The 56,667-nt window shown below is 62.4% G+C and carries 54 protein-coding genes, 1 tRNA gene, 1 other RNA gene and 1 riboswitch (1 of these 57 only partly in view); of the genes, 22 read left to right on the top strand and 34 right to left on the bottom strand.

The features are described from left to right. Positions 1 to 517: the 5' portion of a replicative DNA helicase gene (gene dnaB, locus VGM51_11660; GenBank protein ID HEY3413692.1), read on the bottom strand. It extends 911 nt beyond the left edge of the window; the window shows 517 of its 1,428 coding nt (coding positions 1-517); the start codon lies at positions 515 to 517; its stop codon lies beyond the left edge, outside the window. A gap of 92 nt (positions 518 to 609) precedes the next feature. Then, positions 610 to 1,191: a 50S ribosomal protein L9 gene (gene rplI, locus VGM51_11655; GenBank protein HEY3413691.1), complete on the bottom strand. Its 582-nt coding sequence runs from the start codon at positions 1,189 to 1,191 to the stop codon at positions 610 to 612. 291 nt (positions 1,192 to 1,482) lie between these two features. On the opposite strand from rplI, the gene VGM51_11650 reads away from it, so the two are divergent. Further along, the gene (locus VGM51_11650) at positions 1,483 to 1,755 is read left to right on the top strand and encodes a glutaredoxin (protein ID HEY3413690.1); all 273 of its coding nucleotides are present in this window, start codon (positions 1,483 to 1,485) and stop codon (positions 1,753 to 1,755) included. Positions 1,756 to 1,798: 43 nt separating this feature from the next. Beyond that, on the top strand, positions 1,799 to 2,212 hold the full coding sequence (locus VGM51_11645) for a hypothetical protein (protein ID HEY3413689.1): 414 nt from the start codon (positions 1,799 to 1,801) through the stop codon (positions 2,210 to 2,212). Between the two features lie 63 nt (positions 2,213 to 2,275). On the opposite strand, the gene larC is transcribed toward VGM51_11645, so the two are convergent. From larC to VGM51_11630, 3 genes are read right to left on the bottom strand one after another with little or no spacing between them, the layout of a single operon-like run. Beyond that, positions 2,276 to 3,451 (bottom strand): nickel pincer cofactor biosynthesis protein LarC, encoded by a 1,176-nt coding sequence (gene larC, locus VGM51_11640; GenBank protein ID HEY3413688.1) that lies wholly within the window; start codon positions 3,449 to 3,451, stop codon positions 2,276 to 2,278. Between the two features lie 29 nt (positions 3,452 to 3,480). Continuing rightward, on the bottom strand, positions 3,481 to 4,290 hold the full coding sequence (gene larB, locus VGM51_11635; protein HEY3413687.1) for a nickel pincer cofactor biosynthesis protein LarB: 810 nt from the start codon (positions 4,288 to 4,290) through the stop codon (positions 3,481 to 3,483). A gap of 3 nt (positions 4,291 to 4,293) precedes the next feature. After that, on the bottom strand, positions 4,294 to 4,794 hold the full coding sequence (locus VGM51_11630) for a dual specificity protein phosphatase (GenBank protein ID HEY3413686.1): 501 nt from the start codon (positions 4,792 to 4,794) through the stop codon (positions 4,294 to 4,296). Between the two features lie 149 nt (positions 4,795 to 4,943). Here VGM51_11630 and VGM51_11625 point away from each other — a divergent pair, with 149 nt between their 5' ends. Beyond that, positions 4,944 to 5,630 (top strand): SOS response-associated peptidase, encoded by a 687-nt coding sequence (locus VGM51_11625; GenBank protein ID HEY3413685.1) that lies wholly within the window; start codon positions 4,944 to 4,946, stop codon positions 5,628 to 5,630. A 72-nt stretch (positions 5,631 to 5,702) separates the two neighbouring features. Here the strand turns inward: VGM51_11625 and VGM51_11620 are convergent, their stop codons facing one another. The 6 genes from VGM51_11620 to VGM51_11595 all read right to left on the bottom strand — a co-directional run bounded on the left by VGM51_11620 (position 5,703) and on the right by VGM51_11595 (position 10,760). Next, positions 5,703 to 6,374, bottom strand: coding sequence for a pentapeptide repeat-containing protein (locus VGM51_11620; protein HEY3413684.1), 672 nt, complete (start codon positions 6,372 to 6,374; stop codon positions 5,703 to 5,705). Between the two features lie 168 nt (positions 6,375 to 6,542). Beyond that, positions 6,543 to 7,544, bottom strand: a complete 1,002-nt coding sequence (locus VGM51_11615; GenBank protein ID HEY3413683.1) for an ABC transporter permease — start codon at positions 7,542 to 7,544, stop codon at positions 6,543 to 6,545. Next, positions 7,541 to 8,491, bottom strand: a complete 951-nt coding sequence (locus tag VGM51_11610; protein HEY3413682.1) for a substrate-binding domain-containing protein — start codon at positions 8,489 to 8,491, stop codon at positions 7,541 to 7,543. The genes VGM51_11615 and VGM51_11610 overlap by 4 nt, the downstream gene beginning before the upstream one ends. Positions 8,492 to 8,555: 64 nt before the next feature. Beyond that, complete coding sequence (locus tag VGM51_11605) at positions 8,556 to 9,221, bottom strand: TrkA family potassium uptake protein (GenBank protein ID HEY3413681.1); 666 nt, start codon at positions 9,219 to 9,221, stop codon at positions 8,556 to 8,558. 2 nt (positions 9,222 to 9,223) lie between these two features. Next, positions 9,224 to 9,688 carry a TrkA family potassium uptake protein gene (locus VGM51_11600; protein ID HEY3413680.1) on the bottom strand — a complete coding sequence of 155 codons (465 nt, stop codon included), beginning with the start codon at positions 9,686 to 9,688 and terminating at the stop codon, positions 9,224 to 9,226. A 154-nt stretch (positions 9,689 to 9,842) separates the two neighbouring features. Next, positions 9,843 to 10,760 carry a hypothetical protein gene (locus tag VGM51_11595; GenBank protein HEY3413679.1) on the bottom strand — a complete coding sequence of 306 codons (918 nt, stop codon included), beginning with the start codon at positions 10,758 to 10,760 and terminating at the stop codon, positions 9,843 to 9,845. Positions 10,761 to 10,813: 53 nt separating this feature from the next. On the opposite strand from VGM51_11595, the gene VGM51_11590 reads away from it, so the two are divergent. The 3 genes from VGM51_11590 (at position 10,814) to VGM51_11580 (ending at position 13,498) form a co-directional block, all read left to right on the top strand. After that, on the top strand, positions 10,814 to 11,569 hold the full coding sequence (locus VGM51_11590) for a gamma-glutamyl-gamma-aminobutyrate hydrolase family protein (protein ID HEY3413678.1): 756 nt from the start codon (positions 10,814 to 10,816) through the stop codon (positions 11,567 to 11,569). 129 nt (positions 11,570 to 11,698) lie between these two features. Then, positions 11,699 to 12,193 carry a C40 family peptidase gene (locus VGM51_11585; protein HEY3413677.1) on the top strand — a complete coding sequence of 165 codons (495 nt, stop codon included), beginning with the start codon at positions 11,699 to 11,701 and terminating at the stop codon, positions 12,191 to 12,193. 126 nt (positions 12,194 to 12,319) lie between these two features. After that, positions 12,320 to 13,498 (top strand): VIT1/CCC1 transporter family protein, encoded by a 1,179-nt coding sequence (locus tag VGM51_11580; protein ID HEY3413676.1) that lies wholly within the window; start codon positions 12,320 to 12,322, stop codon positions 13,496 to 13,498. Between the two features lie 3 nt (positions 13,499 to 13,501). On the opposite strand, the gene VGM51_11575 is transcribed toward VGM51_11580, so the two are convergent. Continuing rightward, entirely contained in the window at positions 13,502 to 14,428 is a 927-nt protein-coding gene (locus tag VGM51_11575; protein ID HEY3413675.1) for a GDSL-type esterase/lipase family protein, read from the bottom strand. 300 nt (positions 14,429 to 14,728) lie between these two features. On the opposite strand from VGM51_11575, the gene VGM51_11570 reads away from it, so the two are divergent. Both VGM51_11570 and VGM51_11565 read left to right on the top strand, forming a co-directional pair. Then, entirely contained in the window at positions 14,729 to 14,905 is a 177-nt protein-coding gene (locus VGM51_11570) for a hypothetical protein (protein HEY3413674.1), read from the top strand. A 285-nt stretch (positions 14,906 to 15,190) separates the two neighbouring features. Continuing rightward, entirely contained in the window at positions 15,191 to 15,772 is a 582-nt protein-coding gene (locus tag VGM51_11565; GenBank protein HEY3413673.1) for a PEP-CTERM sorting domain-containing protein, read from the top strand. Positions 15,773 to 15,965: 193 nt separating this feature from the next. Here the strand turns inward: VGM51_11565 and VGM51_11560 are convergent, their stop codons facing one another. From VGM51_11560 to VGM51_11520, 9 genes are all read right to left on the bottom strand, one after another. After that, positions 15,966 to 16,190: a type II toxin-antitoxin system HicA family toxin gene (locus tag VGM51_11560; protein HEY3413672.1), complete on the bottom strand. Its 225-nt coding sequence runs from the start codon at positions 16,188 to 16,190 to the stop codon at positions 15,966 to 15,968. Continuing rightward, a complete protein-coding gene (locus VGM51_11555) occupies positions 16,190 to 16,390 on the bottom strand; it encodes a type II toxin-antitoxin system HicB family antitoxin (protein HEY3413671.1) in 201 nt (66 codons plus the stop codon). The genes VGM51_11560 and VGM51_11555 overlap by 1 nt, the downstream gene beginning before the upstream one ends. A 46-nt stretch (positions 16,391 to 16,436) precedes the next feature. Further along, positions 16,437 to 16,888, bottom strand: an RNA gene (gene rnpB / locus VGM51_11550) — RNase P RNA component class A. A gap of 74 nt (positions 16,889 to 16,962) precedes the next feature. Then, complete coding sequence (locus VGM51_11545; protein ID HEY3413670.1) at positions 16,963 to 17,877, bottom strand: SMP-30/gluconolactonase/LRE family protein; 915 nt, start codon at positions 17,875 to 17,877, stop codon at positions 16,963 to 16,965. A gap of 77 nt (positions 17,878 to 17,954) precedes the next feature. Next, positions 17,955 to 18,836: a carbohydrate ABC transporter permease gene (locus tag VGM51_11540; protein ID HEY3413669.1), complete on the bottom strand. Its 882-nt coding sequence runs from the start codon at positions 18,834 to 18,836 to the stop codon at positions 17,955 to 17,957. Further along, positions 18,833 to 19,801, bottom strand: coding sequence for a sugar ABC transporter permease (locus VGM51_11535; protein ID HEY3413668.1), 969 nt, complete (start codon positions 19,799 to 19,801; stop codon positions 18,833 to 18,835). Before VGM51_11535 ends, VGM51_11540 begins: the two co-directional genes overlap by 4 nt. Continuing rightward, positions 19,798 to 21,156, bottom strand: a complete 1,359-nt coding sequence (locus VGM51_11530; GenBank protein ID HEY3413667.1) for a sugar ABC transporter substrate-binding protein — start codon at positions 21,154 to 21,156, stop codon at positions 19,798 to 19,800. Before VGM51_11530 ends, VGM51_11535 begins: the two co-directional genes overlap by 4 nt. A gap of 163 nt (positions 21,157 to 21,319) precedes the next feature. Further along, positions 21,320 to 22,204: a TIGR01777 family oxidoreductase gene (locus VGM51_11525; protein HEY3413666.1), complete on the bottom strand. Its 885-nt coding sequence runs from the start codon at positions 22,202 to 22,204 to the stop codon at positions 21,320 to 21,322. Positions 22,205 to 22,325: 121 nt separating this feature from the next. Further along, positions 22,326 to 22,667, bottom strand: a complete 342-nt coding sequence (locus VGM51_11520) for a hypothetical protein (GenBank protein ID HEY3413665.1) — start codon at positions 22,665 to 22,667, stop codon at positions 22,326 to 22,328. Between the two features lie 317 nt (positions 22,668 to 22,984). Between VGM51_11520 and VGM51_11515 the strand changes: the two genes are divergently transcribed. Continuing rightward, positions 22,985 to 25,225, top strand: a complete 2,241-nt coding sequence (locus tag VGM51_11515; GenBank protein ID HEY3413664.1) for a hypothetical protein — start codon at positions 22,985 to 22,987, stop codon at positions 25,223 to 25,225. A gap of 43 nt (positions 25,226 to 25,268) precedes the next feature. Here the strand turns inward: VGM51_11515 and VGM51_11510 are convergent, their stop codons facing one another. After that, positions 25,269 to 26,867, bottom strand: coding sequence for a DHA2 family efflux MFS transporter permease subunit (locus VGM51_11510; protein HEY3413663.1), 1,599 nt, complete (start codon positions 26,865 to 26,867; stop codon positions 25,269 to 25,271). A gap of 533 nt (positions 26,868 to 27,400) precedes the next feature. Next, a tRNA-Lys gene (locus VGM51_11505) sits at positions 27,401 to 27,476 on the bottom strand. A 496-nt stretch (positions 27,477 to 27,972) separates the two neighbouring features. Here VGM51_11505 and VGM51_11500 point away from each other — a divergent pair. The 7 genes from VGM51_11500 to VGM51_11470 all read left to right on the top strand — a co-directional run bounded on the left by VGM51_11500 (position 27,973) and on the right by VGM51_11470 (position 35,608). Further along, positions 27,973 to 28,530: a hypothetical protein gene (locus tag VGM51_11500; protein HEY3413662.1), complete on the top strand. Its 558-nt coding sequence runs from the start codon at positions 27,973 to 27,975 to the stop codon at positions 28,528 to 28,530. Positions 28,531 to 28,776: 246 nt separating this feature from the next. Continuing rightward, positions 28,777 to 29,304, top strand: a complete 528-nt coding sequence (locus VGM51_11495) for a hypothetical protein (GenBank protein HEY3413661.1) — start codon at positions 28,777 to 28,779, stop codon at positions 29,302 to 29,304. Positions 29,305 to 29,621: 317 nt separating this feature from the next. Next, positions 29,622 to 31,163: a hypothetical protein gene (locus VGM51_11490; protein ID HEY3413660.1), complete on the top strand. Its 1,542-nt coding sequence runs from the start codon at positions 29,622 to 29,624 to the stop codon at positions 31,161 to 31,163. 40 nt (positions 31,164 to 31,203) lie between these two features. Then, positions 31,204 to 32,736, top strand: coding sequence for a type II and III secretion system protein (locus VGM51_11485; protein ID HEY3413659.1), 1,533 nt, complete (start codon positions 31,204 to 31,206; stop codon positions 32,734 to 32,736). 1 nt (position 32,737) lies between these two features. Continuing rightward, complete coding sequence (locus VGM51_11480) at positions 32,738 to 33,313, top strand: hypothetical protein (protein ID HEY3413658.1); 576 nt, start codon at positions 32,738 to 32,740, stop codon at positions 33,311 to 33,313. Positions 33,314 to 33,410: 97 nt separating this feature from the next. Further along, a riboswitch (M-box (ykoK) riboswitch) is annotated at positions 33,411 to 33,587 on the top strand. A gap of 425 nt (positions 33,588 to 34,012) precedes the next feature. After that, a complete protein-coding gene (locus VGM51_11475; GenBank protein ID HEY3413657.1) occupies positions 34,013 to 35,347 on the top strand; it encodes an Nramp family divalent metal transporter in 1,335 nt (444 codons plus the stop codon). Between the two features lie 33 nt (positions 35,348 to 35,380). After that, positions 35,381 to 35,608, top strand: coding sequence for a hypothetical protein (locus VGM51_11470; GenBank protein HEY3413656.1), 228 nt, complete (start codon positions 35,381 to 35,383; stop codon positions 35,606 to 35,608). 204 nt (positions 35,609 to 35,812) lie between these two features. On the opposite strand, the gene VGM51_11465 is transcribed toward VGM51_11470, so the two are convergent. Both VGM51_11465 and VGM51_11460 read right to left on the bottom strand, forming a co-directional pair. After that, positions 35,813 to 36,586 carry a DUF72 domain-containing protein gene (locus VGM51_11465; GenBank protein HEY3413655.1) on the bottom strand — a complete coding sequence of 258 codons (774 nt, stop codon included), beginning with the start codon at positions 36,584 to 36,586 and terminating at the stop codon, positions 35,813 to 35,815. Between the two features lie 69 nt (positions 36,587 to 36,655). Further along, on the bottom strand, positions 36,656 to 38,974 hold the full coding sequence (locus VGM51_11460; protein ID HEY3413654.1) for a glycoside hydrolase family 38 C-terminal domain-containing protein: 2,319 nt from the start codon (positions 38,972 to 38,974) through the stop codon (positions 36,656 to 36,658). 159 nt (positions 38,975 to 39,133) lie between these two features. Here VGM51_11460 and VGM51_11455 point away from each other — a divergent pair, with 159 nt between their 5' ends. Then, positions 39,134 to 39,799, top strand: coding sequence for a peroxiredoxin (locus VGM51_11455; protein HEY3413653.1), 666 nt, complete (start codon positions 39,134 to 39,136; stop codon positions 39,797 to 39,799). A 102-nt stretch (positions 39,800 to 39,901) separates the two neighbouring features. On the opposite strand, the gene VGM51_11450 is transcribed toward VGM51_11455, so the two are convergent. The 8 genes from VGM51_11450 to VGM51_11415 form a co-directional block, all read right to left on the bottom strand. Then, complete coding sequence (locus VGM51_11450) at positions 39,902 to 40,669, bottom strand: SDR family oxidoreductase (protein ID HEY3413652.1); 768 nt, start codon at positions 40,667 to 40,669, stop codon at positions 39,902 to 39,904. A gap of 24 nt (positions 40,670 to 40,693) precedes the next feature. Next, positions 40,694 to 41,578, bottom strand: coding sequence for a hypothetical protein (locus tag VGM51_11445; protein ID HEY3413651.1), 885 nt, complete (start codon positions 41,576 to 41,578; stop codon positions 40,694 to 40,696). 251 nt (positions 41,579 to 41,829) lie between these two features. After that, positions 41,830 to 42,534 (bottom strand): hypothetical protein, encoded by a 705-nt coding sequence (locus tag VGM51_11440; protein ID HEY3413650.1) that lies wholly within the window; start codon positions 42,532 to 42,534, stop codon positions 41,830 to 41,832. Positions 42,535 to 42,666: 132 nt separating this feature from the next. Further along, positions 42,667 to 46,359, bottom strand: coding sequence for a DNA polymerase III subunit alpha (locus tag VGM51_11435; GenBank protein ID HEY3413649.1), 3,693 nt, complete (start codon positions 46,357 to 46,359; stop codon positions 42,667 to 42,669). A gap of 64 nt (positions 46,360 to 46,423) precedes the next feature. Further along, positions 46,424 to 46,771 (bottom strand): type II toxin-antitoxin system PemK/MazF family toxin, encoded by a 348-nt coding sequence (locus VGM51_11430; protein ID HEY3413648.1) that lies wholly within the window; start codon positions 46,769 to 46,771, stop codon positions 46,424 to 46,426. Next, positions 46,765 to 47,043, bottom strand: a complete 279-nt coding sequence (locus VGM51_11425; protein ID HEY3413647.1) for a CopG family transcriptional regulator — start codon at positions 47,041 to 47,043, stop codon at positions 46,765 to 46,767. The genes VGM51_11430 and VGM51_11425 overlap by 7 nt, the downstream gene beginning before the upstream one ends. A gap of 119 nt (positions 47,044 to 47,162) precedes the next feature. Then, a complete protein-coding gene (locus VGM51_11420; GenBank protein HEY3413646.1) occupies positions 47,163 to 47,390 on the bottom strand; it encodes a hypothetical protein in 228 nt (75 codons plus the stop codon). Continuing rightward, the gene (locus VGM51_11415; GenBank protein HEY3413645.1) at positions 47,387 to 48,562 is read right to left on the bottom strand and encodes a hypothetical protein; all 1,176 of its coding nucleotides are present in this window, start codon (positions 48,560 to 48,562) and stop codon (positions 47,387 to 47,389) included. The genes VGM51_11420 and VGM51_11415 overlap by 4 nt, the downstream gene beginning before the upstream one ends. Positions 48,563 to 48,933: 371 nt before the next feature. Between VGM51_11415 and VGM51_11410 the strand changes: the two genes are divergently transcribed. From VGM51_11410 to VGM51_11395, 4 genes are all read left to right on the top strand, one after another. Further along, positions 48,934 to 50,079, top strand: coding sequence for an acyltransferase (locus VGM51_11410; GenBank protein HEY3413644.1), 1,146 nt, complete (start codon positions 48,934 to 48,936; stop codon positions 50,077 to 50,079). Positions 50,080 to 50,402: 323 nt separating this feature from the next. Then, complete coding sequence (locus VGM51_11405) at positions 50,403 to 51,488, top strand: glycosyltransferase family 4 protein (GenBank protein HEY3413643.1); 1,086 nt, start codon at positions 50,403 to 50,405, stop codon at positions 51,486 to 51,488. Between the two features lie 5 nt (positions 51,489 to 51,493). Then, positions 51,494 to 52,204: a polysaccharide deacetylase family protein gene (locus VGM51_11400; GenBank protein HEY3413642.1), complete on the top strand. Its 711-nt coding sequence runs from the start codon at positions 51,494 to 51,496 to the stop codon at positions 52,202 to 52,204. A gap of 82 nt (positions 52,205 to 52,286) precedes the next feature. Beyond that, positions 52,287 to 53,531, top strand: coding sequence for a PHP domain-containing protein (locus tag VGM51_11395; protein ID HEY3413641.1), 1,245 nt, complete (start codon positions 52,287 to 52,289; stop codon positions 53,529 to 53,531). Between the two features lie 32 nt (positions 53,532 to 53,563). On the opposite strand, the gene VGM51_11390 is transcribed toward VGM51_11395, so the two are convergent. Further along, positions 53,564 to 55,651, bottom strand: coding sequence for a malectin domain-containing carbohydrate-binding protein (locus VGM51_11390; GenBank protein HEY3413640.1), 2,088 nt, complete (start codon positions 55,649 to 55,651; stop codon positions 53,564 to 53,566). 336 nt (positions 55,652 to 55,987) lie between these two features. Here VGM51_11390 and VGM51_11385 point away from each other — a divergent pair, with 336 nt between their 5' ends. Beyond that, positions 55,988 to 56,398, top strand: coding sequence for a DUF1801 domain-containing protein (locus VGM51_11385; protein HEY3413639.1), 411 nt, complete (start codon positions 55,988 to 55,990; stop codon positions 56,396 to 56,398). The last annotated feature ends 269 nt before the right edge of the window (positions 56,399 to 56,667 follow it).

Raw genomic sequence — 56,667 nt, 5'->3', positions numbered from 1 at the left:
CCCATCCCTGGGAAACCAGCGTCTTGAGAGGAAAGAACGAGGACCCCATTTGACGGCGGCCGACCTTGAATATCTCCTGTTCGGCGCGATCGACGATGCTGTCCACTTCGTCCGGCTGTTCGTACGCCCATCCGGTGATGCGGTTCGAGGCCTCGATGAGGCGACGCAGGATTGCCTTCTGCTCGACGATGCGGGCGTAGTACTCGATGTTGGCGGTCGTGGGGACGATGTCCGCGAGGGTGGCGAGATACGAGACGCCGCCGATTTGATCCAGATGCTGGCGTACGCGAAGCGCGTCCGACAGGGTTACGAGGTCAACCGGTTCGGAGCGTTCCGCAAGGTCCCACATGGCCTCGAAGATGCGTTGGTGAGCGTCGCGGTAGAAATCCTCCGGCTGGAGCATTTCGCGGGCGCGTTCCACCGCCACGCGGTCGATCATCATCGCGCCGAGGACGCTCTGCTCCGCTTCCAGGTTCTGTGGGGGGATGGTGTCCCTCGATGCCAGACGTTCTATCACTGTGTTAGGGGCTGAGGTAAAAGGGCTGAGGGCCGAGGGCGGTGTGGCGTCTCTGCCCCCGGCCCTCAGCCCTCAGCCCTCAAGTCTGATTGTTAGCCTTCGGCGTCGATGTAATCTTCGCCTTCGATTTCTTCCGCGGGCTCCGGCTCCGGCGCGGGGGCAGGGGCGGCGGCAACGGCGACCGGTTCGGGTTCAGGGGCGGCGACCACCACGGCGGGCGGCTGCTGGCCTTCGGGATAAACGACGACGGTGATGTGTCCCGTCAGGCCGGCATAGACGCGGACAGGCACTTCGGTTGTGCCGACGCGTTTGATGGCGTCGGTTAGGACGGTGCGCTTGTCCAGCGTCTGTTTCGTGGCAACTTCCAGGGCGTTTGCGATATCCTGCGGCGTTACGGAGCCGTAGAGCTTGCTACCGTCCGAGCTGACGCGGGCAGGAATCGTGAGGCGCTGGCCATCGATGGCCGCAAAAACCTTTTCGGCGGCGGACCGGGCCTCGGATTCGCGCTTAAGGCTGTCGGCCTGGATCTTGTCCAGGTTGCGCATATTGCCCTTGGTGGCTTCAACCGCGAGTTTGCGCGGGATGAGGTAGTTCCGGCCATAGCCGTCGGCTACCTTGTGGGATTCGCCGGCTTTTCCGACCCCGGCGACGCTTTGTGTCAGAATTACTTGCATGTTCCAGAAATCTCCAATTCTCCGTCCTCGTGAGAAGGGCTTCGGTTTTCGGCGCGCCTACGGGCGGGCCCGGCGTACACGCCGACAACCCAAGCCCCCTCGTTGGATGTGGGGGGTTCCAAGTGTGAAGTATACCGGAAATGGACGCGAAGGTCAAAATTCAGGGCACAGGGAGTACGGCTGGCGGCCGTGTGGGCGGGGAACTTCGCTACGTGGGACGATGTGTCAGATGTGAGCGCAAACGTTGCGCCTCGAGCGCCCGCAGGCTACAATTATAAATGGAGTGACTAAATGGCGAAAAAGGTAGAGGTTTTCACGGCCGGGACTTTTCTATGCAAGGATGCGCTTCGCAAGGTGCGCCAGGTGGCTTTTCCCGGTGTGCGCATCGTCGAATACAACATCCTCAGCATGGAGGAAGACGATCCGGGCTACCGAAAAGCCATCGAGTACGGAATAACATCCGTGCCTACCATTGTAGTTGACGGCCGGATCGCCGCGTCGTGTGTGCGAGAACCGATCACGGAAGGCAACCTGCGCCGCGAACAGGTTGACCGTTCCGGCTAAACCGTTTGTATTCGGCACGCATATTGCTGGTTTTAGATGTGTGATGTTTACCCGACGTCCGATATGGATATTTGCGCTTGGGCTTATTCTGGCTCTGGCGACCGTGAGCGCGCGCGCCGCTGAACGCACTTTCAACCTGTACGTTCAGGCGGACGGGGTGAACCTGGGTACGGCGGCGGCGAAACTCACCGTTGCGGATGCCGGTTCGGGCCAGGTCACATGGAAGCTTACTGACGGCGTCTTCACCGAGCTCCCGAACCCCGACGGCAAACTGAAGTGGAACGATGACATCCTTACGGCCAATGGGAAGGCCAAGAACACAGACACCGTTGCGCTCCGGGACTTCGACATCACCGTGCAGCAATCCACCGGCGTGGATGTGGTGTTCCGCTTCCGGCTGAGCGCTACCCTGGCGGAAGGGGACATCAAGAGCGTAGCTATTGAGCAAGTGAAATAGCAGGGCTGAGGGGCAAGAGCTAAGGGCTGAGACCTCAACCTTGATCAACTCCCTACTCTACTCTTAACTCCGCGCTCCCTCTTCCGCGGCGCGCATCACCTCGAGCAGGTTCGCGCCGCTTTCGTTTGCCACGGCTTTGGCGCTTTCATACTCCGCGTGGGCTTTACGCCCGCCACCCGGCAGATGGGCTACTTTCACCTTCACCGCGCCGAACTCCGTCTGAACGTCGATGATCTCGCGCGGCAGGGAAAGACGTTCGACCTGTGATACACGGATCCCCAGGCTTGTTGTCCGCCTGAAGAGGGTGTCCAGCAGTGCATCCTTCTTTCCTGGTTCGCAGAGGATCGCCAGCGTGACGGCAGGGCGGTTCTTCTTCATTTGGATCGGGGTGAGGGTTACGTCCAGCGCGCCGGCCGCGAAGCAGCGATCCATTATGTCTTCGTAGATCTGCGGATTCATGTCGTCGATGTTGGTCTCCAGCAGGGTAAGCTGCTCGGAGATCCAGCCTGCGGCGGGGGCGTCGTCCGCCAGCGTGACGCGCAACAGGTTCGGCCGCTCGCCAAAATCCTTGGTTCCGGCGCCGTATCCGACCGCCGTTGCCGCGAGGGGCGGCGGAGGCCCGAAGCCATCCGCAAGCGTCGCCAGAATGGCGGCGCCCGTGGGGGTTACAAGTTCGCCTTCCACATCCACGGGGTAGGTCGGTATCCCCTTGCACAACTCGGCGGTCGCCGGCGCCGGAATGGGCATCAGGCCATGGGCGGTGCGGACCATCCCGTGCCCAACCGGCAGCGGTGAAGCCAGGATGCGTGTGATACCGAGGAGATGCAGGCCGACGCACGTCCCGACGATATCGATGATGCTGTCCACCGCGCCTACTTCGTGGAAGTGGATGGTTTCGATGGGAGCGCCGTGAACGTGCGCCTCCGCGTCGCCCAGCCTGCGGAAAATCGCTTTGGCGTGATCCTGCACCGGTTGCGGCAGCCCACTCGCGACGATCATCGCTTCAATGTCCGCCAAATGACGGCCGTGCTGATGCGCGGTTTCAGCGTCGATGACAACGTCGAAGTGCGTGGCGCTGATGGCGCTGCGGCTGACGGTGCTCCGGCGAAGCTCGTAGCCGTCCAGAGGCAGTTGCGCGAGCGCTGCGCGCAGGGCGTCCCAATCGAGGCCCGCATCGAGAAGGGCCGCGACCGTCATATCACCGGCAATGCCGGAAAAGCAGTCGAAGTAGGCAACCATTATCTGATGGTGATTGGCAAACTGGGAAACTAGGAGATTTCCTGATTTTCCAATTTCCCAGTTTCCTTTCCGGAGCAGGTTCGGGAGTTGACGGTGTGGGCGAACACGCCTGCGCCGAAGCCGTTGTCAATGTTCGTGACGGCCACGCCCGTTGCGCAGGAATTGAGCATCGTGAGCATCGCCGCCACTCCGCCGAACGACGCACCGTACCCCACGCTGGTGGGCACGCCGATCACCGGCGCCGCGACGAGGCCGCCGACGACGCTGGGAAGCGCGCCGTCCATTCCCGCAACCACCACGACCACGTTCGCGCCGGTGAGGATGTCTGTCTTGCTCAGAAGGCGATGGATGCCGGCAACGCCCACATCGTAGAGCACCTCAACCCGGCTCCCCATGGCGCGGGCGGTGACCACGGCCTCTTCGGCCACCGGAAGGTCGGCGGTGCCTGCCGACACGACCAGGATATAGGGCTCATCGTTTCCGTGCTCAACCGGGATCGAATGGGGGCCGCGTACCTCGATGATCCGGGCGAGTTCGTGGTACTGCGCGTGCGGTAGCCGCGCCTGCACGGCGTCGAACACATCGGGCCTGGCGCGGGTAGCCAGAACCACCGGATTGCGCTCCGTGAGCCGGGAAATGATCTCGACCACGTGGTCGGTTGCCTTCCCCTCGCAGTAGACAACTTCGGGGCGGCCGGTCCGCACGGCGCGATGGTGGTCCACCTTGGCGTAGCCAAGATCCTCGTACGGCAGATCTTTGAGGCCGAGGAGGGCGTCCTCGACCGACGCGCCGCCCGCGGCGACCTGTTCCAGAAGGTTCCTAAGGGTTGTTGTATCCATAAATCAGCAGGCGAGTATCGCCTCGCGGTCGGCCAGCAGGCGATCGAGAACCCCATTGCTCCACAGCGCGCGGCTTGGTTGGACAATATCACGGACTTCCTGGAGCAGGGCCACAGCTTCGGCGAACGGGATATTGCGCTCAAGCATAAGGTAGCACGCCACCACAAACGGGCTGCGTGACATTCCCGCGAAGCAGTGAACATAGACCTTGTGACCGTCGCGAATGGCGCAGTGCAGGAAGCGGACCGCCTCCACGAGCTTGGCGTAGGGGAACGGCTCGAGATCATCAACGGGACACAGGTGGTGGCGGTCGAACAGGTCGAGGTCGTAATCGGGTTCGTCCATGCGGAGGCTCATGATGGCCGTTACGCCGGATGCGAGGATTTCGTTCAACGCGGGATCCAGCGGGTACGAGCCGAGCGCGATGTCATCGGTGACCCAGTGCCACTCCGGAGCGTACACGGGATCCTCGTTCACGTAATGGTAAATGTCTGTTTTCGCCATAACTGAATGATAGACGGAGGAGAGGGCTGAGGGCTGAGGGCCAAGGGCGGAGACGGCGACACGGCGATGAGCGAGTCTGAAGGTGCGCGGGCGCCCTCGCCCGTCATGGGTGATAATCGTCGCTGCCGTTGGCATGCTATCATCCCTGCATGTGCGGACGCTATACACTCCATCAAGTCATCCTGGTCCAGAGGCGCTTCGAGGTTCTGCGCGAGATCGAGTTGATGCCCAGCTACAACGTCGCGCCCGGGCAGATCATGCCCGTGATCGTACGCAACTCGACGAACGCAATTGAGCTGATGAAGTGGGGTCTGGTCCCTGCGTGGGTGAAGGATCCGGGCATGGGCAGCAGCATGATCAACGCCCGGGCGGAAACGATAGCTGACAAGCCAGCGTTCCGTGACGCGTTCCGGCGTCGGCGGTGCCTGGTTCCGTCCAACGGCTTCTATGAGTGGAAACGGGAAGGCCGGCGTAGAATCCCGATGTTCATCCGTCCGAAGGACCAGGAACTGTTCGCCTTTGCCGGCCTCTATGAGCGGTGGCGGGATGAGCACGGCGTTGATCACATGACGTACTCGATTATCACCACGCAGCCGAATGGTGTTGTTCGCGCTATCCACGACCGAATGCCCGTCATCCTCGAGAGGGCGGACGAGGCGGAATGGCTCGATGGCGGCATCACGGATGTCGGCCGCCTTCAGCGGCTTCTCGTTCCATACCCCAGCGAACAGACGGAAGCTTACCAGGTGTCGGACTGCGTGAACAGCCCGATGAACAACACCCCCGCACTATTGGAGCCGGTCACTCAGCTCGCAATAACGTTTCCCGGCGAGTGATAGTCGGCATAGCCGGCGAGTGGTTGGCGGGGAATGCGCCTCGCCTGTTGTCGATGGGATCCTTCACCGCGCTCAGGATGACCCCGTCAGCCCGCTGAGTTCGGTGCCGCTGAGGTCGGCTCCACTGCAATTCGCTCCGGAGAGGTTCGCCCCTTCGAGGTCCGCGCCGCTGAGGTTGGCTCCGGTGAGGTTGGCCCCTTCAAAGTCCGCACCGCCCAAGTCCGCGCCACTGAAATTAGCGTTGGTAAGGTTCGCTCGTTCCAGGTCAGACCCGCTGAGGTCGGCTCCGCTGCAGTTGGCTCCGGAGAGGTTCGCCCCTTCGAGGTCCGCACCGCTGAGGTCGGCTCCGCTGCAGTTGGCTTCGGAGAGGTTCACCCCTTCGAGGTCCGCACCGCTGAAGTCGGCTCCGCTGCAGTTCGCTCCGGAGAGGTTCGCCCCTTCGAGGTCCGCACCGCTGAGGTCGGCTCCACTGCAATTCGCTCCGGAGAGGTTAGCCCCTTCAAGGTCCGCACCGCTGAGGTCGGCTCCACTGCAATTCGCTCCGGAGAGGTTCGCCCCTTCAAGGTCCGCATCGCTGAAGTCGGCTCCGCTGCAGTTCGCTTCGCTGAGGTTCGCCCCTGCGAGGTCTTCCGCGCTGAGATCGGCGCCACTGATATCCACCGACTGCGCCGGGTTCGTTTCCCGCCACGCATTCCATTCGCTTACGCCGCGAAGTAGTCGGTCGATCTGCTCCTGATTCGCCATGGTGTGCTATCTCCCTCCAAATGCTTCGCGATAGTGTGAACCGCGTACCATGGTGCATTATGCCCTGCCGGCTGGTCAGCCTTCGAGTGGGACTCGTTGGAGTTAGTCAGGTCGACTGCCGGCGCCGATACCGTTCCCACTGTTCAGGACTCCGGCATTCATAGCTCGTCATTTAGCGACGAGCCTGTCTTTCGCTTGGTCAAGCACCACGGCGGCGAGGATGACAGCGCCTTTGGCTACGAGCTGCCAGTAGGAGGAGACGCCAATCTGCTGAAGGCCGTTATTGAGCACGCCGATGACCAGCACACCCAGCAAGGTGCCGACCACGCGGCCCCGGCCGCCCATCAGGCTGGTGCCGCCAAGCACGACGGCAGCGATGGCGTTCAATTCGAAAAGGCTGCCCGCATCGGGGTCGCCGCTGCCTAGACGAGCGGCCTGGAGCACTCCGGCGAGGCCGGCCAGCGCGCTCACCAGGACGTAGACGAGGGTCTTGGTCCGAGCGACGGGGATGCCGGACAGGCGCGCGGCTTCCTCGTTTCCTCCCACCGCGTATACATGGCGGCCGAAACGCGTCCGTCGCAGCACGATTTCCCCTACAATGACCAGCGCGATAGCGATGAAGACCATCGGCGCGCCGCCCCACCACGTGAGGCGCGGCGGCAGATTGCCGACGGGTACGGCGTTGGTGTACACGTAGCCCAGGCCGCGCGCGGCGGTGAACATGGCAAGCGTGGCGATGAACGGCGGGACGTTGAGGCGGGTGATGCACCAGCCGTCGAACACCCCGATGGCGCTTCCGAGGAGCAGGGCGACGCCGAAGGCGAGGAACACGCCGGCGGTTTCGGCGGGCGGCCCCAGGAGAGTGTGGCCCCCGAAGGCGATGCCGTTCATCATCGTGTTGGCCGCGACGATGCCCGTGAAGCCGACCACCGAGCCGACCGACAGGTCAATACCGCCGGTAATGATGACGAATGTCATCCCGACAGCGAGGATCGCATTGATGGATACCTGCAGGCCGATATTGTGGAGGTTATCGGCCTGGTGGAAACGCCCTCCGGTCGCGTTGTCGAAGTACAGCGCCAGCACGATGAGAAAGAGCAGGATTCCGTAGCCGGCGGCGGCGCTTACGGCGCCGCGCAGCACACGTCCGGAGGGCTTCGAAACGGTCACTTGGCGGCGGCTTCCTTCTTCAGGGACTCCTGGTCGATGAGCCCGACTTCCACGGGCGCGAACGCCGGCGTCTTTTCGCCACGGAAGTGCGCGTCGATGACATCGATTGTCTGCTTGCCGATTTTGTCCGGGTACTGGACGGCGTCGGCTTTCAATGCGGTGCCGGACAGGATGGCGGTGCGCGCTTCCGGATCGCCGTCGTACCCGATGAGGACGACGTTGGTGCGCTTGCTGTTGTCGATCGCCTTCAGGGCGCCGAGAGCGGTGTTGTCATTGATGGCGAAAATGCCGGCCAGGTCCGGGTACTTCTGAAGCATGTTCTCCGTTTGGGTGAGCGCTTCGTCGCGTTTGGCTTTACCGTTCGGGCGCTCCACGATCTGAATCCCGGGGAACTTCGCGACGGCCTTCGCGAAACCCTCGGTCCGCTGTCGGACGCTGGCGACGGACGGATAATCGATGATGACGACCTTGCCTTTGCCGTTCAGCAGCTTGGCCATGCGCTCGCCCGCCAACTCGCCGCCCTTCACGTTGTCCGAGGCGACGTGGGTGATGACGGTGCCTTTGTTCGCTTTGATGTCCGCGGTGAAGACCGGGATACCGGCGGCATTGGCCTTCTCAACGGCGCCACCGATGCCGTCTGAGTCGGCGGGGCAGAGGATCAGGGCATCTTTCTTCTGGGAAATGAAATTCTCAACCTGCGCGAGCTGGGTGCTGAGGTCGTGATTGCCGTCCTGCACGTCCAACTCCATGCCTTTGAGTTTCGCCTCCGCAACCATCGCCTTTTCCATATCCTGGTAAAAGGGATCGGTCCGACCCAGAAGGGTAACGCCGATCTTCTTCGTGCCGGCGCCGGACGCCGGTGCGCCTGGGGCGGCAGTTTTGTTTCCGCCGCATCCGGACAAGAGCATGGCTGCCGCGGCGATCGCGGCGGGGATTCGGAATTGCATGGGTGCGTCTCCCGGCGTAAAGGAATCGGGATCCCGCGGGGCGGAATCCCGATTCGGGACGATGTCAAACCATTTCGGGATGCAGGAGTTCCTGCAGCGCCGGTTCATTGACCGCGCTGACGAGCGCGATGATCGTGTCGCCTGTCCGGAACGGTGCGTCGGCGTCCGGCAACGAAGGGTTGCCGTCTCGCAGGATGCCGATGACCAGGGTGTCGCCCGGCAGGTCTATCTGTTTGAGCGACTGGCCGATCACGGGTGACCGGCTTGCCAGTTCCACTTCCACGATCTCGATGCTGCTGTTCTTGAGAAGCGCGAGCGGGATGAGATCGCCCGATGGGATCTGCTGCTCGATCATGTGGTAGATGATCTCGGTGGCGCTGACGGTGGTGTCGATCCCCAAGGCCTTGAAGACTTCCTGGTTCTTGGGGTTGTTGATCCTGGCAACAGAGCGCGGGACCTGGAACCGATGCTTGGCGATCTGGGCGATGACCAGGTTGTCTTCGTCATCGCCGGTGACCGCGGCGACCACGTCGGCCCGTTCCATCCCGGCCTCTTCCTGCGTTCGAACTTCGCACCCGTCCCCCAGAACGACGAGATCGCCCAGGGTCTCCCGGATTTCGCCGGCGCGGCGGGGATCCTTCTCGAGGAGGAGAACCTCATGGTTTTCGCGGGCGAGGGTCTTGGTGAGGTAGTAGCCTACCTTGCCGCCGCCGATTACGATCACATACATTGTCAGGCCTCCTGATTGGTAACGGATTCGATGGTATCGCCGAGATAGTCCTCAATACACTGCGTAGGCCGTCCGTTGAGCATGTCCGCGAACAGCCCGCAGAGAAGGCGGGCAGTGGGCACCGTGTGAATCCCCAGCTCGCGGAAGACCTGCGCGCGGATGGGATCGTATACGCGGGCGAGGACCTTGGGGACCCGGAAGCGTTCCTGCACGACCTGGGACGCCATCACGTTGGTGTTGTCGCCTTGAGTGAGGGCGATAAACGCGTCCGCTTCCTCTATCCCGGCCTTCTTAAGCACATCCTCATCAATGCCCACGCCGAAGACCGCTTGACCCTTGAATCGGGTTGGGAGACGCCGGAAGGCGTCCTTCTTCTTATCGATGATGCTGACCTGGTGCCCCTCATCTTCGAGGGCCAAAGCGAGTATCGAACCTACGCGGCCGCAGCCTAGAATCACGATTTTCATGTTGTCACGCTCCTTAGGACGCAACGCAGTATAGCGTGCCTTCAAAGGGGATGCCAACGTGGAAGGGCGCTGTGCCGCGGGAGGTGGGAGCTGAAGCATCGCCGCGCTGAGCGAAGGACAACATCCGGCGCAACACCGGGATTCCAGGTTGCCGTCAGAATGGCCGACTGGCCAACTCCAGGACGATGCCATGGCGCAAGCCTCGAAGGGTGCAGCGCGCTCCGGGTACCCCTGCCTGCGTGATGGCGGCGGCCAGGACGATGGCGCCCGCGATCACGATTTCGGCCCGGTGTGCCTCGATGCCTGGGATTTCGCGGCGATGGATCAGGTCCATCGAGGCGTATAGCGCAATCTGGCGCCTCAGCTCCGGTATCGCGACCTCAAACCCCTCCGCCGTGCCCTCGCCGCCGAGGGCGACAAGAGCGACGGTACGCGCGGTGCCTCCGACCGCGACCACCGGGACGGATTCGGCGCAGGGCGCGGATTGGAACATATCCCCCGCGGCCCGGGCCGCGTCATCGACCTCGGCGGGGGTGGGCGGATCGGAGCGGAAGTACTTTTCGGTAAATCGGACCGCACCGGCCGGATAACTGTGTCGCCACGCGATTCGGCTCCCTTCTCCGACGGCCCATTCGGTGCTGCCCCCGCCAACGTCGATGATGGCGACGCGGCGGGCCGAAGCACCGACAGCGCCCAAGTAGGCGAGGCGCGCTTCTTCCTCGCCCGGAAGGATGTCCACTCCCAGCCCGCACAATTCGTGGATGCGCCGCGTGAGACCCTCCGGGTTCGCCGCCTCGCGAACGGCGCTGGTGCCGGTGATCCTGATGCGTTGGGCGTACAACCGGTGAGCCGACGCCACGAGCTCCGCAACACATTGGGCGGTCCGCTCGATGGCAATGGCGTTCAGCCGTCCGGTACCGCCCAGGCCTTCCCCGAGACGCGTTGTGACGGAGGTGTCCAGGAGTGGTTCCTCCACGGCGCCATCCCGCACCCGCGCAACCAGGCATTTGACGGAATTGGTCCCGATATCGATGGCTGCGACCGGATCGGGCGTATCGTGTACAGCGTCCATTACATCGGTCACTCTAGCGGAGTCCCGTCTGAGCGAGCAAAGCGGGTTTGGCCGTGGCGACGCGGTGTTTCTACATTGGGAATATGGACACTCTGAAGCCCCCGCTGATCGGCATCCCGATGTATCCCACACGAGTGGACGACGCCGACTCCCCGAGCCAGATGAGCGGCCTCCGATCCTATGCTGAGAGGCTGGTGGAAGCCGGCGCTCTGCCGGTATTCCTCCCGCTTGCCGCGCTTCCAATCCTGGACCGGTACCTGGATCGCTTGCAAGGCGTGCTTCTGCCCGGTGGGTGTGATATCGATCCGGCGTTGTTTGGGGAGGAACCCCATCCGAACCTGAAGGTGGTTTCCAGCCCGCGCGACGAGTTCGAGATCGCGCTCTTTCGTGCGGCGGTCGAGCGGGATACACCGGTGCTGGGAATCTGCCGCGGGATTCAGGTGATGAACGTCGCGCTGGGCGGATCGTTGATCCAGGACATCCCCGCACAGACCACCTCGACAGTGGACCATCGTTCCGACGATGAGACGGAACTCCGGCACGAGGTCGAAGTGCCCGAGGGTTCGCTGCTGGCGGCGGCGATCGGGCCGGGCGTGCATGCGGTGAACTCACAGCACCACCAGGCCGTGAAGGATCCCGCGCCGGGTTTGACCGTGACGTCGGTCTGTCCCGCCGATGGGGTGATCGAGGCCGTGGAACTGCCGGGCAAGGCCTTTGTCGTGGGCGTTCAGTTCCACCCGGAGTGCCTTCCGGATCGATTTTCGGCATTGTTTTTCGGATTTGTTTCAGCGTGCAGTCAGCGTGACTAGCGGCTGGACGCACCTGCATTTGATGCAAATTGCCTTGACCTCCGGTTGGCGTTCCTCTAGTATGGAGGTGTTCTGTTCGGTGTCTGCCGGACCAACCCACAGGGGTATTGCCCGGAAGAGGATTGGCATTTGGTTTTTCGCGGACGAAACGTTGCGGCCCTGTTTGCGGCCATCTCGTTAACGGTGATCGGTGCGGTACCTGCCTCGGCGGTACGCTCCGGCTCCAATCCTTTCCCCTCCCGTTCCACCGACCGTGGCTCGCGCATTGTGCGCACCGCCCTGTCGTTCCGTGGGGCGCGTTACCGCTACGGCGGCACCGGACGCCACGGCTTCGACTGCTCCGGGTTCACCAAATACCTTTACGGCAAATCGGAGGGCGTCGGCCTGCCCCGCACGGCGGCGCAGCAGTATCACAGCGGCCGCAAAGTGGCGTGGAACGACATCAAGCCCGGAGACCTCCTCTTTTTCAGCACTCACGGCCGGCGGGTTGGCCATGTTGGCGTGTACGCCGGCAACGGCAAGATGGTCCATGCGGCGAACCCCCGCCGCGGCGTGACAATCGATAACCCGTTCAGCGGATACTGGGCGCGCCGCCTGGTGGGCATTCGCCGCCCGGTCGCCTGATGCCGTCGTTGTGGACTCCGAGGCCGCCCGTTGGGCGGCCGTCCTGGTTTTTGGAGGTTGGGGGGCGAGAGCCAGGGGCCGGGGGTAGGGGGTGGCGGGCTATACTGGCACCAGGAGAAGTACGGCATGGCAATCCAACGTGACGTTAAGCCGGTGGGCACTCGGGAGCGCATCGACGTTCTGCGGAAATCGTGGCGCGCGGAAGTCGACAGCGCGAGGGTATATCGCGATCTGGCGGCCAATGAGAAAGACGCAAAGCGACGCGGCATCCTGTCACGGATGGCGGATGCCGAGGACAGGCACGCGAAACGATGGGCCGAAGCGCTGGAGGAACTGGGCGCGACCGTTCCAGAGGACCGCGAGACGCTGAGAACCCGCTGGAATCGCGGCGTGGCGCGCCTCGTGGGCACGAATGTTACCCTGAAGAAGATGGAGGCGCTGGAAGACCGGCAAACGTCCCTCTACAGCATGCAACAAAGGGCTTTGGGCGACGGTGAAACGGCCCGCGTGCTTCACGATTTTGCCCTGGAGGAAGAGGCGCACGCGCGCGCTCTTCGCGGGATGACCTCACTTCCCGGACCGCAGGGGGCGCTGGACGCGATTTTCCGGCGCGAACGCCACACGCGCGCCGGCACATGGATTTCGGACGCGGTGTACGGCGTGAACGACGGCCTCGGCTCGGTGTTCGGAATTGTGAGCGGCGTCGCGGGCGCGACGACCGCATCGCCCACGATGACGCAGCATACCATCGTCGTTGCGGGGATGGCGGGGATGATCGCCTCTGCTCTCTCGATGGGGAGCAGCGCATACCTCGCCGTGAAGAGCGAGCGCGAAGTTCACGAGGCGGAGTTGGGGCGGGAGCGGGCCGAACTGGAGGAACACCCCGAAGAGGAGATGGAGGAGATGGCGCTCTTCTACCAACTCCAGGGATTCGATGAGCTCCAATCCCGGGATATGGCGGCGAGGTTGGCCGAGGATCCGGAGCGGATGCTCAAGGCCCTCGCACAATCCGAACTGGGCCTGTCCGAGGAGGCGCTGCCCAACCAATGGGTGTCCGCGGTTTCGGCGACTCTGTCCACCGCCCTGGGTGCTTTCATCCCCGTTTTGCCATTCTTCTTCCTGAGGGGCATGACCGCCGTGGTCGTTGCGGCGGTGACGTCCATCCTGGCGCATTTCATTGTTGGCGCCGCCAAGAGCCTCATCACCACGCGGAGTTGGTGGTCCAGCGGCCTGGAAATGACGCTGGTGGGAATCCTGGCCGGCAGCGTTACCTTTGCGCTTGGCGTTTTATTCGGGAATCTGTGACGGTCATCTCCAATCACCGTCCGGAACGAGGCCGGCGACCCGGCGGGCGATAAACACGGCGTCCGTGATGTCGATCCGGCCGTCGCCGCCCGGCGGCGCGACGTCTCCGGCTACGGCCTGCCGGTTTGAAGCGGATGACATTCCGCCGATCCCTGAAAGCAAAGCGGCGGCGTCTGCGATGTCGATCACGCCATCTCCGTTCACATCGCCCAGGCCGCTCACTTTTCGCCAGGCCCCAGCTTGAAGAACGGCCTCGAACCGCATTGCCAGGATCAGGTAACCCTGATCGTTCGGGTGGAAGCCGTCCACCCAGAAGTTGGCGGGATCGTATGACGTCGGGTCTGAGAACAGATCGATCACCGGGACGCCGTAGGCCGCGGCGACCCGCGCAATGGACTGGTTGACGGCGAGGGAATCGTCATGCGCTAACTGGCGCAGCGGCGCCGTGAGGAAAACGGCTGATGGAACGAGGCTGAGGTCCGGTATGTTGGCTGTTACGATGAAGGCGTGTGTTTCCCCGCGAAGCCGGCTCAGAATGGTGGTGTAGGCGAGTTCAAACCCCGACTGAAGCACGGCGGTGGTTTCCTGCTTCTGGATGCTCACGCGGACGTCATTCGCGCCGGCCCATAGAGTGACGATATCGGGCTGGGCGAGGATGGCGGGATTCAATTCCTGATCCCGGATCTCCGGGGCGGTCAACCCCTCAACGCCGCGGTTTTCGAGAGTCCAGTGCGGATAACGGGCCGTCAGCCAATTGGCGAGCAGGTACACGTAACCGTTGTTCGGCTGGCCGTTCGCGCCGGGCGACGATGCGCCGATACCGACGGCGTCGCTCGCGCCAAGCGCGTCGTAGCGCAGAGCCGCGCCCCCGGCGGGAGCCCAGAGGCCGAAGAGGCAGGCGAACCAACAAATTGCTAAATATCGTTGCATAGCCCGATTGTACCACGCCGTGCGCGACGCTGTGATAGACTACCGTATGGTGACGAACGGGTGAGGTCAGCGTGGACCGAACGATGCTGCCGGCGGCGCGGTATCGCGCCGCCGGCGACCTGGTGACGGCGAAAAGGAACGGCGCCAAATGGAGGATCGCCTTCCGGCGCCTCCCGCCCAGATCCACTCATTCACCCTGTTCGGTGGGACAAGGGATGGGCAGAAAATGACAGTGCGCCAGGTTGACGAAAATGGTCGCCAACTGGGCGCCTCTTCGTTACTGCGGTCGAGGTATGATGTATGAACGGTACACCATTTGGCGGAGATGACCTGGTCGCTGCGATCATGTTTGGTATGCTGGATGAGGAATGTGACGACCCGAAAGTGCACCTCTGCGCACGTTGCGATTCGCCGATAGAAGACGGCGTTGAGGAGTGCCCGGTATGCGCGGCGGAGTACGAGCAAGAGGGTTTCTAGAGCACGAAACCGCAGGGAAACCGCTTTGGAAGAAGCCCCGCACGGATGCTCCGGCGCGGGGCTTTCGCGCGAGTGTGCCTGGTGGTTTGGCGGGCGGAATTGCGCCGCTTGCCGCCGGCCGGAGCAATCGCGGTTCTATAGTGCTCGCTCGGTTTGGCACGGTCTGTGCCTCCTCGCTTATCAGGAGAGTTGCAGCGTTGGTGGTGGTCCCCCATCGGCGATGGGCTTATCTCTGAAGCCAACCGACGGCAGCGAGCCGTCAAGAACCGAAAGGAAACTCTGAACATGAAGCTTCTTAAGACCTGTCTACTGGGCGCTGGTCTGAGCTTGCTCATCGCGGGCACGTCGCAGGCTCAAGTGTATTTCTCTCATTTTGAAACCACGAACCTGCCGGGCAACACGATGTCGAGCGGAATGAGCGCAATTACTTTCATTCCGGGCGCCAACATCCACAAGTTTGCCGGCACGATCGGAACCGATGTGGTTCTCTCGAACCTCCGAGTCACAAGCAGCGCCCCGGACCTGGCGCCTGACACCTTCGATAATCCGTATGAGATCACGATGACCTTGACCGACGATGCCAGCAGCGCCTCCGCCGATCTGCTGTTTTCCGGCGTTCTTAAGGGCACCACGTCGGTCGGTTCCGCCAACATCGGAAACACATTCACCGGCGCGACCCACTACACCGTCGACCTTGGCCTGAACAAGTACGTCGTCGATCTGACCACATACACGGCGCCTGAAGCGCCGGGCGGCAGCCTTGGCGCGATCGGCGCGCATGTCTCCGCCGTTCCCGAGCCGGCTTCCGCGAGCCTGTTGGGCGTGGGCATCCTGCCCCTGCTCGGCCTGATCCGCCGCCGCAAGTAGGCCCGCCGAAGCGGAGCCAAGGGCGACTTCAAGTTGAAGAAGGCCTGTCCATCCATTGGGCAGGCCTTCTTTACGTGGGGTGGGGGGGGCCAGGTGTCGGGCGCCAGGCGCCGGAGTCAAACTTCCACCATCCAACATCAGGTGAGCGGGCCTGTAAGCCGGGTTCTGTGCCACCTTTACGCGGCGGCAACCATCACCGGTGCCACTCGTCTGCTGCAATACCGGAGGCGGACTGAATCGCTCGAAGCGTGCCTATAGGCAGATCGCGTCCGCGATGGTCGGGAACGATGACCTGGGAACGCTGCGCATCGTGGCGCCACTTCCTATGGCTTCCCCTTTGTGACACCAGGCGAAAACCATTCCGGGCAAGAACGTCTTCGACCTGCTTGGCGTTCAAGCGGTCCGGCCTGTCTGGCATCAGACCGTTACCTGGCACACCGAAGCCCCCTCGGCCAACTTGATGGGTTCAGGCTCCAGATAGAGCTGGATCGCTTCGCGGATGCTTTGGAGCGCTTCGGTTTCGGTCTCGCCGGCAGAAGTGCAGCCCGGCAATTCAGGGCACCACGCCGCCCAGTCCGAGGTCTCCTCGTCCCGTTCCAGCACGACTCTCCAGTTCACTCGTGTTCCTCCCTCAATCCAACCTCCAACTTCCACCATCCAACATCAGGTGAGCGGGCCTGTAAGCCGGGTTCTGTACCGCTTTCGCGGCGGCGGCCATCTCTCTAGGAGCGCCGTTGCCGGCGCCCTCCAGCCTCCGACCCGGGGATTACCCCTCGCGGCCTTTCGGCACGCAAGGGCGGCGGGGCGGGCTACCCCGATCTCTCCCCCTATTCGGTGTTGCTCCGGGCGGGGCTTGCCAGGCCGGCGTGTCACCACGCCGCCGGTGGTCTCTTACACCACCGTTTCAGCTCAACCCCACCACAGGGCTGAGGGCTGCGGGACAAAGGCTGAGACTCTCAGCCCTCAGCCCAGAACCCTCAGCCCTATGGTGAGGCCTTTCCTTTTCTGTGGCGCTTTCCGTCATCCCTGCGGATGCCTCGGCGTTACCGAGCGCCCTGCCCTCCGGAGCCCGGACTTTCCTCCCCCCTTACGGGCGGCGGCCGCCCGGCCCGCTCACACTGTGCATTTTACCACAAAGACACAAAGGCACAAAGAGACCTTTGTGTCTTTGTGCCTTTGTGGTTCAATTCTCACATCCCCCGGATGCGGAGGCGGACTCGATATACCGAATGGCGGGCAGTGATATAGAGTGTCTTGCGGTCCTTGTCGCCGAACGCGCAGTTGGCCGGCACTTCCGGCGTGGCAATCTTGCCCAGGAGCGTGCCCGATGGCGCGTACACCCATACCGCGCCCGGACCGGTGCAGTACACGTTTCCCTTCGTGTCCACCTTCATCCCGTCGGTCGCGCCCTCCTTGCCCCGTTCACGAGGCGTTGCGAAGACCCGGTCGTTGCTGAGCGTACCGTCCGCCCTTACATCGAACACGCGGATGTTGTTGCGCTCGGAGTCATCCACGTACAGGCGCTTCTCATCCGGCGAAAAGGCGAGTCCATTGGGCTGCCCGAATTCCCTGCCAAGGAGGGCGAGGCTTCCGTTGGGCGCGATCCGGTAAACGCCTCGGAAGTCGAGTTGCGCGGCCCGTGCGACCGGTACGTTGGGGGGGGTAAGGCCATAAGTGGGGTCGGTGAAGTAGATGCTGCCACCCGACTTCACCACGATGTCGTTTGGGCTGTTGAGGTTCTTCCCCTCATAGCGGTCGGCAATGACCTTGCGCGAGCCGTCCTTCTCCGTGCGGGAGACGCGTCCTTCGCTTTCGCACGCCAGAAGCCGCGCCTGGCGATCGAACGTGAGGCCGTTGCTGTGGTAACTGGGATCGCGGAATCTGGTCGCGCCTGCTTTGAGTGTCCACCTGTAGATGATGCCGGCGGGGACGTCGGAGAACAGCAGGTAGCCCTTCGGGCTCCAGACCGGTCCTTCGGTGAACACGAAACCCGTGGCGATGCGCTCTACCTTCGGCCCGTCGCCCACAATGTCTTTCCACGTGGACTCCGCGTGGCCTACCGCGCAACATGACAGGCCTAACAGAATGGTAACCAACAACTTCATGGGAGTATCCTCTCATTTCTGGTGAGACCCGAGTGCGGGCATTCATCGTTCATCGCTCATAGTTCATCGTTTCCGCCTCAGCCTTTTACTGCGCCGAGTTGTATGCCCTTTACGAAGTAGCGCTGGCCGATGATGAAGAGTATGACCAGCGGGAGCATTGTCATCACGCTGGCCGCCATGATGAGTTGCGTTTCGCGGCCCTGCGTCGTGTCATAGACCAGCAGGCCGATGGGCAGAGTGCGGAGCCACTCGCTCTTGATCATCACGAGGGGCCAGAAGAACGATTGATACGCGCCCATGAACGTGAAAATCGCCAGTGTGATGAGGCCCGGGCGAGCCATTGGCATCACCACATCCCAGAATACCTGGGAGCGGGTGGCGCCGTCCATCTCGGCGGCCTCGTCCAGACTCATCGGGACCCCCAGCATAAACTGGCGCAGGAGGAACGTGCCGAAAGCGCTGAACGCCGCAGGCACGATGAGGCCGCTGTAGGTGTCGATTAGGTGCAGGCGCTCGAGTATGGCGAAGTTCGGGATCAGCGTGACCACGCCCGGGATCATCAGGGTGGCCAGGTAAAGCAGGAAGGCCTGCTCCCGGCCGGGCCACCGGATGCGTGTGAAGGCATAGGCCGCCATCGCGCTTGTGAGGACCTGTAACAGCGTGATCCAGCCCGCGATGAAGATGCTGTTGAAGTAGTAGCGAGGGAACGCAATGCGTCGCTGCGGGATACGCGAGGCGATGACTTCCAGGTAGTTGTTCACTTCCGTGAACTGGCCGGGGTGTTTCACGTCCGGGACATAGCGGACCTGCCATTGCTTCGGCAGAAGCGCGCCGCCGTCAACTTCGCCGAGCGGCTTGAACGACGTCAGGACCATCCAGAAGAACGGCAGCAACATGGTCAGCGCCACGAGCGTTAGGGCGGCGTAACTGAGCGTGATTTTCAGGCGGGAGGCGGTCATGTCGCGCTCTCCACGAATCGGTTGCCGAAGCGCCAGTTAATCAGGGTGATGACGAGGATGGCGGCGAACATCGTCCACGCGACGGTACAGGCGTAGCCCAACCGGAACTCCAGGAAGGCCTTGTTGTAGATGTAGTACCCCAGCGTGGTGGTCGCGCCTGCCGGCCCGCCGTTCGTCATGACTCGGGCCTGGTCGAACCCTCCCTGAAGTCCGCCGATGACGCTCATGATGATCACGAAGAATGTGGTGGGCGCCAACTGGGGCCAGGTAACATTCCGGAATTTGGCCCATGCCGCGGCGCCGTCCAGGTCGGCCGCTTCGTACAACTCGACCGGGATGTTGCTCAGGCCGGCGAGGTACAGCAGCATGTTTCCACCACCCACGCCGGCCCAGATGCCCATCAGCATCAGGGACGGCTTCGCCCACGTGACGTCCATGTGCCATTTGGGCAGCATGTCGAACGTGATCGGAGCAAGATGCATCCCCTGGCGTAGCCCGTTGATGCCAAGATGCTCAATCAGCCAGTACAGGCTGATGTTCAGGAACCCGAACTCGGGATTGTAGAGTGCCTTCCACATCACGTAGAGCGCGACGCCGCTGGTGATGGTCGGGATGTAGAACATGGTGCGGAAGGCGACGATTCCCCGGAGGCGCTGGTTGAGGATGAGCGCGAGGACCAGCGAACCGGCGATGCTGATCGGGATTCCTAGCATCAGGAAGACCGTGTTGTACAGGAAGCGGTAGAAGTCGTCCTCGCCGATCATTTCTTTGAAATTGGCGAGTCCGACGTAGTGAAGAGGGACGCCCGGCCGGATATCCCAGTTCGTGAAACTGGCGCCCAACGACAGGATCACCGGCAGCGTGGTGAATACGAGGAAGCCTACGAGATTGGGCGAAAGGAACTTAAGGGCGGACAAGAGGTCTCCGCGGTTTCGCTCACGCTTGATGGACCAGCCGGCGGTCATGGGCGGGTCCCTTTCCCATTTCGCAGCAGCCATCTCTGGCGGATCACCGGGTCGCGTTCGATGTTGTTACGGATCATCGCGTTGATGTCGGACGCGCAGCGTTTCATCGCTTCGTCCGGCGAGAGGTCTCCGTTGCGGATGAGGTCGGTGTAGTCGGTGAGTTTGCGGGTAACGGTGAACGGGTTCACGAACGGGCTGACCTGCGTGTCACGAGAGTATTTCATCACTTTGAGCCACAGCGCGTTGTCTGTTTCGTCCGGGTGTTCGCGGTCGTGAAGATAGGCGTCGGTATAGTCGTGTTCCGGGATGGCGGAGATGCCATCGCTTGTCGCGTTGATGTTGTCGCAGAGCGGTCCGGTGGTGAGGAATCGCAGGAACAGCTGGGCGGCCTCCGTGTTGGGGCTGTTGCGATTGATGCCCGTGCACTTCCAGAGCAGACGGTTTGCGTGGCGTTTGTTGAACGGCATCGGCGCCACTCCCCAGCGCAGGCCGGGAACCTTCCTCCAGTTGATCGCCGCGAATCGGCCGGAAACGATCATCGCGATGCGGCCACCCATGAAGTAGTTCAGCGCACCGGAACCCCAGCCGCCGGCCGATGACATGGCTGTTTCCTCCGACGCGGTGGGCATCACGTGGTATTTGTGCTGAAGATCAGCGAAGAACCGCGCGCCTTCGATGGCCTCCGGGCTGTCCAGCACACAGCGCGCCCCGTCCGGCGTGTAGAACTCTCCGCCTGCCTGCCAGATAGCGTCCGTAAGCGTGTAGCCCATGATGCCGAACGACTCATAGCCTCGGCCATTCGGGCGTTTCACCGTGAGCATCTCCGCCGTTGAGACGAATTGCCGCCACGTCCAGTCGCCTTTCGGGAATGGCACCCCACGGCGGTCGAAAACGTCCTTGTTGTAGAAGATCGCCGTGGACGCGCAGTTCGGCGGTACGGAATACTGGCGCCCGTTGATGGTTGCGGCCGCCTGCAGAGCAGGCCACATGCGATCGAGCCCGTATCCGCTCCGTTTAGCAGAGTCGGTCACATCCAGCAGAATCCCGGCTTCCACGCAGGCATTCAGCTGGTCCGACTGGTACATATCGAACACGTCGGGACCGACTCCGCCGACGCTCTGAACCACGATCTTGTCGAGCCCGCCGTTGTTGGGGTCGAGGCGGATGTCTACGTCCGGCCGCCCCTGTGCCCTGCAGTATTCGCGGAAAAGGCGCATCTGATCCTGGCGGACGGGCGCGTCATCCGAAACCCAGGTGAGTACGGTCTTGCCGACGGGATGTGTGGGCACGTGCGTAACGGCCCAGACGGTACACAGGACCAGGAAGGCGAAAACCGAGGCGAACACAGCTCTCATAGCGGCACGGTACCTCGCGGCATTATATGACGCGGGCGAGCTTCGAGTTTCGAGTTCCGGGTTTCGAGTTCCGAGTTCCGAGTTCTGGGTTTCGAGTTGCGGGTTCAGAGTTTCGAGTTTCGAGTTCCGGGTTTCGGATTCGGGGTATCGGGTTCCGGGGGCCTTAGGCCAGGGCGGCGGTCAGGGCTTCGCGGAGGGCGGGATAGCGGAAAGTGAAACCGTTGCGCTCCGCCTTCTCCGGGAGAACGCGCTGGCTGTGGAAGAAGGTACCCGCGAATTCGCCGAATGCCAGCCTGAGAGCAAATGACGGTGTCGGCAGGATGGCGGGGCGACAGAGGACGGAGCCGAGAGTCGTTGCGAAATCGCGCTGGCGGACCGGATTGGGTGATGCGCCGTTCACCGGGCCATCCAGTCCGGTGTCCAGCAGGTGCAGGTAGAGGCCGACGATATCGTCCCGATGAATCCAGGCGAACCACTGCGAGCCGGACCCCATCGGGCCGCCAAGCCCCATTCGGTAGGCGGGAAGCATCTTCCGGATCGCGCCTCCGTCCCTGTCGAGGACGACGCCGGTGCGCACGGTGGCGACCCTCAGCCCAAGCGATACGGCCTCGTACGCCGCCTGCTCCCACTGCACGCAGGCGTCTGCGAGGAAGCCGTCTCCTGCTTCCGCCGATTCCGTGATGACCTCCTCGCCGCGATCCCCGTAGTACCCAATCGCCGAAGCGCTGATGAGAGCCGCAGGCCGCACGGGCGCGGCGCCGATCGCCTCGACCAGGGCGCGGGTGCCCTCGCTTCGTGACGCCCTGATGGCGGCCTTCTTCTCTTCGGTCCACCGGCCGTCGACCGGTTCACCGGCGAGGTGGATGACTGCGTCCACGGTTGGGAATACGCCCGTCGGGGGCCAGGCGGCGGGGGTAAGGCTGACCGGGTCCGCGGCGACCGGCTCAGGCCGGCGCGAGAACGCGATCACCGAATCGCCGCGTTCAAGAAGGGATTTGACGAGTGATCTACCGATGAATCCGGCCGCGCCGGTCACTGCCACGCGCATAGGATCGTCTCCCCTCAACCGCGCCGAAGATCCGGGGCGCGGTCGGCCTTCTGTTGGGAACGTCAACCAATTGGGGCCGGCCCGTAATCCAGGCCGGCCCACGACGTTGTCTAGTTGATACCTAGGGCATTTTCGGAGCGCCCTTGGCCTTAACCGGGGCCTTGCGCTCGTGCGCTTTGACGTGGACCGTCTTGCCGGTCTTCGTCTTGTACGTGTAGGCCTTGACCTTTACGGTCTTCCCTTTCATGGCGGCCGGGGCCTTGCGCTCGTGCGCCTTCACCTTTACGATCTTGCCGGTCTTTGATTTGTACGTGTAGCCTTTGACTTTGGTGGCGCCGGCTTTCTTGGTGGTTACGGCGGCCTTGCCCGGAGGCGGCGGCACGGGCTTGCGTGCAGGAAATGCGAAGGACGTTGCAGCCATGCTTGCTGCCAGGGCAGTGATCAAGAGACCTTTCAAACGCATCGTGTTGCCATCCTTTCGGAGCAGGGCACGGTTTCGCTAATTCAGAACCGTGCCGAAGACGGTTAAGCGAGAGACCGAAACACAGACGGTCCAACCCCGAAGGGCGAAGCGAGCGGGTACGCTCTCTCGTGCGAAGTATGCACATTTCCGTAGCAATCTTTCAATGGCTGCGCAGATGTGTTGCTCATTCGGGAAAGCGACAGCGTAGTTCCGCGGTTGGACGCCGCGCGCCCTCGCGGTCAACAATAAAGTATCACGCTTCGCGGAGCAGATTTCCTCTCCCGAATCTGCGGGAAAGCACATCGCCGGCTGACACCATGTTTGAACTGTATCTGGATGTACACACTCGGCTCAGCGTTCGCCCCGGCACGCATGGTTTCCTCTTTTCGATGGAGATGGCGGGAGACACTGTGGCGGACGGCTTTCGCCTGACAGACCGCGACGGTGGGACCGTGTTCTGGACCCGCGTCGAGGTGGATGAGGGGGCGATGCTTCTGACCGGGGTGGTCGACGATCGCTGGAAGGTTACCGCCGAAATCTCCGTTGTTGGCGAAAGGTCCCCCCGCGCCGCGTGGAGCGTGCAGGCGATGTACGTTGGCGATGCCGCGATTGAAACCGGTTTCGATGCCGAATGGTCAGTTCATATTCAGAACGCCGAGCCGTTCGTGCCCGGCATCTTCTACGGCGAGAATCGCCCGCGCGGGCGCGGCAGCTACCCCCGATGGTCGGCCGAATTTGAACCGGAAGACCGTGCCTCTTCGCCGACCTGGAAGTTCCGGACCGACCGCACGATGACGCCGTTGGTGATGCTGCGGGCCGAAGGGCTGTCTGCCGCGTTAGTGACGTCGGACCGGTTCAGCCATGGCGCGTCGGGAATCGGATTCTCCGCGGACGCAACAGCGGCGGCGCTTTCGGTGCATTTTCCCTATCGCGAGGAACCACTTCGATACGCCCCGTTCCACCTGGAAGGCGATGCGGCGGAAGCGCCGCTGTTCCGGATAGCGCCCGGCGAAACGGTTTGCTTCTCGTTCGAGGTGTATGCGGGCGCTGCTGGGAGTCGCTCGCTCCTCCGGGACACCTACGTGGACGACCCGCAGTGCCTGAATCCGTGGATGCCGGGAGCCGAGGCTTCAGAACTCGCCGCGGACGGACTGCTGAACTGGCACTATGACCCGGCCAATTCCGCGCTATACGAAACCGCGGGGTTCGACCGGTATTTTCGTCCCGGGTTGCGACAGTGGGATCGAAAGCATATGCACGTCGCCTGGGTCAGCGGCCTTCCCTACGCGTATGCGCTGGCGCACCACGGCGCTCTCACCGGGTCCGCACAGCAAGTGAACGCGGGGTTGGACGTCATCGACGAAATCGCCGGCGAGGGCATCGCTCCGGCAGGAATGTTCTACCCTCAGTGGACCGAAGATGCGGGATGGACGGGTGGCTGGGTAGACGATGATACATTGCCCCCGGTGGCGCAGAGCCGCACCATCAGTGAAGCAACCTGGTTCCTCCTCAAAGCCTTGACCGATCCCGAAGGCTGGGCCATCGGGGATCGATTGACGCGTTGGGAGAATGCCGTTCGCACTAACCTCGACTACGCGGTGAAGATTCAGCGCGAGGATGGATCGTTCGGGACGTATTATAACCTGGAAACGGGCGTGGTGGAGGAATGGAACGGCGCGGGCGGGCTGATGTGGATACCGGCGCTGCTGTTGGCGGCGCGCTACCGCAACGCGTTCGGCAGCCCCTTCGCGCACGCGGCCGATTACCTCGCGGCGGCCTCGCGCGCCGGGATCTACTATGCGCAGATGATCCGAACGAAGCATCTCGCCGGTGCGCCGGAGGACGTCCCCTACGGTGTGACGTCGGAGGACGGATATAACGCGCTCATCGCGATGATGGGCCTGTACGAAGAGACGACGGACGACTCCTGGCTTCGCCTCGCTTGCCAGGCGGCCGATTATGCCCTCTCGTTCCGGATGTCGTACAACGCCACCTTTCCGCAAGAGACGCTGTTGGGACGATACGACTTCCGGAGCAAGGGAGCGGACATCGCGTCGCCGTGCAATCAGCACCTCCACAACTACGGCTACATTTGCATCCCCGCGCTGCTGCGTCTCTGGCGCCTCTCGGGCGACGATTTCTATTTCGCCCGCGCCCGCGATCATGTATTCTGCTTCCGGCAGTTCGTGGCACGTGGGGACGGAGATTTCAATGCGCGGCGCGGGATGGTGCCGGAACAGTTGTTCCACACTGACTGGACTCACCCGAAGGGTATGGTCCTGCCGCTGGCGCATTCGTGGTGCGCGGGCTGGATCATCCTGGTGGAGGATTGGCTGCGCGACTGGGGTACACTGTTCGTAGACCCCCTCAATGAGAAGCTCTACGTCATCGAGTCCGTCGAGATACTCGACGAGGACTGGGAAGGCGGCGTTGTCACGATCCGCAACCCGTGGAATCGTGACGTTGATCTGACGGTGGTGAATATGGCCAGCGCGGAGCGCGCGATCTTCCATCTGCCCGCGTGCGAGACGCACATGTTCCAGATCTCGGGCGCGTAGGGGGCAGGCCTCTTCGTATCGGCCCTGGCGTCGGAATGCCGCGTTACTCCTCCACGGGCTCGCCCAGGGCGCGCCGTTTCACCACGCGGTCTTTCAGCAGAAAAACGAGCGGGATGCACATCACCAGAAGCACGAAGCTGAGGCGAAACGTGTATTCGAACGCCATCACCGCTGCCTGCTTCCAAACGATCCCATTGATGGTTGCGAGCGCTCGCGCTTGCGCGGTTACCGCGTCATTCCCGAGGCTTCTGTAGTAGCCCTGCAGGCCAACCATTCGTTGAGTAAACGCCGGGTTATAGGCGTTCGCATACTCCGCCAAGTGGGTATGCATCGCGGTTGTGTGCTTCTCCAGCAGCGTCGCGAATATGGCGATCCCGAAGCTGCCTCCCAATTGCCGGATGAGGTTGTACAGGCCGGTCGCATTGGTCATACGCTCCCGCGGCACGTTGGAAAGCGCCGATGTGGAGAGAGCTACGAAGATCATGCTGAAACCGACGCCCTGTATCAGTTGCGGGATGATGAGCTGCGTCAGGTCTGTCCGGTCGGTGAAGTGTGCCATCATCCAGACCGCATATGCCGCGATCGTCAGTCCGCCTGTCACCATTTTCCAGGTACCCAGTCGGTTGAACGCCAAACCTATGATCGGCATCATCGCCATCATCGCGAGCGTGCGCGGCATCAGCGCGAGGCCCGATTGCAGAGGGGTAAACCCGAGCAGCGTTTGCATATACAGCGGCAGCAGGAATATGCCCGAGAAGAGGCTCAGGCCCAGTACGCCGCCGATGAAAGTGCCGGACGCGAACGGAAGGTTCTTCAGGAGGCGCAGGTCCACCGCCGGCTCGGATATCCGGAGTTCCCACCAGACGAACGCGCCAAGGCTGCACGCAGCCACAATCGTCAGCACGACGATGAAGGTGGAGTAAAACCAATCGTTGGTCTGCCCCTGTTCGAGCAGCGTCTGCAGCGTGGCCAACCCAACCGCCAGCAACCCGACGCCCGCATAATCGATCCGCAGCGGCTGCCGCTTCAGGTATCGTGGATCGTGCACAAAATGCCATACCATCAGCAGCCCGATCAGCCCGATCGGGATATTGATGAAGAAGATCCATCGCCAGGAATAGTTGTCGGTGAGCAATCCGCCGAGGCTGGGGCCAATCGCCGGCCCGATCATGACGGCGAGGCCGTACAGCGCCATCGCCAGCCCCTGCTCCTCCACGGGGAACGTCTCGCGCAGGATGGCCTGCTCGGTCGGCTGAAGAGCCCCGGCGCCGATCCCCTGAATGCCACGGAAGATAACCAGCATCCCGAACGTCGTCGCGTTGCCGCAAAAGAACGACGCAACCAGGAACAGGATGAGGCACGCCATGTACACGCGCTTGCGGCCGAACAGGCTGGCGAGCCACGCCGTCAACGGCATGATGATGACCAGAGAGATCAGGTAGGCGGTCGAAATCCACGTGACCTCGTTGATGGTGACGCCCAAGGTACTCTGGATGTGGGGGAGCGCGACGTTGACGATACTGGTATCAATGGCGCCCATCAGGGTGCCAACGGTAACTGCCAGCGCGATGATCCATCGGTTTGCCGGTGCACGCTCGCCTTCGGACGGGACCGCGATTTCCCTTGTTGGAGATTGGTTCATCTCAGGCACATGCGCCTGCACGTTCGGGCGGCAGGCCACCGAGCGGAATGGCGCCTACTATTTGGTGTTTGGCCTGCACCCTGAAGCACCCATCCATAGCGCGTCAGGTTGCATGATGCCGGTTGAGTCATTCTATGTCCGTAAGCACCCAACCTGGGGGAACGACGGTCAACGGCTGGGTTTTCCGGATACCAACCGGCGTCCAGAGATAGCTGATACCGATTCGCAATTGTGGTCGTCCTGTGGCTGCGTGCCTGGGTGGAAGGGGAGGTCACGCAGGTGTAGGCGGAAACAGTAGCTTAGCATCGCTTCTGGAGCAAGGTCAGCGTCCGGCCGCAGGGGTTGATGATACAGTTGCCCCCCCCGCCTGACGTCTGGAATGGCTGGAATCCTCGACAGCCGTTGGAAAGCGGGAAATTGCCGGCCAAGCCGTGAAGAGCGTGGAACAGACTGACAAGAAAACGGTGGAGGTCACGTATTACATGCCGCCACCGTTTTCCGGTAACTCATCTGGTTAGAACCAGCACCAGGAGTGGTACACCCGCGGGGACTCGAACCCCGGACCAATTGATTAAGAGTCAACTGCTCTACCAACTGAGCTACGGGTGCGGAACCTTCCTCATTATAACCACTGGCCGGACCCCCGTCAAGCGTGCGAAACCCGCCCTGCCGCCCCGTCGCGCCCACCGCGGCAAGACCCGTGCCCGGCCGACTGGACGCCGGTCCTGCCACGCCGCCACCAAGTATGTCCCCCCGGGTGAGCCCTCACCCGTTGGGGGGCGCCTCGTGTGTCATCCACCCAGATTGGGGCCGAACTCCCCCAAAACCTACCCGAACGGGTAGGTAATAAACTACACTTTTGGGTAGTAGCGGATTACACCTAAACCCTGATACAATTGAGGTGTAGGAGCGGAAGCAGGGGACCATAAGCCCGCTCCAGCAGCAGACCGGGAGACGAAGCGTACCCGCTTGCAAACCCTCCCACCCAGGCCCGGGGGAATCCGGACCAACCTGATCACTCAATGTCCGCCGCAGTCCTCAAAGCCTGCGCCGGCCGCGACCAGACCGGCGCTCTCGAGACCCGAAAGAACGACACGAACCCGCGATGAAACTGGGAACCACTCTAGCTATCGGCGCACTCGTTCTGGGCACACACGCCTTCGCACAGTCTTACGGAACGACGGGCAACACCAGAGTGCCGCCCGATCCACCGATCGGCCAGCCCTACGTCTTCGCCACCTTCGCCGAGGACGCAAGCTACAACATCGGGTGGGACAGGGCGGTGTATGGCGCGCTGGTTGAAGACAACAAGGCCGGTTTCAACCTCGAAGTGGACGGACACGGCGGCGGTGCGGAAGACACCGTCAACCTCGCGTGGGCTGCCAACGTGCCGTCCCGCGTGGTCCTGGTACTGGATCAGGGAAGCCTTCCCGGTATCTGGACGATGGAGGCCGGCGGCAAGATCGTCACGTCGCCCGATCCGCTGGTGTTGACGCGCAATCCGAACGGAAGAAGACCGACGAAGCAGGTGCTGGTGCCGGTCACTGTGAGAGTATCTGGCGTCACGATGTCGGTTCCCGCCGGGAATTACGGCGCAACGCTGAGCATCACGATGGTCCAGACCGACATAACCGGGAACGACCCAACCATTCCTAAATGGTAGGAGCATGGAAACGGCAAGGGCCGTTCCGCCCGGGTCCGGGGGCAGCCGGACCAAATGCGATATGGCAACGGACGGGAGCCGCTGCCAAAAACGCCCGGCGCCAGGGCTGAAGAAACCCTGGCGCAGAACAGCGGAATGCGGAAGTCCGGGCCACTAACCACAGGACAACCGCGAACACAACCATGTTGCCTTTCGGCAACCGACCCGCCATCCTTTAGAATGGATGGCATGGAGATTGAGTTCCAAATGAAACTCGGAATTTTCATCGCCGCCGGCGTCCTCGCCCTCGGCACCGCCGCGTTTGCATCCAACAATGCCGCGACCAGCAACACCACTGTGCCGGTCAACTTGACCGTCAGCCCGTACGTCTTTGCCGCATTCGCCGTCGACGCCTCCTACAACACCGGTTGGGACACAACCATTTACGGCGCGAATCTAGCAAACAACAAGGCCGGATTCAGCATCACCGTCGATGGCAACGGCGGCAGTGGTAGCGACACAGTGAACGTCGCATGGGTCGACAATGGCCCTTCGACCATTAAGTTCGACCTAGACTTGGGCTCCGGCGCGACCGCGTTGCCCGGCAGTTGGCTAATGCAATTCGACGGCGCCCCTGTGGCCCCGCCACTGCAAACCCTCATCACGACCAATCCTACCGACAATAACAAGAAAATCCTTGTGCCAATGACGCTTACGGTGAATGGAATCACTACCGCTACAGCTACGGGCAGCTACGTCGGTACGATGAAGATTACGGCGGCCACTAACCCGTAACGTGACTCGCAGCAGGCACAACTGCTAACCCTTGACTCTCGTGCAATCTCTGCCACTGGATAGATTGTAGAGACGGCAAGACCCGAGGTGGCGGGGAAGAGGCTTCGATCTCTTCCCCGCCGCTGCGCTCAAACCAATGCAGCTTTGGAGGTATAGGTCCCATGAAGCACATCCCACTACCATGCACACGCGCGGTTTTAGTCCAGAGCCTGCTCGTGCTCCCAGCTGTGGCTCTTACTCAGCATGCGGTCTGCGCCCAGGGGTTCAGCGCACAGCCCATGCTACTCTCAGTCACTGGCCGCCCGGGAAGCACCGTGGTGAAACGCCTCGAATTGCGAAGCGCGAGGGCAGATGCGAACACCAGGATCACATTGAACGCCACAAGAGTCGGCCAGGATGAAGGTGGGGGTCCTACCCAACTGGCGCCAAAGGACCTGCAGCAAAACAACGGGAAAGTGGCCGCCCGCTCCTGTTTCGACTGGTTCACGCTCAGCGCCGATTCGGTCGACTTAGCACCGTTGGAAACCAAGACCGTCAGTGTCACGATCAAAATCCCTCAAAAGGCAAGGGGATACTACTACGCTGGAATTGCCGTAACGCAGCGTACACCTGGCGCAGGCCGTTTGGCCATAAACGTGGAATTCACGTTGCTGCCACTTGTTATGGTGACTGTGCAGGGTCCACCGGTGCAGCAAAGGATTACCCTCACTGGTGCCGGGATGAAGCTGGTTCCGCGGTCGGCGACCAAGCAGGCTTCGACAGCGGTCGCGCTGAACATCGAGAATCAAGGAGAGACTTTCGTTCGCGTTCGTGGGATGGTGGAGATCTACTACCTGACTGGCGGTGCATGGCGAAGGATAACCCAGGCTGACGTTGCGGAACGCGGAATGTTCCCCGGTGTTGTGCTTAGCCCAACCGCAGATATCAAGCGTGCGCTCCCGGCTGGCCACTATAAGATCAGTGGACGCCTGTACGTTGATAACCGGCCGAGTGGAAGGATTGACCAGGAGATCGACTACGCTGGCGATCCAGCTGTGGCGTCTGTGGCTACAGACGCGAGCCTGAATGTGAAACCGGCTTCTGTCATTATCGAAGCCACGCCAGGGAGCCGCAGGTCAGGCACTTTGGTGGTGCAAAACCCGAGCCAGGAAGCAGTGCAGGTGACATGCGAGACCGTTGCACCCCCCGAACTGAACAGTGCAACCGACGGCCAGATCACCGGCGCCAGCTATTCCTGTGCCGCCTGGGTTGTGCAGACACCCCAGGCTTTTGCGATTAGAGGCGGCGGCAGCCAGACCGTCCGGTTGGGGGTGGTCTACCCCGAGACGGCTCCTGAACGGGCAAACTACTATGCGAACGTAATTATTCACGCCACTTATCCTAACGGACAGAGCGCTGGCGATTCCCAGGCGCAGGTCATCGTCACAAACCCGAAGGTTGAGGCCGTTCCCAACGCGGCGCCGGTGAAGATGAATCTGACAGGTCAGGGAGCGGACGCTTATGCTGTCGTGGCCCAGTTCGCTAATACAGGAAACACTCACTTCGATGCGACTGCAACTGCATCGGTGAACCCGGTCATGGGCGATCCGGTCGCCAGGATAAAACTGGAGGCGCCGTCGAAGACGATCCTGCCACTTTCAAGTCCGCAGTTTTCCGGTGTCATCGACTTCAGCGCGGTGAAATCCGGCGCCTACTCATTGAATGCCGAGATGGCGTACGGGGGGAGCAAGTCCGTGCGGCAGACGCTTCCGATAAAGGTGGAGGTAAGGAGCGGACGGCGGATCGTCTCTATTATGGAACAAATCAAGGGGAAGCCCGCGCCCGCTCCGGCAAAGCGGCCCGCCGTGAAGAGGGGCTAATAAACCCATACCGGACTCTCCGAGATACTGACAGGAACGTATGAGAAACTCACCGAGGCTGCTGCAACTTGCCGTTCTGACCTGCCTGTTCGCTTTCGGGTCGCCCGGTTTCGCCCAGGCGCCGAAGGCGGGGCCAAAGACCCCTGCGAAGTCGGCCAAGGCCGCGCCAAAGGCGAAACCCAAGAGCACGCCTAAGCCGGTCGCCGCGCCGCCGGAGCCAACCCCGCCGGTCGCAACGCCGGCGAGCGGATCGGGGACAGAGGCCCAACCTACCGCCCCGGTGACTGCGCCCCCCGTTGCTCCGCCTCCGACACCCGCGCCCGCGCCCAAGCCTGACGGGACCATCACCAACGTTTTCGCAGCGACCGATCTCGTCCAGGCCCTTTCAGACGTGTCCCAGGCCGCCGGTGTGACCATCATAGCGGACAGCACCGTTCAGGGAACGGTCACGGCGGACCTGAAGAGCGTGCCGCTCGAGAAGGCGCTGAACATCCTGTTGCAGGCCGGCGGCTTCGCTTTCGCCAAGGTCGATGACTATTACCTGGTGGGGCTGCCGGATCCTTCCAATCCCAACTACAACCTGCTCACACGCAACGACATCGTGGACTTGAAGTACATGGCGCCCAATGTCGTGATCGGCATGTTGTCGAACTCCTACGGCAAATACCTCGCCGCCGAAGGCGATGCGCCGCAGCAACCCATTGATTCGTCGCAGAGTCGCTCGAGCACGCGTATGGGCACCCCGCCGGGGATCCAGACCCGCTCCGGCGGGATAGGCGGCTCGTCATCCTCCGGTCCACAGCGTTATCGTCTCGTTATCACCGCGCCGCCGTCGATGATGGACCGTATCAAGTCGGAGATCGCCAAGGTGGACATTGAGCCCGCACAGGTCATGCTCGAAGCCCAGGTCATCGAGGTATCCGACGATGCCTTGAAGGAGTTCGGAATCGACTGGGCGACGCACTGGCTGCAGCAGGACCTGCTTGGGACGGGGGCATCCCTCCTGTATTCCAACGTCGCCAAGACCGAGATGGTCTCTCTAAAGGCCCTCATCACCAAGGGCCGGGCGCAACTCCGCGCAAACCCCCGCGTGGCCACCGTTGAAGGGCAGACGGCGGAGATGGAGGTCGGCAAGGAGACCTACTACGCCATCCTGACGGGGTCAACGGCGTACCAATACGCAACGATCGAGCAGATAACGTCGGGCATTTTGCTCCGCATCACTCCACGGGTGCTGAAGGCCGAGGGCGAGATATCGGTTCGCGTGGAACCCGAGGTCCGGGACGTCACCGGGAAGGGGCCCAACGGCCTGCCGGAGATTACCATGCGCCGCGCATCCACCACGATGCGTGTGAAGGACGGGCAAAGCATCGTGATCGGCGGCCTTGTCAATGAAACGGCGGATCACACCGAAAGCAAGCTGCCAATACTGGGTGATATACCGCTCCTGGGGCAGTTGTTCCGCCACGGGAAGACAGCGAAATCACGCACAGAGGTTGTCATCGTCATCACGCCGCACATCCTGGACGGAACCGAAGTCTTCGTCGATCCCGACAAGGCGAAGGAGAAATGAGATGTCTGTAACCGGATTGTGTCGCGCCATAGTGGCGTTCGCTCTGCTGGCCGCACTGGGCATATCGGGGTCGGATTCCTTCGCGGCCGGGCAGCCGAAACGCCCGAATACCACGCGCGGACGGGACGCCGGGGGTCAGTCGGTCCCCGTCTTTCTTACCATCGAGCCGTACGTGGGGCTGGAGGGGTGCGGTGCACTGATTACGTCATGTCGTGCCCTCGCCTTTGTGCCACCCCCGTGCGACGGCAAGTTGAAGACAGTGGTGAACACTTTTACGCTGAAACACAATCTGTACCTGTATGCCACGGCGTGGCGGTGCGGCGGCCTCGGGGGCAACTCGTGTCCGCCGTCCGACGGGAGCAAGGTGCTCTACAAGATCGAGTTCATCGCCAGCGGCGCCACTACGCCGTTCTACACGTACGGCTTCGTTTCTCTCCCTTCCCTCAGACCGATATCCCTCGGCTCATTGGATCCGGGCCGGACGCTCGGCCGGGTGACGGTCAGGGTCACCCGCCAGGCAACGAAGCCGAGCTGGCTCCAGGGCGATTGGCTGGCCTTCGAATTCAATGGGGCGTAGTCCGGGGACCCGGACACACCACTCGCCCAAAAAGTGATTGACAGAGGGGTTGAGCATGGGATAACATAGTAGAGGTAAGCTGGTTCGCCGGCAAACCACGGGTCCTCGACTGGCGAGGCTCCCGCGAGACACACAAGCCACTGCCCGGCGTAGCGTCCAAAGACGCTGCCCGATGGGTGTAGCAGGCACTCCCGGATTAAGGGTTTGCCTAACGTGGCTGAGACTAGTTCTCTCACGGTCCGCGGTGCTGAAGCTTGAACGAGTGGGGAAACCGGGAAATCACGACGGTATTCTGTCGTGCTACGTCAAAGTGACGTGTCGCCCATTCCTCACAGGGGAGTGGGCTATTGGTTTTTGGCCCCACTCCATCGTTCAATGCCACGCGGAAGAAAGCGTATATGGGCACAGGCAGAGGAGAGCCTCCTAGTTACGGAGGCCTTCTACAACCAGACGTGGCGTAAGCGCGTAACCTGACCCTCCCCCTCCGGGAGACCGTGTTACCCTCGCTATCGCCACGAGCAATCGATGGTGATGCGAGGGGTGAGGCACGGCTCTCCACCCTGCGGCGTAATTGCGGCAGGCTTGGCAAGTCCCCTTAACCTCTTCACTCGACATCCGTCCCGACCGTTTCGCCCTGTACGGGCCGCGGGCGGGCAACCCGAACGAACGACCGTCAATGGAGACGGCACGGAGCAGGGAATGGCAGTGAAGCAGGACATCGCGAAAATCGGCGCCGCAACCGCGGAGGCCGCCAACGGACCGTCGGGTCGCGTGGCGCGCACTCCCTGGCAACGGCGGATGTTCACCTTCGCCGTCGTCGCGGGGCCCGGAATCATTGTGATGGCCTCCGATAACGACGCGGGCGCGGTGTCAACGTACGTGCAGGCAGGCGCTCAGTACGGCCTGAAGCTGCTCTGGCTGATTCTGCTTCTGCTGCCCGTAACCTATTTCGTGCAGGAAATGGTTGTGCGGTTGGGGATCGTCACCGGCGAGGGCCATGCCGCGATGATTTTCCGCCGTTTCGGCAAGCGGTGGGGCATCTTCTCGCTGTACGACCTGCTGCTGGTAAACTTTTTGACGCTGGTGACGGAGTTCGCGTGTATCGCAATGGCGGCGCGGGCGCTGGGAATGTCGCCTTATCTGGGCGTGCCGCTGGCGGCGGGGGCCTTGATGGCCCTGGTGCTCACCGGCAGTTACAGGCGCTGGGAACGCGTAACGGTGTTCCTCTGTATGCTGGATCTGCTGTGGGTGGCTCTGGCGTTTGTCTGGAAACCGTCGTTTGGCGCGGTCCTTGATGCCACGTTCACGCCCAGCATACCGGCAGCCGGCATCACGGGCGGGTTCATGTTCCTGGTGATCGCCATCGTGGGCACGACGATCGCGCCGTGGCAGCTCTTCTTTCAGCAGAGCTGCGTAGCGGACAAGAGGCTGCGGGTTGCGCAGTTGGGCTATGCGCGACTGGACACGCTGGTGGGCGCGTTCATCGTGATCGCGGTAGCCGGATGTATGCTGCTGGCCGGCAACGCGGCAAAACAGAGCAACGTTCCGTTTACGGATCCGGCGCAAATGGCGGTGGCGATTGGCCCGCTTTACGGCCGTTTCGCCAAGAATGCGATCCTGTTGCTGATGGTAAACGCTGCCGTGCTGGGCAGCACGGCGATCTCGCTGGCGAGTTCGTGGGCATACGGCGAGGTGAAGGGCTGGCCGCACAGCCTGCAAATGGGCTTCCGACAGGCGCCCAAATTCTATGGCCTTTACGTGGCCAGCATCGCGGTGGCGGGCGGCCTGGTGCTGATTCCACGCGCACCGTTGCAGTTGATAGTACTGAGCGTGCAGGTTCTGGCGGGCATCCTGTTGCCAAGCGCCATTATCTTCCTGCAACTCCTGCTGAATGACAGGGATGTTATGGGCGACGATTACGTCAATAAGCCCTGGAACAACTGGGTGAACTGGACGATCATCATCGTTCTGTTCGGACTATCTATGATCCTGGCGGCGCAGGTTATCGCGCCGCAACTATTTCCGACCGGATAGGCCGGAAAATCACAGAAAGAGGGGTACACGCCAATGGCTACCTTGATGAACACCAAGAACCATGCTACCTGGACGGTTGTCCACCCGCTGGACGACACGCCCGAAGTGAAGCGCAATACGGAGGACCTCGGCCCGATGCCGATGACTCCCAGTGTCAAGTACTCTCTGTTCGCCCTTCAGGGCTACCTGGTTGTGATGCTGCTCCTCGTAGCGTACCACGTCTTCGGTCTCGCGACCGCGCACGCAGCCGCCATTCACTAAGATGAAAACCAAACACGGATTGCGGTAGCGATTCTCACAACCGCTACCGCTTTTCCGGTTTTTGGGTTCCGCGTTTCCAGTTCCGAGTTCCGAGTTCCTAGTTCCGGGTTCCTAGATTCGAGTTCCGAGTTCCGGGATCGCAATTTCTCCGTATCCTCATTTCCCCGTTAGCTCATTTCCCTGTTACCTCATTTCCTCGTTTCCTCATCCGAATAGCGAGGGCTGCTCCGGCGGCTCGTTCACCGGGTACAAAGGCTTCTCCAGCCCCAGATCGTGCATCAGCAACCCGATGGTGTCCGGGCTGAAACCGCTGTAGTGGTTGTTTGCGAAGACCCAGCCCTCATCCGGGTCCGGGACGGTTTCCGAAAGATCCCGCGCCCACCCGTGCACATCCTCCGTGCGGTCCTGCACCACCTTCCCGATACTCGTTACCTTCTTGCGGTTGCCAAGCAGGCGGATGTAAGCATAGTCAGCCGTCCGGACAAGGGATTTGGGCATGTAGTACAGATCCGCTCCCACAAGGCAAATGTTACGCGCCTGGAGCAGTTCCAGAACACCGGGCGTGAACCAGGATCGGTGGCGGAACTCCACGGCCCATCGGAACCCGACGGGAAGCGATCCGAGGAAATCCGAAAAGGCCGGCAGGTTTTCCACGGTCATGTCGGGAGGGCATTGTACCAGCAAAGGACCCAGCTTCGGTTCGAGGGGCGCGACGCTGCGCAAGAAGGTATCGAGATCGGCCTGAACGTCCACGAATCGCTTTTCGTGTGTGATCCGCTGCCAGGCTTTCGCCGCGAATGTGAAACCGGGTGGGGTATCGTTCATCCACTTGGCAACGGCGGATTCACGCGGTGGCGCGTAGAACGTGGTGTCCAGTTCAACGGTGCCAAAACACTTAGCATACTGGCGCAGCATTCCGCCAGGCGGCGTGCCGGGCCGGTAAAACGGGCCCACCCACTCCGTGTACGAGAATCCCATACACCCGAATCGCCATCGATTGCTCATATGCACGGTATAGCACCGCTCCGCCCGCGCCGCGCCGGCTGCCTACCTGATATGCAGTGTCAGTATTTGATGCTTGCCCAGCCGGGCCGAGTATCGCGCGGCCTTCACGCCGGTTTCCTGGGGCCGCTCCAAGAGGTCCGTCCGCGTTACGGTGCGGGGTTCGGCGAAACCAAGGGACAGCTCGGTTTCGCCACCGCCCGCCTCGTGGACTCGAAGGATCCATCCGGAACCATCTTCCGCCGGCTTCCAGGCCGTCACCGCAACATCTCCGGTGATCTTGAACGGCGGCGGGCTACAGTGCGGCGCGTTGTGCCCGTAACCGGCGCGCGTGAGGTCCCCGGCGCTCAACGGCTGTGTGTAGGGCCAGATGGAGTACTCCAAACGGTGAAACCCGGTGTCCCGCTGCCCGTCGATGTCCCAGAACTCGTAGTGGCATGGTTCGACGGCGCAGAACTCCCATTCAGGCGAACGGAGGACGCTGATATCGAGGCGCCCGGGCATCCAGCGATGGCACGGCAGACCCCGATTGAGCACCGCCACTCCGGAACCTGCGTCCACGGAACGACGTACCCAGTGCAGGGCCGGGTAATCGAGGGTATTGCCGTGCCACTGACTGTAGTCGAGTTGGCTCTCATCGTAACGCCGGTCGATAAACCCGAAGGCAGTTTCCCAGGTGGCGGAGTCTTCGTGAGAAGCGACCGGGATGACGACCCTCAGCCGCTTGCTTCGCGTATCCCAGTCCACTTCGGTGGTGAAATCCAGGCGGCGCCCATCGGCGGACGCCCGTACGGTTACTGTCCAGGACAGTTTCGCCACGTGTGGGTCTCCACCGGTGTAAGTACCGCGCCACCTGATGGCCCCTTCGGCGATTTCCACCGAGTCGTTGTAGTCACCGAGTTGAACCTGGCCGAAATTCTCGCCGCCAAACACGAACGACGGGATTCGCTGGCCCCAGGCGTCACCGTAATCGGATTCGAGAACGAGTTCGGCGATGCGGAAATCGCGGCGCCGCCGCACATAGGGCAACGAGCCGAACACGTCCTTCCCGTCGCAAGAAACAGAAACGATTCCTGTCTTGTCCACCGTCACATCGAGGTTTCCCAGCCGTAGTGTGGCGGCGTCTCCGGCGAGGGGCCGAAAGACTTCGCCGGCGGGATTGGCGTCCGCTGTGGTCGGGAGGTGTTTTCGAGCGATGCCCTCGGCGCGGTCAAGCATCTCGATCAGTTCCACATTGGCGCTGTCGATGTGCGTTCCCGTAATGGCGTCGTGAAACTGGTTGAATGCGGCCAGCCGCCACGCTTCCGCGATATCCGCGGGCTGTTCCACGGGGCTTCCAGTGGCCCATGCGGCGTTGGCTATCGCGTTCTCCGCCGCGACGAGCAGATAGGACACGTTTCGCGTACGCTGCTTGTTGGCGATTCGGCTGACGTACGTGCCCGGCATCGCCGGGTTCAATTCCGGCGTAGGTGTATCATCCCGGGTCGCCATCGCCGCCGACAACCGTATAGCGTGTGCATCTGCGACGTCCGCAACCGTTGCGAAGCGAATGGCGCCGCGCGTCGAGTTTGCCCGATTCAGCTCATCGACGAGAGCCGGGATACCGGGGTGGGGCATCGTCTCCTCGCCTCCGATGGTCACCACCGCCAGGTCGCCTATCGCATCGAGGGCGGACTGGAGCGTCTGCCGCGCCTCCACCAAATCGATTGTGTTTTCGATCACCATCCCGGTATGAAGACAGGCTGCGCACCCGACGCCACGGCACGCTTTACAAGGGGGCTGCGCACCCACGCAGCCGATGTGACCGTGAACGGGGAGTTGGTCGTAACACCGGATCCTCGTTCCGTCGATGCCTACCCAGATATCTTCGGGACACTGTCGGTAAGAGGTCATGCAGGCGATTTCCGCTCCAACGCCTCGCAATATCTGCGGGTAGTTGGGTGTCGTACCAAAGGCGTCTTCCAGCCAGGCCATTCTAAGTCCCTGGTGATCGTCGTCGCAGAAATCGCGGTAGAACGGCGCCGCCGCCAGGAAGTTTCGCACGAGGCCTTCGGCTGCCGGCAGGTTGGTGTCCTGCACCGTTTCGCCGGCAAGCACACAGCAGAGCTGGCCGGATTTCGTGAGCCGGCGCAGGGTCTCGGCGGTTTCGGGGCGCCGCTTGAGATAGGCGCGCCAGACGGATGTCTGCCCTTCCGTGAACGTGTAGCCGGCGGGGGCCATCGCGAGCCAGGCCGAGCATATCTGGTCTTCGACCTCGGTATACCCGCGGACGGTGACGCCATTGTACACGGCAAGGCGGTCGAAACAGCGGCGCCAGGTGGGATCGAAATGGTTGTGCGGAACCAGTAGCACGGTCTTCGCCACGACAGCCTCCCAATGGGTATATATAGGTTACAGGTAGCCCGTGAAATGACGAGGATCGCGCCCGGACCGGGCCGGCCCGGTGGAACTTCGCCATTCATCACGGTCTTTATCAGGATAGTCGGGAATGTTTTGCCTGACCAGTTGCGAAAGGAGACTGCATTGCCAGACACCTCAGTTGGCACGGAGACCGGCAAGCCTGTCGGGTTGCCACGCCTGAATGAACCCGCGCCCGATTTCGAGGCCACCACTACCCACGGCATCAAGAAACTGAGCGATTACAAGGGCAGATGGCTCGTCCTGTTTTCTCACCCGGCGGATTTCACGCCGGTATGCACCAGTGAGTTTGTGGCCTTCGCCATCAATCACCCCAAGTTCCAGGCGCTGAATTGCGACTTGCTCGGCCTATCCATTGACGGCGTCCAGAGCCATATCGCCTGGATGCGAAACATCGAGGAAAAGTTCGGCGTACACGTTCCGTTCCCCGTGATCGCCGACCTCTCGATGAAGGTCGCCGGCGATTACGGCATGATCCACCCTGGTGCGAGTAACACGTCGGCCGTGCGCAGCGTGTTCTTTATCGATCCGGACGGAATGCTGCGCGCGATGGTCTATTACCCCATGTCGAACGGCCGAAGCATCGCGGAGTTCCTCCGCCTGCTGGAGGCGCTCCAGACAGCAGACAAGAACAAGGTCGCGACCCCAGAGGGTTGGTCCCCGGGCGACAAGGTTGTCGTGCCACCCCCTGCGACGACCGAAGGCGCCGAGGCTCGAATGACGGAAGGCTATGAATGTACCGATTGGTACTTCTGCAAGCGCTCACTGTAGGCCCGACCAGGGATTGCGGGACTTGAGTGTGAGGATGGTTGACGCGATGGGCCGGGGGGATCCGCTACCCTCCGGCCCGCCGGGTGGCAGACCACCCCCTCGTCACAGGCTCTTCGCGGACCGCATAAGACCGCCATCAACGAAGTAGGTACTGCCGGTAACGTATCCTGCGTCATCGGACGCCAGGAAGCAGGCGACGGCGCTCACGTCTTCCGGTTTGCCCATCCGCCCCAGCGGGATTTCGTCCAGAAGGGCGCGCATCGATTCGGGATCTTGCCTGAGGGGAGCATCCATGGGTGTGTCGATCGCTCCGGGGCCGATGTTGTTCACGGTAATGCCGTGCGGCGCGAGTTCCAGAGCCATCGTTCGCATCAGCATGCGAAGCCCTCCTTTGGCCGCGCAATAGGGCGCGTTCGATGGCATGGGCAGATCTTCGTGGACCGATGATATGTTGATGATGCGCCCTCCGCGGCCTTGCCTGACCATCTGAAGGGCCGCCTCTTGCGCGCAGATCCAGGCGCCAGTCAGGTTCACCGCGATGACCTTCGACCAGACGTCGAGCGGCGTTTCCAGGAACGGCATCTTGTGCTCGATTCCCGCGTTGTTCACCATAATGTCCAGGCGACCAAACGCTTCGACGGTCCGGGTGACAAGATCAGCCACCTGCGACGCATCGGACACATCCGCGTTCAACGCCACGGCTTTCCCGCCTGTGGCCAAAATGTCCTGGACCACTTTCGAGGCGGTGTCATCAGTCTGAACGTAGTCTACGGCGACGGAGGCGCCTTCCGCCGCGAGCGCGAGCGCAATAGCCCGACCGATGCCGGTAGCGGCGCCCGTAACAATCGCCGTCTTTCCTGCCAAACGCATGGTGTGGGTTCCTTCCGCAGTGCTCTAGCGCCGATGCAGCGTCGCCCGGCGCATTTCCTGGTCCCCAACGGAGTAGTACAGGGATGCGTTGCCGTTTTCCTGGATGACAGAGGCGGCGAAGGCGATGTCCGTTTCGCCTGCGATATCCAGTACCGGCGTGAAGATGGGGCCGTCACACCGGTCCAGCACGCGCAGATACTGGGCGTCAAACATAATCCAGCCGATCCGCCATACGGCGTCGTGTGTGGCGCCGTTGTAGAACATGATCGGTCTATGGTTGTCCGTGGTGAGAATCGGCCCGGTGCTGAGATGCCAATTGTCCCATTTGTCGGGTCGCGCATCCATGAGAGGCGGCTCAACCATCCAGGGCCCGTCCACCGTACGGGACGCTCCCACCCCGATTTTGGACTTGCCGTCGGCGGCGAACTCGAAGAACAGCCTCCATGATCCGTCTCGTGTCTGAACCAGGGTGGCTTCTTTCGGGTTGCTCACGCGGTCGGTCGACGGAAGGCGGATGCCTCGCTGCCGCAGGTGATGGACATCGGGGCCGTCCGCCAGCATCAGTTCACCGCGCTTCTCGGCCCAGTTCCAGCCCGTGTAGTAGACGTAGTACCTATCGTCGATGTGGACAACGGTAGGATCTTCGCAGCCATCCTGTTCGCTGGGGTTCTTGCCCGGTGCGATGACGGGGCGCTTGTCCATATGGAAACGGAGGCCGTCCGTGGATTCTCCATAGTAGATGGCCGACACGGCGCCCGCAGCGTCGGCGGCCGTACTCACCGCTCGAACCATCACGCTGTAGCCTCCGGGCGTCTGCCATACGTAAGGGCTCATGGTGTGTGCTTCGGACAAAGGCGGCTGGGCGTCCAGCACCAGTGGTTCGATTTTTGAGACGCTAAAAAGCTCCAATGCTGCCTCCGATGATCTGTATTTCCGTGCGACGGCATAGTCCGCGCCGCCCCGTCCAGCGTGTATTTTGCGGAACGGTGAGGCGCTAACGTTGGCATACCCCTGCATAACACTCGCGAAGCGGCCGTGATTCCAGAGGCCGGGCAGCGGATGGCGACCTCGGCAGTTTGCGCGGTTCGGAAGCCCGGGAATCTCGGCTGCTGTCGCGTTCGCTAGCGGCGAATGCGGTGGGGAATCGCGCACAGGATGCGTCACAGGGTTGTGTCAGGCTGGTAGTGGCTGAAATACCAGCCTAACTCGCGGGCCGATCTCGTTATGCGGTCTTGCGGCTTGGTACGCATTGCCTGGCGAAATGCCTGCTCCACATCCGGGACCGCCGGCACCGGCGGGCACCATTGCAGGGCATCGTAGTCATCGGGTTTTGCGGGTATGGGCTCGTCTTTCGGAACGTATGAGTACAAGTCGTAAGCACGAAAGCGCAGTAGATTCCGGATCTCATGGTCTGTGTCGGTGAGTTTCGCCAGGAAGGACGGGGTCATGCAGAGGTTCGCCAGCGACGTGTAGGCATGCACGTCTTGAGACCTGGTCCAGATGTGGTTGAACTGGACATCTCCGAGGTAGCTTTTGATCGTTGCGCCTCGTGAGGGCCTTATCCCATTTGCCCAGAGGAAGGCGGCAGTCGGCGAGTAATTGTCGTCCTGCATCACACGTCCACACGTGGGGTGGTCGGTAATGAGTCCCCGCCCCGCGAAATTGCGGATCGTCACGAACAGGTTCATCGTGCGGGTGGATGCAACCGTCTGGGGGTGCGTAAAGGCGGTTAGCGATGCGACAGCCTGGGTCACAGATCCATACTGGGAGCATTCCAACAGGTCGTAGAGTGCCTGGGTTCCGTTGAGATAAAATGCCTGGATATTGGGTACTTGCGGGCGGCAGGCGTCGGCGGCAGGGTGCATCAGGCCAGCTCTCTTTCTGGTGGATTTCGTAAAGTAGTCATTCGCGGGGTGCGCGTGACACTCACCAGCGGATTCTCCATACGGATATTCCACATCTCGCGGCCTACGTGTATTGCCGCTACCGTCCTGCTGCTATCGGCCGTCGCGTTCGTTGGGGGCGAATGCGGTAGGGAATCCGGCCAGCAGTTGGGGCAGCGTCCAGCCGGTTTCGGCGTAGGATACGTCCGACATCAGCGGCAACGCCTCCTCCATCTCCCGGGCGGCCAGCAGAACGTCCCGCATCGGGCGGATGCTCTCCGCCACCACTCCGCGCGCGCCATCGCGGTCGTTCACGTGACCGCACACCACCACCATCTTCTCGGAGAACACCGTGCGACCGTAGATATCGTACACGTCCGGAAAGACGGTGATGTCCAGCGTGTCCGTTTCGTCCTCCAGCGTGAAGAAGACGATGGTTTTTCCGCTCTTGATGGGCGGGGTATGGGCGCGAGTCCGCCAGCCGGCCACGATGACGCGAGCGCCGTCCCGCAGGCCGTCCACGCTGAGGCACGTCTGCACGCCCGCGATCTCCAGCCGCCTTCGATGAAACGACATCGGCTCCGCCCCCGCGCTGAAGCCCAGCACGGCGAGTTCCTTGAGCGATTTTTCGTACGGGCTGAAATCGCGTACGTTCGGCAGCGTGGTGGACGATAGAAGGGTTGCGCCGGAGGCACGGCGGTCAGATCCCTCGCTCGCCAGTCGCGCGGATGCCCGCAGCACGGCTTTTCTGTTGCGGTGAAGACCATCGAACGCGCCGGCGAGGGCCAGGGACTCCACTTCATCACGCGAAACGGGCACGCGCGTGCAGAATTCCTGCACACTGTAAAATGGCCCCTGCGCCCGCGCAGCGGCGGCCGCTTCGAGCGTGCGCTTCTTCATGCCGTGGATATGTTTCAGGCCGGAACGGATGGTTGTGCCGTTCGCGCGGTCGTCGGTCCCGCTGCGGTTCACATCCGGCCCCAGCACCTTCACGCCGCGCCGCCGGGCTTCCGCGACCACGGTGCGCAGCGGGTAGTAGGCCATCGGGAAGTTGTTCATCACGCCCATCAGATAGTGGCTGGGGTAATGGGCCAACAGGTAGGCGCTCTTGTAGGCTGTCTCGCCGAACGCCGCCGCGTGGGCGTGGCAGAAGCCGTAACTCGCAAACCCAAGGATGCTTTTGAAACACCACTCCGCGACCTCTTTCGTGAAGTCGTTCTCCTGCACGGCCGCGATGAACTCCACCGCGATGTCCCGCATCTTGTCCTTGCTGCGCGCGTGGCTGATGCGCCGGCGCAGGGTATCCGCGCGGTCCGGGCTCCAACCCGCGGCGGCCATCGCCAACTCAATGACCTGGTCCTGGTAGATCACCACGCCCAGCGTATCCTCCAGCACAGGCTTCAGGCGCTCGTCCGGGTAGACGACCTCCTCGCGGCCGGTCCGGCGCATCACAAACGGGTTCACGGCGTCCCCGGTGATCGGGCCAGGCCGGATCAGCGCCACCGCGGCCACGCAATCGGAGATGTGGCGCGGCTTCAGCCGCTGCATCAGCACCCGCTGGGCAGGCGACTCCAACTGGAACACGCCGATGGTGCGGCCCGAGGACAGCAGATCGAACGTGGCCACGTCGTCGAGGGGGATGGAGTCGTAGAAGTCAGGGGATAGGGGATGGGGGATGGAGGACGGGGGCTGAGGCGAGGGGGTGAGGGGGAGAGAGGGTGACGCGGCGATGGGGCGACACGGCGACCCGGCGATGCGAGTAAGGCAGGTATCCTGAGCGGAGACTTCGTGCGGCAGACCGCGCCACAAAGGGCGAACCTGCCGGCTGTGTCCGTCGTCCGAAGGACGATTGGCCGAAGGCCCTCCAGACGGGTACTTCAGTGCCCGGCCGGCGCCGGCTTCGCTCAGGATATCTGACTGCCCCTCGCCCCCGATGCTCTTCACGCAGTCCCGTATCGCGGCGAGTTCACGCAGGAACAGAAAATCGGTCTTGATGAGGCCGACCCTCTCCACCCAGTCCTTGTCATAGGCCACGGCGGCCTCGCCATCCTTCGCGGCGGGCCAGAGGGGGGAGACCTGTGTGAGCGGCAGGCCGGAGATGACCACACCCACGGTCGTCTGGTTATGGCTGGGGAACCTGGAGATGTACTTGCCCAGTTCGATGAGCGGGCGGAACGGCTCTTTGGGCAGGCCGGCATCACGCAGTTGCGGCAGATACTCAAACGCATCTTCCAGGTGGTGGGCGCCCACGTTACGCAGAGACTTGCTGGCGATGTCGATCGCGTCCGCCGGCAGATCGAACACGGGGCCGAAATCGCGGATGAGTGATTTCCCGCGGATGGTATTGTAAGCCGCCACGCTGGCCACGCGGTCACGGCCATAAACCTCGCGCATGTGCGCCACCACGCGGTCGCGTTCGCGGCTGTCGATATCCAGGTCGATATCCGGCGGCGCGTTACGGGCTTCGTTGAGGAAGCGGTCAAACGACAGGTTGTAGACGAACGGATCCAGCGTGGCGATGTAGAGGCAATAGGCGACCACGCTGCCGCCGGCCGAGCCGCGCACGCGGTAGAGGATATCAACGTCACGCATCCATTTGCAGGCGGCCCACACCAGGAGGAAATAACCCGCGAACCCCTTGTCGCGGATCAGACGAAGCTCGTACTGGATGCGCCGCTGTACGTGATCCGGTACGCAGGCGCCATAGCGGGCCTTTGCGCCGATGCCGGCCAGATGGTCCAGGTAGGTCGCTTCGGTGAACCCTTCCGGCGGCGCGTATTCCGGCCAGCGGCGCACCGCAGGGTCCAGAACGGGTTGGCAGCGCTCCGCAATCACGAGGGTGTTTTTCAGCGCTTCCGGCGGGAACAGATGCGCCATTTCTTCGCCGGATTTCAGGTACACCTCCGCGCTGCGCGGCCGGTCCGGGAAAACGGCGGAGCGGCTGAGGCGGCCGGCGCGCCAGCAGGCGAGGGCTTCGTGTACCCAGAAATCCTCTCGCGTGAGCGTGTGGACGTTGTTGGTGGCAACGACCGGCAGGCCGAAGCGTTTCGCCAGGTCTGTGAGTTTGCGATTGAGTCCGGGTTCGAAGCCCAGGCGGTGGTCCTGGAGTTCGACGAAGACGTTATCCTTGCCGAAGGCGTCGCACCAGAAAGCGAGCATTTGTTCGCTTTTCTCTTCCTCGTGGCGCAGGAGATGATATGCCAGTTCGCCCTTGGCGCAGCCGGTGAGGCAGAGGATGCCGGAACCTAACCCCCCGGCCCCCTTCCCTGATTCGCTCGCTACGCTCGCAGGGAAGGGGGCTGGGGGGTTAGGGGCAGCGGCACTGTACTTCGAAATCATTGCGCACAGGTTGGCGAATCCCTCGTCGGTCTCAGACAGCAGCGTAATGTGAAACTGCCCGCCCGCGTGCTCTCCGTACGAAACCTCTACGCCCTGGATGGGCTTCAACCTGACCGCCATGGCCGCCGCGCGAAACTCCGGCGCCACGGACATCGAATCGTGGTCGGTCATTGCCAGCGCGGGCATACCCATGGCCGCCGCGCGCTCCACCAGGTCCTCCACGTGTGCCGCGCCATCGCGCAGGCTGTGCTGGCTGTGGCAGTGCAGTTCCACGTACTCGGCGGATGGGGAGTGGGGGATGGAGATTGGGGCCGACGGAATGTGCTTCGGGTCGTTGGTATGCCAGCCGCCGTCATCGCTGATCTTGAGGGCCGGCGGCCGCGGGCGCCCGGACGAAGGAATGTGGTCGCAAGGGGGCTTCCCCGCGTTGTTCCGCGTCTTTATCGGTGGAATGAAGTCCTGTTCCATATCAGCATCCGGCATTCAGCGTCCGGCATCCAGGGCGATGCCGGTGCTTCCGTCCAACTCCCGCCTACGACGGATCTATCACCAGGTGAACCCCGGCGATAACCTCGCGGATACGCCGCGAAGAGAGCGAACCGATGCGCCCCTCCAACTGCGTCCTGTCCACCGTCATAACCTGTGACACATTCACGACGCTCCGTTTGGGTAAGCCGCCTTCACCCGGTTCCAACAATACGTTGTGCGGCGCCGATGCCAGCGCGATGTTCGTCGTAAGCGTGCAGATCAGCACTGTGCCGATTCGACTGGCATTGAACGTATCATTCTGGATGACGATGCATGGTCGACGGTACCCCGGTTCCGAGCCGGCGGGCTGCCCCAGATCGGTCCAGAATACTTCACCCTGGCGAATTACCATGGTGGCGCTCCAGCCGCTTCCTCCTCACGCCTCAGGCGTTCCGCCGCCAACGCGGTCGCCCGACGCATAAACGCCTTCTCCTCTTCGTCCGGGCCCTCGCCGCAAGTCGCGTTGATCTGCTCCAGCAGGCGCTGGTTCCGGTCTTTCCTGACCAGTTCCTGCGCTGCCTCCGCAAACAGGCGGCTGCGAGAGACCTTCCGGCGGCTCGCCAGTTCCTCCATCGCCTCAAACAACTCCCGATCGACCGATATGGCCGTTTTCACCGCGGGCATGGTTATACCCTCCTTCCTACCGAAAGTATACCACAATGGGAAGCGATGAACGCGGAACGATGAGCGATGAATTTGGTTGCGGAATTCATCGTTCATCGTCCATACTTCATCGTTTTCCCTCAGTCTTCCACGGCGCTTACCGTCCAGCGGTCACCCTCGCGATAGACATCCAGCACAGCCCCGGATTGCAACAGAAGGCGAGCGTAGCGCCGTTCCGCAACGCCTGCCCACGGCGCGGCCGGCTCGTCCCACTCCCGAAGCACCGACTGCACCACCACGCGCCGGCCATCCAATACCACCCACCTTGCCGCGGGGCCAATTTGCAATTTGAAATTTGCACTTTTCAATTTGCAATTCCCCTGTGGCGGCTCCAGAACGCTTCCCACGCCCTTTGCCGCCACGGGATGGGAACATCGGAACACGGAAACAGGATACGCTTGCCGTAGCGCTCTTCCAGGCACTCCATAGACGTCTCCAGAGTGCGCTTGCGCCGGATTTTATCGAGCGTGAAAAGATCACCTTCCAGCGGCGGCGGGTCCACGATATCGGCGCCGATGAATGCCATGCCCGTCACCGGGTGCTCCGGCGCCATCCGGGCGACAAGGCGTTTGGCCACGGCAGGCAGGCAGGAGCGATCCAGCAGACGGCGTGTTTCCCGCTCCTCCAGGCGCGTATGGTCTTCCAGTTCCAGTATCACGCACATCACGCGGCAGCAGCGGCCGCCCAACTGCACCGCCGCGTCCTCCGCCATCTCGGTGACGGCTGTCGCCAGGTCTTCCTCGCGCTCAAGCCCTTCGAGCCAACGCTTGCGGCGACGTATGTTGGCCTCCGGGTAGAGCGGGCGCACAGGGTCGGGATAAACGCCGCGGGCCAGAGTATGGACCAGCGACGCCTCGCGCCCCACCTGTGCCTTCAGGTCCGCCACATCCGAAGCGGCCAGTTCGGCCACGTTTTCATATTCCAGGCGTTCCAGGCGCTGGATCACCTTCTCGTTGAGCGGCCAGAGGGCGCGCACAGGGTGGGGGGCCAGGAAAGCCGCCTCGGCGCCGGCGGGTACGAGGGTCACATTGTCGCGCAGGGTATCCGGCACGATGGTGGCGGCGCGGGCAACGAGTTTGTTGGTGGCCAGGCCGGCGCGGACGGAGAAGCCCATCGCGAAGACCCCGGCGTGGATTTCGGCGATGGCGCCTTCCGGATCGGGGTGGCCGGCCAGATCCAGGAACGCCTCGTGGGGATCGAGCGGCTCCAGCCAGGGCGCGTGTTCCAGCCCGAGGCGCATCCACGCGTTGGATATGGAGCGGTAACGGCGGGGATCGTAGGGGATGACGCGCAGGCCGCCGCAGAATCGCCGGGCGGTGGGCACGGGCATGCCGGGCGCCACGCCGCGGGAGCGGGCGGCGGGGCAGGCATCCATGATGGTCTTGCCGTTCGCCACGGCGAGCGGCGACGGCGTGCCGCGTTCCGCCTCCACGTGGGTGTACAGTCCCGTTATGCGAATGGCCCCAACCCAGCGTTGCATGTTGTCAACCTCACCGTACATTTGTTCTACGGCTCATTTTACCATCTTTCGCCGGGGATGCGAACATTCGTACGGTGTTACTTGGGGAAAATTCACAGTCAGGACTGCCAAGCGGAGGCGCTGCCCCAAACCAGGCCGGGCGATCGGCAACCAACGCACGCTCGCTCACGTCAAAAAGAAGCAGACTCCAGCGTGGGATTTTTCCGCACACCAGAGAGAAGTGGTTGAGCGAACGGTTGGAGTGCTTATTGCAGCAAATTGGAACAGGCGGGCACTGAAGGCTAACATCTATGCCATGAAGTTATGAGAAGCACTTCAGAATCGGAATAAACCCCTCGACAGCCGAAAGGCCGAAACCGCGCAACCACAAAATGGCACCTGACGAAACATCCGATCAGAACACCAAACTGGGCGACGTCAGCAGCAACCGCAAGAATAACCTCACGGTTATCCGGATGCTGATGGCCGTAGCCATCATCTACCGCCACTCATACATGACGCTCTCCGGACACTCCGTCCGGGATGCGTTCTCATACCTGACAAACCGACAAACAGACACCCTGGGCGTCGGCGTCATCTATTTCTTCATGATGAGCGGATTCCTCATCACAGCGGCCTGGCTGCATCGGCGCAGCACGTGGGAGTACCTCCGTCGTCGAGCGTTGCGTTTATACCCAGGGGTAGCGGTGATGTCCCTGTTTTGCCTGCTTGTCGTCGGCCCCCTTGCGGTAACCGATACCTCAACGTATTTTCACCATCTCAGCCTGCGCGGCTACCTCACCAGCCTGGCGCGCCTGCAAGTGCCGGCAATCCAAGCCGCATTCCCCGGCAACCCGTTAGCCGGGAAGATCAACGACCCGATGTGGTCCATCGTCTACCAATTCCGATGCTACCTCATCGTTGCCATACTTGGACTGGCCGGCGCATTGCGGTACCGTGCCCTCGTCCTTGCTATCTTCCTGGCCGCGATGAGCGCATTCATCTGGCAAACCTATTTTGATCCGACATGGCTCGCGAACAAGGGCGGACACTTCACAGGCATGATGGGTGAATGGCCACCTCTGCTGACGTTCTTCACCGCCGGAATGGTCTTTTACCTGTATCGCGACGTGATCCCCTACAACAGAAAGCTATTCCTCTTCTCGGTGCTGGTCGTCGTCGCTTCATTCTACAAAGGGCTTGCCATCACGGAGCCCATCTTTGGGGGGTACGTGCTCCTCTATATCGGTTTCGCCCGCCGCCTGGCACTGCATCGGTTTGCCGGAGGAGCCGATTACTCCTTCGGCCTCTATATCTATTCCTGGCCGATTCAACAACTACTGACCCAGCATTTCCACAATTACCTCAGCCCGATCACTCTCTTTCTTGTCTCCCTCGCCGTGACCTCAGTCCTGGCCATGGGCAGTTACGCATTCGTCGAGAAGCGGTTCATCATCCGCAAGCCCAAAGCCGCTTCAGCGCTCAAACCGGTGCCCAACCTGGCCGCCGAGAGCGCGGAGATCCAGCCTGTTTCGTAGGCCGGATACCAGGCCAGCGCTTCCACGACGGCGGATGTCTGCCGGGCCGTGGGGATTTCGGTCGGATTCAACAGGTCCTCGGCCGCGGATAACCCGTAGAACGCGGCGGAACAACCCCTGGCAAAGCGCTGTTTCCTTTAATGAAGGAACCATGCCAACATAACTCGTTGGCCCGACCGCGCGTGATCCGCGGCGTCGCCCCAGACCCGAATATGCCTTGGCAACACCCGTTAACAGTTATATTCCCTGCCCACCAGGCGCTCAGGGCGGCCACCGCCCCTCTAGCGGCGCTCCCTCGCAGGGGCCGCAGGGCGGCCCGCCCAATGCCCGGCGTGCTGCATGTGGTTTCCGGCAATTCCCTCGCCGGCGTTGAGCGCCACGTGCTGCTTCTGGCGCGCACTCAGCAGGAGCAGGGCATGCGGGTGCATATCGCGTTCCCGCGGGGCGGGTGGCTGCAGTCCCAACTCGAGGGGCTCAACATCCCTTACACGCCGATGTCTCTCCGCGGAACCCTCGACGCCATTTCCCTGGCGAAACTGGTCGCCATCGTGAAACGCGAACGCCTGGATGTGGTGCATGGGCACCTGATCCGCGGGATGTTTTACGCCATGGCCACCGGAAAGGTCGCTCGCTGCGCCTCGGTGGGCACCGACCACATGTTCCACTCGAACTGGACGATGCGCTACCTGGATCGCCTGCTTGTTCCAACATCGATAGGGCGGGAGGAGGTCATCCCCGAGATCCGGCACGACCGGATCGTCGTGGTGCCTCACGGAGTGGACGTCGATAAGCTGGTGGGAGACGCCGCTCACGCTGACGAGGAACGCGCCTCCTGGGGCTTCCCCGCGGGCGGGCAAGTGGTTGGCCTGATGGGCCGCGTGACCAATGTAAAGGGACATGACATCTTTCTCCGCGCCCTCGCCGCGATCCCGGACAGCATCCGCCCGTGGGCCGTATTCGCCGGTCCGGAAGAGGCGGAGTGGGGCGCCGTGTTGCGCACATTGGCGGACGAATTGGGCGTCGCCGATCGCGTCCGATTCCTCGGCGCGCGCAACAACATGGGGGCGGTTATGGAAGCGTGCGACCTCATCGTCGCGCCGTCCCGGATGGAGTCGTGTTCCCTGGTCCTTCTGGAAGCGATGACGCTGGGCCGACCGGTGGTCGCGTCCACCGTAGGCGGCATACCCGAGGTTGTGGAGCACAACGTGACGGGTCTCCTCGTTCCCCCGGAGAACCCTGAGTCCCTGGCGGAGGCCCTCATGTCCACGTTGGCGGACGGTGCCCTGCGCCGCCGCCTGGGCGCCGCGGCCCGCGAGGAAGCATCAGAACGCTTCACACCGCAGGCGATGGCCGACGCCACTCAAGCGGTCTATCTGGATGCCCTGAACTGGCGCCCCGTGGCGGCCTAGCCGGTATGGTTCGCCTACCCATCCTCACGTACCATTTCGTCGGCGACCACCCTCACCAACGTCACCATCGGAGCATTTTCTGCCATGCCCCGGTCTTTGCCGCCCAGATGAGGCTTCTCCGGCGGCTTGGCTGGAAAACCCTGTCCCTCGCCGAAGTCGCCCGCCTGGCCGCGGCCGGCGCCGCGATGCCAAGGAAACGCTTCGCGCTCACATTTGACGACGGTGACGGGGACCTGTGGTGGTCGGTCCGCCCGGTCATACAGGAGCACGGTTTCACGGCCAGCGCCTTCATCGTGAGCGGCCGGATCGGTGGAAGCAATGACTGGGAGACCGCGCCGACACTCTGCGGGCGCCCTCTGCTGAACGCCAAACAAATCAGGGCGATGGCCGATGAGGGATGGGACATAGGGGGCCATACCGTATCGCACCCAGACCTGACTACTTTGGACGCGGAAACCCTGCGGCGCGAGGTCGCGGACTGCCGTACCGGGTTGGAAGCGCTGCTGGATCGTCCGGTGACGTCGTTCTGTTACCCTTCGGGCTGTGTCGATGAATTTGCGCGGAACGCGGTGGTTGAGAGCGGGTTTACGTTAGCAGTTACGACGGCACGGGGGCGGGTACATACCGGCGCGGATCCTTTCCTTCTGCCGCGTGTCAGTGTCTCGCACCGCGCAGGGCCTCTTGGACTGCTGTTTCGCATCGTGAGAAGTCCGTGACCGGACACTTGTGATCGTTTGTGCCGGCCGGACCGCGACGAATCTGCCGCTGTCGGAATTGCGTTGCCACGCAGGGGGCTTCATGCGAATTGTTGTACTGGTAGCTGTCACTGTTGCCGCGTTAGCGATGGCGAAATCATCCTTCGCACAATCCCTTATTTCCCTGAATGACCCCCTCTGGCTTCAGCAAGCCGAACGGCACTGGTACGACGAGCAGATTGCCTCGGGCAGAAGCCCCGCCTCCCTGGTGTTCGGGCTTGATGACTCCGGCTCCACGGGCAGTTACGGCAAGGCAACGCTCTACGAACTGCAGCGCCTGTTCGATTCCCGCCCCGGCGATGACGAACCGAACTGGCATATCTTGCGCAACAAAGCCATTCTCGCGCTTCCGTTCCTTCGCAGAGGCAATGGCTTACAAATGTTGTTCCGACCGCAGGGCGACCTCTACGCGACGTACGCCAAACGGCTCACCGCGCGCCGTCTTGACCTTCTGGGCAAGGTGGATGCGCCGCCCGGCGCAATCGCGGTTGACACGCATGTGCACACGTGCTTTAGTCACGATTCACTGGCCGACCCCACCGAGATGATCCGTATCGCCGCCCGACGCGGCCTCGCCGGAATCGCGATCACAGACCATAACACGATGGAAGGCGCGCGAAAGGCGGCTGAGGCACTGCCCCGCCTGGTGCGCGAGGGAAAGATTCCGGCTTCGTTCTTCGTCATCCCCGGGGAGGAGATAAGCAGTACCGACGGCCACATCATCGGGCTGTTCCTGAAGCGCGAAATTGCACCCCGCATGGGAGCAGACCGCACCATTGATGAAATCCACGCGCAAGGGGGGATTGCTATCGCGGCGCACCCGAGACTGGATGACGGAGTGGGGGGGCTGGCGAACACGCTGCCGTTCGATGCGGTGGAAACATGCAACGGCGCCGAAGATCTGCACTTTATCCTCGATCGCCGCGGGGAGCCGGAGCGCGTCGCTTTCTATGCGGCTGTCACCAGGCCGCGCATCGGCGCCAGCGACGCGCACGACCCCGCAATGGTTGCCACGAATTACACCCTGCTGCAGGGTTGCGCGCCCAACGTGGAAGCGGTGCGGGCGGCCATTCTGGCCGGGCGGTGCTCTGCGGTTTCGCGGGATGATGACCTCAAGCTCATCCACAGCATCCGAAGCGGCCTCCCGCGGATGGTCTTCACTTTCAACTCGCTGTTCGGCTCCGATGTGGGGGCGTTGGGCATGTTATTGAAGAAGGCCACCGGCGCCGACCAGGCGCGCGTAACGCTGTTGCCACAGCCGTGGGTGTTCGTGTCCAAACGGTTCTGAGCGATCTTGTGCGCACAGTCCCGGGGAAGGCCTCACGGATTGGGTTCGAGTCCGGCAACTTTACGGGCGACGAGGGTGGCGTCCGACAGGTCGATCTTTCCCAGTGACAGACCGCCGACGAGGTCAAAGCGGGCGAGGTCTTCCCCGGTCGTGAAGGTGATGCCGTCCGCAATGCTGGCCGCGCGAATCAGATCCGAGAGCGTATACGGCCGGGTGATGTACTGCATCCGGCTCCACACCTCGATGGCGCTGACGGTGGGCTGATCGAGTGCGCCGCGCGAGAAATCGATCGTGATAATCCCGTTGTTGCCTGCCCTCGCAGGGAATGACCGTACCACAGCTTTATTGGCCCCGCCGGCCTCCGTGAAGACGTCGAAATCGGTCAGCACCCGGGCGCCGTTGATGCACACGTTGAATAGCCGCCTGCCGGCCTCGATGAAATGTATCTCCGCGAAATGAAGGCGCACCTCCATATCAGCTCCCGGTGTGAGACCCGACGCCACGTAGCGGAAGTCGCCGTACCGTTCGCTGCTGTAGGCCGCGGGCGGTACCGCCTGGGAAGCGCCCGCGTCGATGAGCGCGTTCGTGGAGGAAACCGCCCCACCGGCGAAACCGGCATCCGCCGCAACCGGGCCAACGGCGGGTCCTCCGGCATTGACCTGCCACACCGCGGTGGCGTTCAGGAATACGTTCCGCACTTCGAATGTCTGCACCGTGTTCGGAGCTAACCAGGACCGGAACGCCAGGCCGTTGAGCGCCGTATCCGCGCCGCGGACGTACAAAGCGCTCCCATCGGCGGCGGTCGTCCATCGTGTCACCGGCCCGGCCGCGCTTCGGAAACGGGACAGATCGTAGCTCATCCAGCGCCCCGTGGGGCCGTTTACTGTCACGATCACCAATGTGTGGCCAGTCGGGTCGTACGCGGCCACAGAGCCGGGATCACCGCTGTCCAGAATTGCCATGCCGGGGCGGATGTGGCGGCTGAACTGGGCCAGGACGTAATACCTGGCGTTCGCCGGCCCGATCCAGTTGTCGCCGGGGTTGGACTGGATGAGTCCCCATCCCCCGCTGTCCAGTGGCTGCCAGTATACCCATCCCGTGGCGTGCGTTTCGTTGATGTCGAGCAGGATGCTCTGCGCCATCGTGAGGCCGGTGCCGTCACTCTCGCCATATTCGGTCATCCAGAGCGGTTTTGCGCCGGATGAAACGGCCTGGTAGAGGACGGAACGATTCGGCCCGCGATAGGCGCTCAGCCCGGAGTAGCCGTGCGTGTTAACGCGAGCGATACGGTTTCGGGTCGAACCGGCCAGCGCGTTCCACGTGTTGAGAGCGCTGTCTACGGAGTTCTCGTCCGAGGCGCTGATCCCGACGTTTTGAAGTCCGAGGCCATCCAACTGGCTGCGGAGGAATGCGATGACCTGCATCTGGGTGGATGTATCAAAGTGGCAGCTTTCCTGGCCGCCCGGATATTTCCACCACCCCGCCGCCGGTTCGTTGAACGGCTCAACGGTCTCAAAGTCCACGCCCCAATGATCGTGCGCATACCGGGTAACGGTGGCCAGGTAGCGGGCAAAGGTTTCGTAGTTCCATGACTGCAGATTGTCGCCGCCGCTATCGCTGCCGGCCGTGCTATGGTTGTAGCACATCCACCACATAGGCGCGTTGGAAAAGGCCTCCAGGCGATCCGCCCCACGATCGCGGGCTTTGAGAAGCATGGCGCGCTGATTGGCGTCCGCCGACCAATCGAAACTTGCGGACGCGGGATCGGCGCTGCCCCAGTCCAGCCAGTATCCCTGGATCTGTTTGAACGGCGGCAGGGAAGCGGGGATGGACGCGTGTTCGCCGAACGCGGGCGCGCTGCTCGTGCCCCCGATGTTGTAGCGGGCGATGTTGAAGCCTAGGCCTGGAAGTGTATAGGGGCCAACACTCGACGTTAGGCGGGTGGTATGGTTGGTGAACAGCACTTCGGCCAGGTCGTCGCGCTGGCCGAACTGATTGGCCCACCAGCACAGGGAGCACCCCCAGCCTTCCCACGTGACCCACGATTTGTCGGGGTTCACGATCGCCGTGGCGGCGCAGGTGGCCGGCGTGGCGCCTGCGGCGAACAAGCCGGCGGTCATAACGGCGCAGAGGAGCGCCCGTGTTTGATGTGCGGATCTTCGGGCAGGTTCACGCATAGACACAGGATAGCTCAACGCGCCCATCACCGTTTCAGGGTGGCCGCGCCGGCGTCGGTCCGGCGCTGCCCCTTCCCAATACCCCCTGTTCGGCTGGCCGTTATCCCACTCGGCCGTGAGGTTCCGCCAACGCCGGCACATCCGCCGATCAGAATACGGTGTTCGATGCCCCAGGGTTATTGGAACAGTAGTACGCCGCGTGAAGTTACCTCGTTATAGCACGTTCGGGGCATGGTGTTTCCGTGAATTGGAGGAGACCGTACGTTTGAGGAGGAGAACATGGTAAAGTCGGGACCGACGGACGGGAAATCGGCGTCAGAACTGATTGACGGTAGAATCGCCGAACTTGGGGATTGGCGCGGGGCGACCTTGAGCAGGATGCGCGCACTCATCCGGGAGGCCGACCCGGACGTTGTGGAGGAGTGGAAATGGAGGGGCACTCCTGTTTGGTCGCACGACGGGATCATCTGCACCGGCGAGACATACAAGTCGGTCGTGAAGTTGACCTTCGCCAAGGGGGCTTTGCTCGCTGACCCGGCTGGGCTCTTCAACTCGAGCCTCGAAGGGAACACGCGGCGGGCGATAGACATCAATGCCGGGGATGAGGTTGATGCGGCCGCGTTCAATGCGCTCATCCGTGCCGCGGTCGCCCTGAATGCCTCCGGCAGAGAGGCGAAGCGAGCGAAGTAGTCCGCGGGGTTCCCGGCGCTCCCGGTATTCGCGGCCGGGCAATTCAGCATCGGCGCACTGCCGGTCCTGGATATGACGTCAGCACTCCAAAAATGAACTCGGGCCCCCGCCGCTAGGCTGGGGGCCCGTTTCATGTACGCCGGGCATGCGCCCGTTCTCGGAGGTGAAAGTCCTCTACGGTAAAGGGAATCGGAACCGTTAAGCGACGGCAAGGGCGTCACCGCGAGGTGGGGTCTGAAGGAAGCCAGAGCCACAGCCACGACCCGACG

The sequence above is a fragment of the Armatimonadota bacterium genome (assembly GCA_036504095.1).
Lineage (GTDB): Bacteria > Armatimonadota > DTGP01 > JAKQQT01 > JAKQQT01 > DASXUL01.
This window is presented reverse-complemented; position numbering and strand designations above follow the sequence as displayed.

What these genes read in the sequence shown, in the direction of transcription:
- VGM51_11440 (HEY3413650.1), bottom strand. Translation starts at nt 42,534, where the DNA reads ATGCACCCTGCCGCCGACGCCTGCCGCCCGCAAGTACCCAATATCCAG.
- VGM51_11485 (HEY3413659.1), top strand. Translation starts at nt 31,204, where the DNA reads ATGAGAAACTCACCGAGGCTGCTGCAACTTGCCGTTCTGACCTGCCTG.
- VGM51_11500 (HEY3413662.1), top strand. Translation starts at nt 27,973, where the DNA reads ATGAAACTGGGAACCACTCTAGCTATCGGCGCACTCGTTCTGGGCACA.
- VGM51_11610 (HEY3413682.1), bottom strand. Translation starts at nt 8,491, where the DNA reads ATGCAATTCCGAATCCCCGCCGCGATCGCCGCGGCAGCCATGCTCTTG.
- VGM51_11630 (HEY3413686.1), bottom strand. Translation starts at nt 4,794, where the DNA reads ATGGCGAAAACAGACATTTACCATTACGTGAACGAGGATCCCGTGTAC.
- VGM51_11400 (HEY3413642.1), top strand. Translation starts at nt 51,494, where the DNA reads ATGGTTCGCCTACCCATCCTCACGTACCATTTCGTCGGCGACCACCCT.
- VGM51_11395 (HEY3413641.1), top strand. Translation starts at nt 52,287, where the DNA reads ATGCGAATTGTTGTACTGGTAGCTGTCACTGTTGCCGCGTTAGCGATG.
- VGM51_11540 (HEY3413669.1), bottom strand. Translation starts at nt 18,836, where the DNA reads ATGACCGCCTCCCGCCTGAAAATCACGCTCAGTTACGCCGCCCTAACG.
- VGM51_11430 (HEY3413648.1), bottom strand. Translation starts at nt 46,771, where the DNA reads ATGGTAATTCGCCAGGGTGAAGTATTCTGGACCGATCTGGGGCAGCCC.
- VGM51_11510 (HEY3413663.1), bottom strand. Translation starts at nt 26,867, where the DNA reads ATGAACCAATCTCCAACAAGGGAAATCGCGGTCCCGTCCGAAGGCGAG.
- VGM51_11405 (HEY3413643.1), top strand. Translation starts at nt 50,403, where the DNA reads ATGCCCGGCGTGCTGCATGTGGTTTCCGGCAATTCCCTCGCCGGCGTT.
- VGM51_11625 (HEY3413685.1), top strand. Translation starts at nt 4,944, where the DNA reads ATGTGCGGACGCTATACACTCCATCAAGTCATCCTGGTCCAGAGGCGC.
- larB (HEY3413687.1), bottom strand. Translation starts at nt 4,290, where the DNA reads ATGGATACAACAACCCTTAGGAACCTTCTGGAACAGGTCGCCGCGGGC.
- VGM51_11425 (HEY3413647.1), bottom strand. Translation starts at nt 47,043, where the DNA reads ATGCCCGCGGTGAAAACGGCCATATCGGTCGATCGGGAGTTGTTTGAG.
- VGM51_11515 (HEY3413664.1), top strand. Translation starts at nt 22,985, where the DNA reads ATGTTTGAACTGTATCTGGATGTACACACTCGGCTCAGCGTTCGCCCC.
- VGM51_11415 (HEY3413645.1), bottom strand. Translation starts at nt 48,562, where the DNA reads ATGCAACGCTGGGTTGGGGCCATTCGCATAACGGGACTGTACACCCAC.
- VGM51_11435 (HEY3413649.1), bottom strand. Translation starts at nt 46,359, where the DNA reads ATGGAACAGGACTTCATTCCACCGATAAAGACGCGGAACAACGCGGGG.
- VGM51_11520 (HEY3413665.1), bottom strand. Translation starts at nt 22,667, where the DNA reads ATGCGTTTGAAAGGTCTCTTGATCACTGCCCTGGCAGCAAGCATGGCT.
- VGM51_11605 (HEY3413681.1), bottom strand. Translation starts at nt 9,221, where the DNA reads ATGTATGTGATCGTAATCGGCGGCGGCAAGGTAGGCTACTACCTCACC.
- VGM51_11570 (HEY3413674.1), top strand. Translation starts at nt 14,729, where the DNA reads ATGAACGGTACACCATTTGGCGGAGATGACCTGGTCGCTGCGATCATG.
- VGM51_11545 (HEY3413670.1), bottom strand. Translation starts at nt 17,877, where the DNA reads ATGAAGTTGTTGGTTACCATTCTGTTAGGCCTGTCATGTTGCGCGGTA.
- VGM51_11600 (HEY3413680.1), bottom strand. Translation starts at nt 9,688, where the DNA reads ATGAAAATCGTGATTCTAGGCTGCGGCCGCGTAGGTTCGATACTCGCT.
- VGM51_11465 (HEY3413655.1), bottom strand. Translation starts at nt 36,586, where the DNA reads ATGGGATTCTCGTACACGGAGTGGGTGGGCCCGTTTTACCGGCCCGGC.
- VGM51_11535 (HEY3413668.1), bottom strand. Translation starts at nt 19,801, where the DNA reads ATGACCGCCGGCTGGTCCATCAAGCGTGAGCGAAACCGCGGAGACCTC.
- larC (HEY3413688.1), bottom strand. Translation starts at nt 3,451, where the DNA reads ATGGTTGCCTACTTCGACTGCTTTTCCGGCATTGCCGGTGATATGACG.
- VGM51_11450 (HEY3413652.1), bottom strand. Translation starts at nt 40,669, where the DNA reads ATGCGTTTGGCAGGAAAGACGGCGATTGTTACGGGCGCCGCTACCGGC.
- VGM51_11480 (HEY3413658.1), top strand. Translation starts at nt 32,738, where the DNA reads ATGTCTGTAACCGGATTGTGTCGCGCCATAGTGGCGTTCGCTCTGCTG.
- rplI (HEY3413691.1), bottom strand. Translation starts at nt 1,191, where the DNA reads ATGCAAGTAATTCTGACACAAAGCGTCGCCGGGGTCGGAAAAGCCGGC.
- VGM51_11475 (HEY3413657.1), top strand. Translation starts at nt 34,013, where the DNA reads ATGGCAGTGAAGCAGGACATCGCGAAAATCGGCGCCGCAACCGCGGAG.
- VGM51_11650 (HEY3413690.1), top strand. Translation starts at nt 1,483, where the DNA reads ATGGCGAAAAAGGTAGAGGTTTTCACGGCCGGGACTTTTCTATGCAAG.
- VGM51_11560 (HEY3413672.1), bottom strand. Translation starts at nt 16,190, where the DNA reads ATGCCAGACAGGCCGGACCGCTTGAACGCCAAGCAGGTCGAAGACGTT.
- VGM51_11390 (HEY3413640.1), bottom strand. Translation starts at nt 55,651, where the DNA reads ATGACCGCCGGCTTGTTCGCCGCAGGCGCCACGCCGGCCACCTGCGCC.
- VGM51_11620 (HEY3413684.1), bottom strand. Translation starts at nt 6,374, where the DNA reads ATGGCGAATCAGGAGCAGATCGACCGACTACTTCGCGGCGTAAGCGAA.
- VGM51_11525 (HEY3413666.1), bottom strand. Translation starts at nt 22,204, where the DNA reads ATGCGCGTGGCAGTGACCGGCGCGGCCGGATTCATCGGTAGATCACTC.
- VGM51_11495 (HEY3413661.1), top strand. Translation starts at nt 28,777, where the DNA reads ATGAAACTCGGAATTTTCATCGCCGCCGGCGTCCTCGCCCTCGGCACC.
- VGM51_11530 (HEY3413667.1), bottom strand. Translation starts at nt 21,156, where the DNA reads ATGAGAGCTGTGTTCGCCTCGGTTTTCGCCTTCCTGGTCCTGTGTACC.
- VGM51_11575 (HEY3413675.1), bottom strand. Translation starts at nt 14,428, where the DNA reads ATGCAACGATATTTAGCAATTTGTTGGTTCGCCTGCCTCTTCGGCCTC.
- VGM51_11580 (HEY3413676.1), top strand. Translation starts at nt 12,320, where the DNA reads ATGGCAATCCAACGTGACGTTAAGCCGGTGGGCACTCGGGAGCGCATC.
- VGM51_11470 (HEY3413656.1), top strand. Translation starts at nt 35,381, where the DNA reads ATGGCTACCTTGATGAACACCAAGAACCATGCTACCTGGACGGTTGTC.
- VGM51_11385 (HEY3413639.1), top strand. Translation starts at nt 55,988, where the DNA reads ATGGTAAAGTCGGGACCGACGGACGGGAAATCGGCGTCAGAACTGATT.
- VGM51_11595 (HEY3413679.1), bottom strand. Translation starts at nt 10,760, where the DNA reads ATGGACGCTGTACACGATACGCCCGATCCGGTCGCAGCCATCGATATC.
- VGM51_11410 (HEY3413644.1), top strand. Translation starts at nt 48,934, where the DNA reads ATGGCACCTGACGAAACATCCGATCAGAACACCAAACTGGGCGACGTC.
- VGM51_11645 (HEY3413689.1), top strand. Translation starts at nt 1,799, where the DNA reads ATGTTTACCCGACGTCCGATATGGATATTTGCGCTTGGGCTTATTCTG.
- VGM51_11565 (HEY3413673.1), top strand. Translation starts at nt 15,191, where the DNA reads ATGAAGCTTCTTAAGACCTGTCTACTGGGCGCTGGTCTGAGCTTGCTC.